This is a genomic window from Streptomyces sp. NPDC043738, from assembly GCF_056436545.1.
Map to the genome: position 1 here is coordinate 57672 of NZ_JBWKCJ010000015.1, position 55009 is coordinate 112680.

The 55009-nt window shown below is 71.7% G+C and carries 57 protein-coding genes, 3 pseudogenes and 1 riboswitch (2 of these 61 only partly in view); of the genes and pseudogenes, 36 read left to right on the plus strand and 24 right to left on the minus strand.

Annotation, left to right across the window (positions count from 1 at the left end; genetic code table 11):
• On the minus strand, positions 1-804 hold the 5' portion of the coding sequence (locus AC0680_RS20470) for a hypothetical protein (RefSeq protein ID WP_478630623.1). Its footprint begins 120 nt before the window's first position; only the first 804 of its 924 coding nucleotides appear in the window; the start codon lies at positions 802-804; the stop codon falls past the left edge of the window.
• Positions 805-1063: 259 nt separating this feature from the next.
• Between AC0680_RS20470 and purN the strand changes: the two genes are divergently transcribed.
• The gene (purN, locus tag AC0680_RS20475; protein ID WP_478630625.1) at positions 1064-1759 is read left to right on the plus strand and encodes a phosphoribosylglycinamide formyltransferase; all 696 of its coding nucleotides are present in this window, start codon (positions 1064-1066) and stop codon (positions 1757-1759) included.
• Entirely contained in the window at positions 1756-3324 is a 1569-nt protein-coding gene (gene purH, locus AC0680_RS20480; RefSeq protein WP_478630628.1) for a bifunctional phosphoribosylaminoimidazolecarboxamide formyltransferase/IMP cyclohydrolase, read from the plus strand. The genes purN and purH overlap by 4 nt, the downstream gene beginning before the upstream one ends.
• Before the next feature lie 81 nt (positions 3325-3405).
• Here the strand turns inward: purH and AC0680_RS20485 are convergent, their stop codons facing one another.
• Together AC0680_RS20485 and AC0680_RS20490 are read right to left on the minus strand one after the other, a co-directional pair.
• The gene (locus AC0680_RS20485; RefSeq protein ID WP_478630630.1) at positions 3406-3987 is read right to left on the minus strand and encodes a hypothetical protein; all 582 of its coding nucleotides are present in this window, start codon (positions 3985-3987) and stop codon (positions 3406-3408) included.
• Positions 3988-4096: 109 nt separating this feature from the next.
• Positions 4097-4831, minus strand: a complete 735-nt coding sequence (locus AC0680_RS20490) for an RDD family protein (RefSeq protein WP_478630633.1) — start codon at positions 4829-4831, stop codon at positions 4097-4099.
• Between the two features lie 241 nt (positions 4832-5072).
• Between AC0680_RS20490 and AC0680_RS20495 the strand changes: the two genes are divergently transcribed.
• Together AC0680_RS20495 and AC0680_RS20500 are read left to right on the plus strand one after the other, a co-directional pair.
• A complete protein-coding gene (locus tag AC0680_RS20495; protein ID WP_478630635.1) occupies positions 5073-5927 on the plus strand; it encodes a bifunctional methylenetetrahydrofolate dehydrogenase/methenyltetrahydrofolate cyclohydrolase in 855 nt (284 codons plus the stop codon).
• 86 nt (positions 5928-6013) lie between these two features.
• Positions 6014-6442 (plus strand): DUF3017 domain-containing protein, encoded by a 429-nt coding sequence (locus tag AC0680_RS20500; protein ID WP_478630638.1) that lies wholly within the window; start codon positions 6014-6016, stop codon positions 6440-6442.
• A 129-nt stretch (positions 6443-6571) separates the two neighbouring features.
• Here the strand turns inward: AC0680_RS20500 and AC0680_RS20505 are convergent, their stop codons facing one another.
• Positions 6572-6979: a peptidase inhibitor family I36 protein gene (locus AC0680_RS20505; RefSeq protein WP_478630641.1), complete on the minus strand. Its 408-nt coding sequence runs from the start codon at positions 6977-6979 to the stop codon at positions 6572-6574.
• A 320-nt stretch (positions 6980-7299) separates the two neighbouring features.
• Between AC0680_RS20505 and AC0680_RS20510 the strand changes: the two genes are divergently transcribed.
• The 4 genes from AC0680_RS20510 (at position 7300) to AC0680_RS20525 (ending at position 11778) form a co-directional block, all read left to right on the plus strand.
• On the plus strand, positions 7300-8058 hold the full coding sequence (locus AC0680_RS20510) for a helix-turn-helix domain-containing protein (RefSeq protein ID WP_478630644.1): 759 nt from the start codon (positions 7300-7302) through the stop codon (positions 8056-8058).
• Complete coding sequence (locus AC0680_RS20515) at positions 8055-8924, plus strand: helix-turn-helix domain-containing protein (protein WP_478630647.1); 870 nt, start codon at positions 8055-8057, stop codon at positions 8922-8924. The genes AC0680_RS20510 and AC0680_RS20515 overlap by 4 nt, the downstream gene beginning before the upstream one ends.
• Before the next feature lie 274 nt (positions 8925-9198).
• Positions 9199-10290, plus strand: a complete 1092-nt coding sequence (locus AC0680_RS20520) for a helix-turn-helix domain-containing protein (RefSeq protein WP_478630648.1) — start codon at positions 9199-9201, stop codon at positions 10288-10290.
• 498 nt (positions 10291-10788) lie between these two features.
• Positions 10789-11778 (plus strand): malate dehydrogenase, encoded by a 990-nt coding sequence (locus AC0680_RS20525; protein ID WP_478630651.1) that lies wholly within the window; start codon positions 10789-10791, stop codon positions 11776-11778.
• A gap of 118 nt (positions 11779-11896) precedes the next feature.
• On the opposite strand, the gene AC0680_RS20530 is transcribed toward AC0680_RS20525, so the two are convergent.
• Both AC0680_RS20530 and AC0680_RS20535 read right to left on the minus strand, forming a co-directional pair.
• Positions 11897-12052, minus strand: coding sequence for a hypothetical protein (locus AC0680_RS20530; protein WP_478630653.1), 156 nt, complete (start codon positions 12050-12052; stop codon positions 11897-11899).
• Between the two features lie 29 nt (positions 12053-12081).
• A complete protein-coding gene (locus AC0680_RS20535; protein ID WP_478630656.1) occupies positions 12082-12279 on the minus strand; it encodes a hypothetical protein in 198 nt (65 codons plus the stop codon).
• A gap of 223 nt (positions 12280-12502) precedes the next feature.
• Here AC0680_RS20535 and AC0680_RS20540 point away from each other — a divergent pair.
• The 5 genes and pseudogenes from AC0680_RS20540 to AC0680_RS20560 all read left to right on the plus strand — a co-directional run.
• Positions 12503-13231, plus strand: a pseudogene (locus AC0680_RS20540) (helix-turn-helix domain-containing protein); the annotation flags it as partial.
• 79 nt (positions 13232-13310) lie between these two features.
• Positions 13311-13586: a DUF397 domain-containing protein gene (locus AC0680_RS20545; RefSeq protein ID WP_478630657.1), complete on the plus strand. Its 276-nt coding sequence runs from the start codon at positions 13311-13313 to the stop codon at positions 13584-13586.
• 151 nt (positions 13587-13737) lie between these two features.
• The gene (locus tag AC0680_RS20550; RefSeq protein ID WP_478630659.1) at positions 13738-15624 is read left to right on the plus strand and encodes a hypothetical protein; all 1887 of its coding nucleotides are present in this window, start codon (positions 13738-13740) and stop codon (positions 15622-15624) included.
• The gene (locus tag AC0680_RS20555) at positions 15599-15988 is read left to right on the plus strand and encodes a hypothetical protein (RefSeq protein WP_478630660.1); all 390 of its coding nucleotides are present in this window, start codon (positions 15599-15601) and stop codon (positions 15986-15988) included. Before AC0680_RS20550 ends, AC0680_RS20555 begins: the two co-directional genes overlap by 26 nt.
• Positions 15989-15990: 2 nt before the next feature.
• The gene (locus AC0680_RS20560; RefSeq protein WP_478630662.1) at positions 15991-17007 is read left to right on the plus strand and encodes a hypothetical protein; all 1017 of its coding nucleotides are present in this window, start codon (positions 15991-15993) and stop codon (positions 17005-17007) included.
• 46 nt (positions 17008-17053) lie between these two features.
• Here the strand turns inward: AC0680_RS20560 and AC0680_RS20565 are convergent, their stop codons facing one another.
• Entirely contained in the window at positions 17054-17263 is a 210-nt protein-coding gene (locus AC0680_RS20565) for a DUF5988 family protein (protein ID WP_478630664.1), read from the minus strand.
• Positions 17264-17353: 90 nt separating this feature from the next.
• On the opposite strand from AC0680_RS20565, the gene AC0680_RS20570 reads away from it, so the two are divergent.
• A complete protein-coding gene (locus tag AC0680_RS20570; RefSeq protein WP_478630666.1) occupies positions 17354-17926 on the plus strand; it encodes a carboxymuconolactone decarboxylase family protein in 573 nt (190 codons plus the stop codon).
• Here AC0680_RS20570 and AC0680_RS20575 read toward each other — a convergent pair.
• Together AC0680_RS20575 and AC0680_RS20580 are read right to left on the minus strand one after the other, a co-directional pair.
• Entirely contained in the window at positions 17923-18540 is a 618-nt protein-coding gene (locus AC0680_RS20575) for a Uma2 family endonuclease (protein WP_478630668.1), read from the minus strand. The genes AC0680_RS20570 and AC0680_RS20575 overlap by 4 nt on opposite strands.
• Positions 18541-18653: 113 nt before the next feature.
• Positions 18654-19466 (minus strand): hypothetical protein, encoded by an 813-nt coding sequence (locus tag AC0680_RS20580; RefSeq protein ID WP_478630670.1) that lies wholly within the window; start codon positions 19464-19466, stop codon positions 18654-18656.
• 235 nt (positions 19467-19701) lie between these two features.
• Here AC0680_RS20580 and AC0680_RS20585 point away from each other — a divergent pair, with 235 nt between their 5' ends.
• The 7 genes from AC0680_RS20585 (at position 19702) to AC0680_RS20615 (ending at position 28494) form a co-directional block, all read left to right on the plus strand.
• Entirely contained in the window at positions 19702-21210 is a 1509-nt protein-coding gene (locus AC0680_RS20585; RefSeq protein ID WP_478630671.1) for an aldehyde dehydrogenase family protein, read from the plus strand.
• 57 nt (positions 21211-21267) lie between these two features.
• The gene (locus tag AC0680_RS20590; RefSeq protein ID WP_478630673.1) at positions 21268-22809 is read left to right on the plus strand and encodes a GMC family oxidoreductase; all 1542 of its coding nucleotides are present in this window, start codon (positions 21268-21270) and stop codon (positions 22807-22809) included.
• Positions 22809-23930, plus strand: coding sequence for a quaternary amine ABC transporter ATP-binding protein (locus tag AC0680_RS20595; protein ID WP_478630675.1), 1122 nt, complete (start codon positions 22809-22811; stop codon positions 23928-23930). The genes AC0680_RS20590 and AC0680_RS20595 overlap by 1 nt, the downstream gene beginning before the upstream one ends.
• A complete protein-coding gene (locus tag AC0680_RS20600; RefSeq protein WP_393497257.1) occupies positions 23930-24100 on the plus strand; it encodes a hypothetical protein in 171 nt (56 codons plus the stop codon). Before AC0680_RS20595 ends, AC0680_RS20600 begins: the two co-directional genes overlap by 1 nt.
• Positions 24097-26136 carry an ABC transporter permease gene (locus AC0680_RS20605; RefSeq protein WP_478630679.1) on the plus strand — a complete coding sequence of 680 codons (2040 nt, stop codon included), beginning with the start codon at positions 24097-24099 and terminating at the stop codon, positions 26134-26136. Before AC0680_RS20600 ends, AC0680_RS20605 begins: the two co-directional genes overlap by 4 nt.
• 2 nt (positions 26137-26138) lie before the next feature.
• Positions 26139-27131 (plus strand): ABC transporter substrate-binding protein, encoded by a 993-nt coding sequence (locus AC0680_RS20610; protein ID WP_478630681.1) that lies wholly within the window; start codon positions 26139-26141, stop codon positions 27129-27131.
• A 193-nt stretch (positions 27132-27324) separates the two neighbouring features.
• Positions 27325-28494 carry a trypsin-like serine peptidase gene (locus AC0680_RS20615; RefSeq protein WP_478630683.1) on the plus strand — a complete coding sequence of 390 codons (1170 nt, stop codon included), beginning with the start codon at positions 27325-27327 and terminating at the stop codon, positions 28492-28494.
• Here the strand turns inward: AC0680_RS20615 and pdxR (AC0680_RS20620) are convergent.
• A complete protein-coding gene (gene pdxR / locus AC0680_RS20620; protein WP_478630685.1) occupies positions 28469-29932 on the minus strand; it encodes a MocR-like pyridoxine biosynthesis transcription factor PdxR in 1464 nt (487 codons plus the stop codon). The two genes, AC0680_RS20615 and pdxR (AC0680_RS20620), sit on opposite strands and share 26 nt — an antisense overlap.
• 47 nt (positions 29933-29979) lie before the next feature.
• On the opposite strand from pdxR (AC0680_RS20620), the gene AC0680_RS20625 reads away from it, so the two are divergent.
• Positions 29980-30486, plus strand: coding sequence for a carboxymuconolactone decarboxylase family protein (locus tag AC0680_RS20625; RefSeq protein WP_478630687.1), 507 nt, complete (start codon positions 29980-29982; stop codon positions 30484-30486).
• A gap of 165 nt (positions 30487-30651) precedes the next feature.
• Here AC0680_RS20625 and AC0680_RS20630 read toward each other — a convergent pair whose 3' ends face one another.
• Both AC0680_RS20630 and AC0680_RS20635 read right to left on the minus strand, forming a co-directional pair.
• Positions 30652-31395, minus strand: a complete 744-nt coding sequence (locus tag AC0680_RS20630) for an isocitrate lyase/PEP mutase family protein (RefSeq protein WP_478630689.1) — start codon at positions 31393-31395, stop codon at positions 30652-30654.
• Positions 31392-31856, minus strand: a complete 465-nt coding sequence (locus AC0680_RS20635) for a carboxymuconolactone decarboxylase family protein (protein ID WP_478630692.1) — start codon at positions 31854-31856, stop codon at positions 31392-31394. The genes AC0680_RS20630 and AC0680_RS20635 overlap by 4 nt, the downstream gene beginning before the upstream one ends.
• Positions 31857-31903: 47 nt before the next feature.
• Here AC0680_RS20635 and pdxR (AC0680_RS20640) point away from each other — a divergent pair, with 47 nt between their 5' ends.
• From pdxR (AC0680_RS20640) to cutA, 3 genes are all read left to right on the plus strand, one after another.
• The gene (gene pdxR, locus AC0680_RS20640; protein ID WP_478630694.1) at positions 31904-33322 is read left to right on the plus strand and encodes a MocR-like pyridoxine biosynthesis transcription factor PdxR; all 1419 of its coding nucleotides are present in this window, start codon (positions 31904-31906) and stop codon (positions 33320-33322) included.
• A gap of 67 nt (positions 33323-33389) precedes the next feature.
• On the plus strand, positions 33390-33530 hold the full coding sequence (locus tag AC0680_RS20645) for a hypothetical protein (RefSeq protein WP_478630697.1): 141 nt from the start codon (positions 33390-33392) through the stop codon (positions 33528-33530).
• A gap of 39 nt (positions 33531-33569) precedes the next feature.
• Positions 33570-33902 carry a divalent-cation tolerance protein CutA gene (cutA, locus tag AC0680_RS20650; protein WP_478630699.1) on the plus strand — a complete coding sequence of 111 codons (333 nt, stop codon included), beginning with the start codon at positions 33570-33572 and terminating at the stop codon, positions 33900-33902.
• Between the two features lie 185 nt (positions 33903-34087).
• Here cutA and AC0680_RS20655 read toward each other — a convergent pair.
• From AC0680_RS20655 to AC0680_RS20670, 4 genes and pseudogenes are all read right to left on the minus strand, one after another.
• Positions 34088-34556 (minus strand): annotated as a pseudogene (locus AC0680_RS20655) (NUDIX hydrolase).
• Between the two features lie 41 nt (positions 34557-34597).
• On the minus strand, positions 34598-35188 hold the full coding sequence (cyaB, locus tag AC0680_RS20660; RefSeq protein ID WP_478630701.1) for a class IV adenylate cyclase: 591 nt from the start codon (positions 35186-35188) through the stop codon (positions 34598-34600).
• 15 nt (positions 35189-35203) lie between these two features.
• Positions 35204-35803, minus strand: a complete 600-nt coding sequence (locus AC0680_RS20665; protein WP_478630921.1) for a hypothetical protein — start codon at positions 35801-35803, stop codon at positions 35204-35206.
• 43 nt (positions 35804-35846) lie between these two features.
• Positions 35847-36053, minus strand: a pseudogene (locus AC0680_RS20670) (helix-turn-helix domain-containing protein); the annotation flags it as partial.
• Between the two features lie 792 nt (positions 36054-36845).
• On the opposite strand from AC0680_RS20670, the gene AC0680_RS20675 reads away from it, so the two are divergent.
• Both AC0680_RS20675 and AC0680_RS20680 read left to right on the plus strand, forming a co-directional pair.
• Positions 36846-37343: a hypothetical protein gene (locus AC0680_RS20675; RefSeq protein WP_478630702.1), complete on the plus strand. Its 498-nt coding sequence runs from the start codon at positions 36846-36848 to the stop codon at positions 37341-37343.
• 93 nt (positions 37344-37436) lie between these two features.
• Entirely contained in the window at positions 37437-38081 is a 645-nt protein-coding gene (locus AC0680_RS20680; RefSeq protein WP_478630703.1) for a class I SAM-dependent methyltransferase, read from the plus strand.
• A gap of 73 nt (positions 38082-38154) precedes the next feature.
• Here AC0680_RS20680 and AC0680_RS20685 read toward each other — a convergent pair whose 3' ends face one another.
• From AC0680_RS20685 to AC0680_RS20700, 4 genes are all read right to left on the minus strand, one after another.
• The gene (locus AC0680_RS20685) at positions 38155-38691 is read right to left on the minus strand and encodes a DUF4232 domain-containing protein (RefSeq protein WP_478630706.1); all 537 of its coding nucleotides are present in this window, start codon (positions 38689-38691) and stop codon (positions 38155-38157) included.
• A gap of 218 nt (positions 38692-38909) precedes the next feature.
• Positions 38910-39449 (minus strand): N-acetyltransferase family protein, encoded by a 540-nt coding sequence (locus AC0680_RS20690; RefSeq protein WP_478630709.1) that lies wholly within the window; start codon positions 39447-39449, stop codon positions 38910-38912.
• A 118-nt stretch (positions 39450-39567) separates the two neighbouring features.
• Positions 39568-40371, minus strand: coding sequence for a MerR family transcriptional regulator (locus tag AC0680_RS20695; protein WP_478630710.1), 804 nt, complete (start codon positions 40369-40371; stop codon positions 39568-39570).
• Entirely contained in the window at positions 40364-40900 is a 537-nt protein-coding gene (locus AC0680_RS20700) for a VOC family protein (RefSeq protein WP_478630711.1), read from the minus strand. The genes AC0680_RS20695 and AC0680_RS20700 overlap by 8 nt, the downstream gene beginning before the upstream one ends.
• A gap of 343 nt (positions 40901-41243) precedes the next feature.
• Between AC0680_RS20700 and AC0680_RS20705 the strand changes: the two genes are divergently transcribed.
• Positions 41244-41663 (plus strand): hypothetical protein, encoded by a 420-nt coding sequence (locus AC0680_RS20705; protein WP_478630713.1) that lies wholly within the window; start codon positions 41244-41246, stop codon positions 41661-41663.
• Between the two features lie 16 nt (positions 41664-41679).
• The gene (locus tag AC0680_RS20710) at positions 41680-42870 is read left to right on the plus strand and encodes a glutathionylspermidine synthase family protein (RefSeq protein WP_478630716.1); all 1191 of its coding nucleotides are present in this window, start codon (positions 41680-41682) and stop codon (positions 42868-42870) included.
• A 151-nt stretch (positions 42871-43021) separates the two neighbouring features.
• Here the strand turns inward: AC0680_RS20710 and rocD are convergent, their stop codons facing one another.
• Positions 43022-44227 (minus strand): ornithine--oxo-acid transaminase, encoded by a 1206-nt coding sequence (gene rocD / locus AC0680_RS20715; RefSeq protein WP_478630718.1) that lies wholly within the window; start codon positions 44225-44227, stop codon positions 43022-43024.
• Positions 44228-44427: 200 nt separating this feature from the next.
• Positions 44428-44518, plus strand: a riboswitch (ZMP/ZTP riboswitch).
• Between the two features lie 39 nt (positions 44519-44557).
• Between rocD and AC0680_RS20720 the strand changes: the two genes are divergently transcribed.
• The 4 genes from AC0680_RS20720 (at position 44558) to AC0680_RS20735 (ending at position 48755) form a co-directional block, all read left to right on the plus strand.
• The gene (locus AC0680_RS20720) at positions 44558-45829 is read left to right on the plus strand and encodes a serine hydroxymethyltransferase (RefSeq protein ID WP_478630721.1); all 1272 of its coding nucleotides are present in this window, start codon (positions 44558-44560) and stop codon (positions 45827-45829) included.
• 147 nt (positions 45830-45976) lie between these two features.
• Complete coding sequence (trpS, locus tag AC0680_RS20725; RefSeq protein ID WP_478630904.1) at positions 45977-46987, plus strand: tryptophan--tRNA ligase; 1011 nt, start codon at positions 45977-45979, stop codon at positions 46985-46987.
• 184 nt (positions 46988-47171) lie between these two features.
• Positions 47172-47756, plus strand: coding sequence for a 2'-5' RNA ligase family protein (locus AC0680_RS20730; protein ID WP_478630723.1), 585 nt, complete (start codon positions 47172-47174; stop codon positions 47754-47756).
• A gap of 60 nt (positions 47757-47816) precedes the next feature.
• A complete protein-coding gene (locus AC0680_RS20735; protein ID WP_478630725.1) occupies positions 47817-48755 on the plus strand; it encodes a YihY/virulence factor BrkB family protein in 939 nt (312 codons plus the stop codon).
• A 39-nt stretch (positions 48756-48794) separates the two neighbouring features.
• Here AC0680_RS20735 and AC0680_RS20740 read toward each other — a convergent pair whose 3' ends face one another.
• From AC0680_RS20740 to AC0680_RS20750, 3 genes are all read right to left on the minus strand, one after another.
• A complete protein-coding gene (locus AC0680_RS20740) occupies positions 48795-50150 on the minus strand; it encodes a D-alanyl-D-alanine carboxypeptidase family protein (protein ID WP_478630727.1) in 1356 nt (451 codons plus the stop codon).
• Between the two features lie 617 nt (positions 50151-50767).
• Positions 50768-51028 (minus strand): SCO4848 family membrane protein, encoded by a 261-nt coding sequence (locus AC0680_RS20745; protein WP_384425446.1) that lies wholly within the window; start codon positions 51026-51028, stop codon positions 50768-50770.
• A gap of 82 nt (positions 51029-51110) precedes the next feature.
• A complete protein-coding gene (locus AC0680_RS20750; protein ID WP_478630731.1) occupies positions 51111-51626 on the minus strand; it encodes a Pycsar system effector family protein in 516 nt (171 codons plus the stop codon).
• Between the two features lie 203 nt (positions 51627-51829).
• On the opposite strand from AC0680_RS20750, the gene AC0680_RS20755 reads away from it, so the two are divergent.
• The 3 genes from AC0680_RS20755 to AC0680_RS20765 all read left to right on the plus strand — a co-directional run.
• Positions 51830-53116: a metallophosphoesterase gene (locus AC0680_RS20755; protein ID WP_478630732.1), complete on the plus strand. Its 1287-nt coding sequence runs from the start codon at positions 51830-51832 to the stop codon at positions 53114-53116.
• 211 nt (positions 53117-53327) lie between these two features.
• The gene (locus AC0680_RS20760) at positions 53328-53639 is read left to right on the plus strand and encodes a hypothetical protein (protein ID WP_478630735.1); all 312 of its coding nucleotides are present in this window, start codon (positions 53328-53330) and stop codon (positions 53637-53639) included.
• Between the two features lie 55 nt (positions 53640-53694).
• Positions 53695-55009: the 5' portion of a hypothetical protein gene (locus tag AC0680_RS20765; RefSeq protein WP_478630736.1), read on the plus strand. It continues 89 nt past the right edge of the window; 1315 of the gene's 1404 nt are visible here — the first part of the coding sequence; its start codon is at positions 53695-53697; its stop codon lies beyond the right edge, outside the window.

The following is a 55009-nucleotide window of genomic DNA, read 5'->3' on the forward strand; positions in this document are numbered from 1 at the left end:
TACGGTGAAGGTCGCGGCCACCATCATCAGCGCCAGTGAGGCGGTCACCAGCCCCGCGATCGCCGCGGTGGTCTGCGGCCGGGTGGAGCCGGGCGCGGGCGGGGTGCCGGGGTGCTGCCCGGAGCCGGCGGCGGTGGCGGTGGGGGGCGGGTTGCCCTCCATGGCGGCGGTGGTCGCCGCGGCGGCCGCCTTCGCCGGGTTCGGCTTGGCACGCAGTGAGCTGACGCCCCAGTACAGGGCCAGCGCGGCCAGCAGCAGGGAGACCTCCGGCAGGCTGAAGAGCACGAAGAAGAACGACCACATACCGGCCAGCAGTGCGTAGCGGGCACGCCGCTGGGCCGGGTCGGTGGGGTCCCAGCGCAGATTGCCGGGGCCGCCGGGGCCACCGGGGCCGCCCTGCTGTCCGTTGCGGCCGCCCGGCCGGGAGCCGAATCCGCCGCTCTGCCGGCCCGGCTGCCGGGGGCTCCACTGGCTGCCCCAGCCGGGTGTCGGCTCGTCCTGCTGCGGCTGCTGCTCGCCGTCCCCGCCGCCGTTGCCCGGGGACCGGTCGCGGCCGTGGGCGTCCGGGGCCGGGTGGCGCGGTCGCCACTCCTGGTCGGGGGCGTCGGCCGGCGGTGGTGCGAAGGGGTTGTCGTCGCGGTCGGGGCCCGGGGCGCCCGCGGATCCCGGGGAGGCGGACTGCGAGGACGACGGCTTGCGCTCGCGCAGCAGCACCGCCCCTGGGGCCGTGGCGGGCTGGGGGTACCACCCAGCGGTAGCTGGGGGAGGGAGCAGGAGGGCCGCGCGGCGGCGTCGGTCCGTCATCTGGAGTGCGTCTTCCCCTTGTCTCGTCCGTGCGCGGGCCAAGTGACCGGCGGCCGGTTACCACGAACTGCATGCAGTCTTACGCCCGACGCTACCTTCCGTCCCCGCCCCCGTCCCGCGGGGGCCGCTCGGTGTGCCGGTATCGTTGCTGACGGTCGGCGCCTTCGTAGGGTTCCCTGGATTTGCGGTACCCGCGGCCTTGTACGACCACACAAAGCCTGTGAGCTCCACGCACGCGAGATCGGAAAAGAGCCCCGCCGTGGCTTCGTCCCCAGCCCCCGCCCAGCCCGCCCGGCCCCGCGCCGGCGACTCCCCTCGCGCAGGGGGGACCCCTCTGTGCCGTCCGGCCCGCATCGTCGTCCTGGTCTCCGGTTCCGGTACGAACCTGCAGGCGCTGCTGGACGCCATCGCCGAGCAGGGCCCGGACGCCTACGGCGCGCGGATCGTGGCCGTCGGTGCCGACCGCGGCGCCATCGCGGGCCTGGAGCGGGCCGAGTCCGCCCGGCTGCCGACGTTCATCTGCCGGGTCAAGGACTACGGCACCCGCGCCGAGTGGGACGCGGCGCTGGCCGAGGCGACCGCCGCGTACGAGCCGGACCTGGTGGTCTCGGCCGGTTTCATGAAGATCCTGGGCAAGGAGTTCCTGGCCCGGTTCGGCGGCCGGACCGTCAACACCCACCCGGCGCTGCTGCCCAGCTTTCCCGGTGCCCACGGCGTACGCGACGCCCTCGCGTACGGCGCGAAGGTCACCGGATGCACCGTCCACTTCGTCGACGACGGTGTCGACACCGGCCCGATCATCGCGCAGAGCGTGGTCGAGGTCCGGGACGAGGACGACGAATCCGCGCTGCATGAGCGCATCAAGGAAGTCGAGCGATCGCTGCTCGTCGAGGTCGTGGGGCGTCTGGCCCGGCACGGCTACCGCATTGAGGGACGAAAGGTACGTATCTCGTGACCGCCACCGCCGAAGGTTCGAAGCGGCCCATCCGCCGCGCGCTGGTCAGCGTCTATGACAAGTCCGGGCTGGAGGAGCTGGCGCAGGGGCTGCACGCGGCGGGCGTCCAGCTCGTCTCGACCGGGTCGACGGCCGCGAAGATCGCCGCGGCCGGGGTTCCGGTCACCAAGGTCGAGGAGCTGACCGGCTTCCCCGAGTGCCTCGACGGCCGGGTCAAGACCCTGCACCCGAAGGTGCACGCCGGCATCCTGGCCGACCTGCGCCTGGAGGACCACCGCCGGCAGCTGGCCGACCTCGGGGTCGAGCCGTTCGACCTGGTGGTCGTGAACCTCTACCCGTTCAAGGAGACCGTCGCCTCGGGCGCCACCGCCGACGAGTGCGTCGAGCAGATCGACATCGGCGGTCCGTCGATGGTCCGCGCCGCCGCCAAGAACCACCCCTCCGTCGCGGTCGTCACGGACCCGGCCGCGTACGGCGCGGTCCTCCAGGCGGTCAAGGAGGGCGGCTTCACGCTGGAGCTGCGCAAGCGGTTCGCCGCGGCGGCGTTCCGGCACACCGCCGCCTACGACGTCGCCGTGGCCTCCTGGTTCGCCGAGGACTACGCGGTCGCCGACGAGTCGGGCCTGCCCGACTTCCTCGGCGCCACCTACGAGCGCAAGAACGTGCTGCGCTACGGCGAGAACCCGCACCAGGGCGCCGCGCTGTACGTCAACGGCGAGGGCGGCCTCGCCGAGGCGGAGCAGCTGCACGGCAAGGAGATGTCGTACAACAACTACACGGACACGGACGCCGCGCGCCGTGCCGCGTACGACCACACCGAGCCCTGCGTCGCCATCATCAAGCACGCCAACCCCTGCGGCATCGCGGTCGGTGCGGATGTCGCCGAGGCGCACCGCAAGGCGCACGCCTGCGACCCGCTCTCCGCGTTCGGCGGCGTGATCGCCGTCAACCGCCCGGTGTCCGTGGCGATGGCCGAGCAGGTCGCGGAGATCTTCACCGAGGTCATCGTGGCGCCCGACTACGAGGACGGCGCGGTCGAGATCCTCGCCCGCAAGAAGAACATCCGGGTGCTGCGCGCCCCGGGAGCGCCGGCCAACCCCGTCGAGGTCAAGGCCGTCGACGGCGGGGCGCTCCTCCAGGTCACCGACCGGCTGCAGGCCGAGGGCGACGACCCGGCGAACTGGACGCTGGCCACCGGCGAGGCGCTGTCCGCCGGCGAACTGGCCGAGCTGGCCTTCGCATGGAAGGCGTGCCGCGCGGTGAAGTCCAACGCGATCCTGCTCGCCAAGGACGGTGCCTCGGTCGGCGTCGGCATGGGCCAGGTCAACCGCGTCGACTCCGCGAAGCTCGCCGTCGAGCGTGCGGGCGAGGAGCGGGCCCGCGGCTCCTACGCCGCCTCGGACGCGTTCTTCCCGTTCCCCGACGGTCTGGAGATCCTGACCGCCGCGGGCGTCAAGGCCGTGGTGCAGCCGGGCGGTTCGGTCCGTGACGAGCTGGTCGTCGAGGCCGCGCAGAAGGCCGGCGTGACGATGTACTTCACGGGGACGCGGCACTTCTTCCACTGATCCGCCGCCGTCCGAAGACGGCGCGAGGCCCGCACCGGGTGTGTCCGGTGCGGGCCTTCGTGGTGCGGGGCGCGTGCGTCGTCAGTAACGCGGCCGGTTGAACCAGGCGTTGCCGTCGTCCTTGGAGACGAACACCAGCACCAGGATGCCCAGGACCGTGTGGACCAGGCCGATGGGGAAGGTGAACAGGCTCAGCATGATGTTGGCGATGCCGAAGATGATGGTGCCGACGCGGACGCCGCTGCCGCCGTTGGCGAACTGAACGGCCAGGGTGATCGCGGCCGCGCTGAAGACCACGATGATCACGATGACCGCGATCAGCAGGCCCTTGCCGATGTTCATGGCCATGATGTCGTCCTCACCGGCGTACGGCGAGGCGTTGTGCGAGGCCTTGCTGACGCCGCCCAGTCCCATCACGGCGAGGACCAGGCCGATGAGGTTCAGGCCGGCGAGCACGAACAGCATCACCCGGGCGGCCTTGACCCCGCCGGGCATCACCGTCGGGTACGGCTGCTGCATACCGGGCGCGGGACCGCCGGGGTACGGGCCGTAGGGCGACGGCGGCTGCTGCTGGGGGTAGCCGTAGCCGGGCTGCTGACCCGGCCCGTAGCCCGGCTGCTGGCCCGGCGGCGGACCGTAGGGGTTCTGATTGGGGTAACTCACGAGCAGTGTCCTTCAAGCGAGTCGGACGGAGCGGTGAAGGCCCCGACGCGCAGTTGCGAGGGGGCCTTCGACGAGTGGCGCTATGGGCCGGGGGTGTTACCCCGACGCCTTACTGGGACTTGACGACCACCGTGCCGGCGATCTTGTCCGCGAACGTCTGGGACTTCTCGTCCCACAGCGGCCACAGGTAGCCGATGTAGCAGATCCCGTCGAGGAAGTGGCACAGCTTGCGCACGAAGGCCATACCGAAGCCGATCGGCTGGCCGGTCGCCTCCTTGACCAGGCGGATCTTCAGGGCCTTCTTGCCCGGGGTCTGGCCCGTGGCGCCCTCCTTGACCAGGATGAAGATTCCGCCGGCGAAGGCGATCAGACCGGCGAGCACGATCATGATGATCGAGCCGACCGGCATGACGCTGGCCGAGTCGTAGGCGTCACTGATGCACTGGTAGTCGCCGGGCGGGCAGGTGGAGGTGTCCACGGTCACCGACGAGCTGCTGGCGATGATCACGGCGATGATGTAGAGGATGCCCGGGAGGGCACCCACGATCAGGCCGTCGATCAGGTACGCGCCGACCCGCGCGCCCCAGCTCGCGTAGCCCGTCGGCATCCCCGGCATGCCGGGCTGGCCGTAGGGGGCCGCCTGCTGCGGGTAGGCGCCGTAGGGCTGCTGCGGCGCGGCCTGCTGCTGGGGGTAGCCGTACGGCTGCTGCGGGGCGGCCGGCTGCTGCTGCGGGTAGCCGTAGCCGGGCCCGCCCTGCGGGGGCACCGGCGGCTGCTGCCCGTAGGGCGCCTGCGGGGCCTGCGGCGGCTGGCCGTACGGGTTGTTCGGGTCACCAAAGCTCATCTGCTGTTTTCCTCCGTTGTGTCAGTGGGGGACGACGCGGCGTGACTCGGAGGAAAAACAGGTTGCACTGGCCACCCCCCGACGAAGCCTGCGGCACTGCGCGTCAATCCTTCTAGTTGCGCATTCACTCTGTCCAGTCAAGAGCCCCGGCTGTTGTGCAAGTGCAATGATCAATTCCGGCCAACGGTGTCCCGCGTGCCCTGATTGGAACGCGGCCGCCCTCATCCGGGAGGATGGGGGCATGACTGCCCAGATTCTGGATGGCAAGGCCACCGCAGCCGCTATCAAGTCCGAGCTCGCCACCCGCGTCGAGGCGCTGAAGGCCAAGGGCGTGCAGCCCGGCCTCGGCACCCTCCTGGTCGGCGACGACCCGGGCAGCCGCTGGTACGTCAACGGCAAGCACCGCGACTGCGCGCAGGTCGGCATCGCCTCGATCCAGCGCGAACTGCCCGCGACCGCCACCCAGGAGGAGATCGAGGCGGTCGTCCGCGAGCTGAACGAGGACCCGGCCTGCACCGGCTACATCGTCCAACTCCCGCTCCCCAAGGGCATCGACGCCAACCGCGTCCTGGAGCTGATGGATCCGGCCAAGGACGCCGACGGGCTGCACCCGACGAGCCTGGGGAGGCTGGTGCTGGGCATCGAGGGCCCGCTGCCGTGCACCCCGTACGGCATCGTCCAGCTGCTGCGCCGGCACGACGTCGAGATCAAGGGCGCCAACGTGGTGGTCGTCGGCCGCGGCATCACCATCGGCCGCCCGATGCCGCTGGTGCTGACCCGCAAGTCGGAGAACGCCACGGTCACCCAGTGCCACACCGGGACCCGGGACCTCTCCGCGCACCTGAAGCAGGCCGACATCATCATCGCCGCCGCCGGTGTGCCGCACATCATCAAGCCCGAGGACGTCAAGCCCGGCGCCGCGGTGCTGGACGTCGGCGTCAGCCGGGACGAGAACGGCAAGATCGTCGGCGATGTGCACCCGGGTGTCGCCGAGGTGGCCGGCTGGGTCGCCCCCAACCCGGGCGGTGTCGGCCCGATGACCCGTGCCCAGCTGCTGGTCAACGTCGTCGAGGCCGCCGAGCGCGCGGCCGGCTGAGCCCGCGCCCCGGATCTGAGATCCTGTCCTTGACAGGCCAGACGGCCAACGCCATCGAACCAGCCACCGGAAAGGGACTGTCAGCCATGGCTGCCGAAGCGCATTCGGACGGAGCCTCCGAGCCGCAGCGCACCTCGCGCCGCTTTCCGTCGCTGACCCGCGACACGGCCCGCCCCGAAGGCGGCGGCCGGGCCGCTTCGGGCGACTACCCCGCGCCGGCCCGCCAGTGGCCGCTGCTCACGGTGATGGGCGGCGTCGCGGTGGGGCTGCTGCTCGTCGCGCTCGACGCGTTCCGGGTGGGGTCGCTGGTGATCGGCCTCGCACTCCTGGGGGGCGCGGTGCTGCGGTGGGCGCTGCCCTCGGTGGGCATGCTGGCCGTCCGCTCCCGCTTCACGGACATGGCGACGTACGGGGTGCTCGGCTTCGTGATCGTGGTGCTGGCGATGATGGTGCAGCCCAAGCCGTGGATCCACATCCCGTTGCTGGACGACATCGTGCACTTCACCGTGCGCTAGGGCATGTCCTGGCGGCACCTCGGAGGGCGACACCTTGGAGGGAGCCCCTGGGGCAGACCCTCCGGCACGCACGACGGCGGCCCGCCCTCTCCCCCGTGGGAGGGCGGGCCGCCGCATTTCAGTTCCGGCTCAGCACCACTTGTTCGAGTAGATGGTCATGAGGTTGGCGCCGATGTACGCCCAGCCCGTGCCGCGGTTCAGCTTCGCGTGGCCGCCGCGGTAGTTGGGCTTCTCGTAGACCGTCACGTTGCACTGGGCGCCGTTGTTGTACGCCGACAGCGGGTAGTTGAAGGCGCCGCCGTAGCGGCGCAGGTCGCGGTTGTTCTGCGCGACCTTCTTGGGCGTCCCCTTGTAGTTCGCCTTGGGGTAGACGCACAGGTAGCCGCGGGGGCAGTTGGACGGCGCGCGCTGGACGGTGACCGAGCCCTGCTCGGCCTGCGTGGAGGCGGCGGCCGCGCCGGCGGCCGGCGCCAGCGCCAGGCCTCCGGTGACGGCCGCGGCGGCCGCGGTGAGCGCAAGGCGCCTGCGAGCGTTCATGGTGTGGAATTCCTCCCCGTTGTGTGGTGGCGGCGCGGGGTGGACCGCGCCGCCCTGTGGTGCGCCACTGACTGTGCGCCCCCGTGCGCGTCGACGGCCACACGGAGCGCGGTGGCGGGGAGCTTGTGGGACGTCCCCGCCTCTGACCTGCGGGGACGTCACTTTTGCGGAGGTCGCGGTGGGATGCGGAACAACAGGGTGCGCATGTCCGGATACCGTGCGGAAAGAGTAAAACCGGGAACCGGGGGCCGGGCGCGCGCCATCATCGGCGGCACAGGGGGCTCCTGGCCTCGGGGGATCGAACGCGTATGGGGTGGAACATGTCGCGTTGGAAGGGGCTGCCCGCATCGCTTGACCAGCGGGTGCGGCAGCTCGTCGTGCATTTGCGGAGACTGAAGGACCACAGCGGGCTGAGCCTGGCCTCGCTCGCAGCCAAGACCGCGTACAGCAAGTCGTCGTGGGAGCGGTACCTCAACGGCAAGAAGCTGCCGCCCAGGGAGGCGGTGGAGGCGCTCGCGCGGGTCTGCGGCACCGATCCGACCCGGCTGCTGGCGCTGCACGAGGTCGCTGCGCAGGCCTGGGAGGCGAGCCCGCCGCAGCCGGCGGCCGCGCCCCCGGAGCCCGCCCGCCGCCGCCCGCGCGCCCGCGCGATGGTCGCCCTCGGTGCACTGGCCCTGCTCGTCGTGGCAGGCGTGGCGCTGCTTCTCGCCCGGCCCTGGCAGGACGACGGCGCGTCCGGACCCGCCCGGGGCGTCGCGTCGGCCGGCCGCGCCCCTGACGCCGCACCGGCGTTCACCCACCGGGCGGGCGAGACCTTCGCCTGCCACGTCCGGCGCACCGCCGGCGGCCTGTACGCCGGGCGCAGCCGTACGGCCACGGCGCTCCTCGGCAACGGCACCAGCGGCTGGGAGGCGGTCGAGGCGCAGTGCCTGCTGCGCCACCGGGGGTACGACCCGGGGCCGGTGGACGGCATCGTCGGCGAGAACACCATGCGCGCCGCCAAGCGCCTGCAGGAGGCGGCCGGTCTGCCGTCGGACGGGATCGTGGGCCCCGACACCTGGAAGGTGCTGCGCCGGTGAGCGGGCGGGGCGGTGAGCTGCGCGAAGGGCTGGAGTGCGCCCGACTGGCCGCGGGGATGCGGGAGTTGCGGGCGCGTACGGGCCTGAGCCTGGCCGCGCTCGCCGCCAGGACCGCGTACAGCAAGTCGTCGTGGGAGCGGTATCTCAACGGCAAGAAGCTGCCGCCGAGGGACGCGGTGGAGGCGCTGTGCCGGCTGGCGGGTGAGCCGGCCGGGCGGCTGGTGGCGCTGTGGGAGCTGGCGGACGCGGCGTGGAGCGGGCGGGCGGCGCCGGCCGCGGCCGCCCCGGGCCCGTCCGAAGGCGGGCCGGGTGCCGCCGGACCGGCCGGCGGCGGGCCGGGGCCCGGTTCCGGGACGGGGCGGGCGCAGCGGCGGCGGCCGCGGTGGGCCGTGCCCGTGGCGGCCGGGGGCTGCGCCGGTGTGCTGGCCCTCGTCGCGGTGCTGGTGCTGCGCCCGGCGGCGGACGGAGCCGGGGGCGGTCCGGCCGCGCGGCCCGCGCCGACGTCCTCCTCGGTGACCGGCTGCCGGGGGGCGTCGTGCGACGGCAAGGACGCCCGTTCGATGTACTGCGGCGGTCAGGGCCTGGTGGCGACGGTCGCGGAGCGGGCCGCCGCCGGGGGCCGGCATGTGGAGATCCGCTACGCCGAGTCCTGCAAGGCCGCCTGGGCGCGGCTGCGCGGCGGCCGGATCGGTGACCGCGACGAGGTGTCGGCTCCGGGGGCGAAGCCGCGGTCGGCGCGGGTGAAGGACCGCTTCGACGCCGAGGGGTACCTCGTCACGCCGATGACGGCGGCCCGCGGCCCGAGCGGCGTCCGGGTGTGTCTGCATCCGGCCGGCGGCGCAACCGCGGAGTGCTTCCCGCGTTAGCCTCCGCGGCCGGACCGGACGGCTGCATTCCATACCCCACTGTGGCCGGTTCTTATCGAGATACGTACAGAAGTCGTATGCGGTGCGGTGGAAATGTCACACTGCTGGGGGCCCACGGGGCGTGCGCGGGCGAGCCGGTATGCCCCTGAATGCTCCCGTGCGCCTCGAAATGGGGAACTGCCTCCTGGCCGGAAGCATCCCTACGGGTAGTCAATGAGGGCGGGCGCACCAGGGGGAGTTGCGCCGTCGTGTACATGTGGGGATAGGGGGGGCCATGCCTCGCTGGAAGGCGCTGCCGGAGGAACTCGATCCGCAGGTGGGTGAGTTCACCGAACGGCTGCGCACACTCGTGGACCGCAGCGGCCTGAGTGTGGCCGCAGTCGCGGACCGTACGGGCTTCAGCAAGACCTCGTGGGAGCGGTATCTCAACGGTCGGCTGCTGCCGCCGCAGCGCGCGGTGCTCGCGCTCGCCGAGGCGACCGGCACCCACCCCGGGCACCTCACCACGATGTGGGAGCTGGCCGAACGCGCCTGGAGCCGGGCGGAGATGCGGCACGACGTCACGATGGAGGCGATACGCGTCGCCCAGGCGCGGGCCGCGCTGGACATCGAGGCGCAGCCGGCGGAGACGAAGCAGCCGGCCAAGGCCGCGAAGTCGGCGAAGGCCGCGCGGTCGGCCAAGGGCGTGCAGGTCGCGGATCCGCCGCGGACCGCAACCGCGCCCCGGATCCCGCCGGTGCCGCACCAAAGGATCAGCGAGACGCCCTCGGCGTCGGACTTCCCGGAGTGGGAGCAGGTGGCGGCGGCGCCGTCCCCGGCCCCGCCGGCCGCGCCCGAAGCGGAGGGCGGGAAGCCGCCCGCCCGCCGTGGCCGGGTGCTGATGGGCGTCGTCGGTGCCGTCGGCGCGCTGCTGGTGGCGGGCGCCGCGGTACTGCTGCTGGATCCGGACACCGGCGGCGCCAAGAAGGCGGCCGCGGCGCCCGCGCCGAAGGCGACGCCGAGCGCACGGCCGGTGCTGCCCGCCGGGGTCCGCTGCGACGGGGCCGCGTGTGCGGGCAAGGACCCGGAGGCGATGGGGTGCGGGGGGACGCGCGCCGTCAGCCCGTCGCGCGGGATGGCCGGCGGCGCGCTGATCGAGGTCCGCTACAGCTCGGTCTGCCACGCGGCCTGGGCGCGGATCAGCGGTGCGGCGCCCGGTGACCAGGTCACCATCGGCGAGGTCGGCCGCGGCCTGTCGGCGCGGGTCGAGCGCGGCGGCGCCGCGTACACCGCGATGGTCGAGGTGACGGGCGACCCGGCGAAGGTCACGGCCTGCGGTACGACCACGAGGGGCACGAAGGGCTGCGTCCAGCCGACGGCCCGCTAGCCGCCGGTCGGCCGCCGCGCCGGCCAGTCGTCGGCCGCCCGTCCCGCCGGTCGGCCGTCCCGCCGGCGTGCGCCCGCCGCTGGCCGGGAATCGCCGTCCACGGAGCGCTTCGGGAACTGGGGGGCATGCCCGCCGTCATCGGGGGCATGCGACCGGTACCCCCCACGGGTGTGCACAGTTCGGCGGCCGCTCGCACCCCTCCTACAGCGGGCGGCCGCCGCACCCGCACCCTCCCGGGGGCGTACGGCCGCCCGCTCCACGGCCCTGCGTACGCCTCCTGGGGACGCCACTACGGACGGCCGTACGGATGCCCCGGCGCACCCGGTGAGGTGTGCCACACCGGCCCGTCGCCTGCCACCGGCGGGGGTCCGATAGCCTGGCGGCCGGTCTCTCGATACCAAGAGACCTTGAGAGGCCTAGATAAATGGGCAGGGACACCCACCGCCACCCATGGTGGTCTGGGGCTTGCCCCCAGAAAACGTCGCGCAGGAGATCGCCATGACCCGCACTCCCGTCAATGTCACCGTCACCGGCGCCGCCGGCCAGATCGGTTACGCACTCCTCTTCCGCATCGCTTCCGGTCATCTGCTCGGCGCGGACGTGCCGGTCAAGCTGCGCCTCCTGGAGATCCCGCAGGGTCTGAAGGCCGCCGAGGGCACCGCGATGGAGCTCGACGACTGCGCCTTCCCGCTGCTGCAGGGCATCGACATCTCGGACGACCCGAACGTCGCCTTCGACGGCGCGAACGTCGCCCTGCTCGTCGGCGCCCGCCCCCGCACCAAGGGCATGGAGCGCGGCGACCTGCTGGAGGCCAACGGCGGCATCTTCAAGCCGCAGGGCAAGGCCATCAACGACCACGCCGCGGACGACATCAAGGTCCTGGTCGTCGGCAACCCCGCCAACACCAACGCGCTGATCGCGCAGGCCGCCGCGCCGGACGTACCGCGTGAGCGCTTCACCGCGATGACCCGCCTGGACCACAACCGCGCCGTCTCCCAGCTCGCGCAGAAGACCGGCACCCCGGTCTCCGAGATCCGCCGGCTGACGATCTGGGGCAACCACTCGGCCACCCAGTACCCGGACATCTTCCACGCCTCGGTCGCCGGCAAGAACGCCGCCGAGACCGTCAACGACGAGAAGTGGCTGGCCGACACCTTCATCCCGACCGTCGCCAAGCGCGGTGCGGCGATCATCGAGGCCCGCGGCGCGTCCTCCGCGGCCTCCGCCGCCAACGCCGCCATCGACCACGTCCACACCTGGGTCAACGGCACCGCCGACGGCGACTGGACCTCGATGGGCATCCCCTCGGACGGCTCCTACGGCGTCCCGGAGGGCCTGATCTCCTCGTTCCCCGTCACCACCAAGGGCGGCACGTACGAGATCGTCCAGGGCCTGGAGATCAACGACTTCTCCCGCGCCCGCATCGACGCGTCGGTCAAGGAGCTCACGGAGGAGCGCGACGCGGTCCGCGCCCTCGGCCTGCTCTGAGTCACCGCCGCTGCCGCCCCGCGCGGGCGGCGCCGCAGCCACCACGAGCCCGCACGGTCCGCAAGGGCCGTGCGGGCTCGGCCGTTTCCGGCCTGCTGCGGGTGGGCCACGGCCGGTGCTACCCCGGGTGGGGATGGCGGCGGATCTCGACGTTGCAGTCGGTCGCCGCCGACCGGTCCCCGACGGCGTACGCCCCCGCCCGCTGCCGGGCCAGCGCCCCGCACACATCGCACCCGGCGACCGGGGCGGGATCGGGCGCCGTTGACGGTTCCATGAGGTGAACCGGGCGGTCCATACGGCCCATCAGCCCATCACCTGCAGCTGACGCCAGTACTCGCGCCGCCGCTGCCGCCGCTCGTACACGATCCGGTAGGAGCGTACGAGGGCCTGGTCCACAGCGGAGGGCGGCGGTACAGGCGGTACCTCGGCATGTCGTTGACACTCCGCGCAGGGAAGTAACAGCCGTAGCAGGGACTCGAAGAGCCGGATAACGTGGTGCATGTCGTCAATCTCTCTGGGTTGGAGACCACGCCCCCGGACGTCTGCCAACGTCGCGGGGGTTCTGCGTGTTCGGGCATGCGGGAGCACGCCGCGATTGTCAGTGCGGCCTCTTACTCTGGGTGTATTCATCGTTGCTCAGTGAGATCGCCGATCACAACGCTGGGCGCGTGACAATGACCAACTGTCACAAAGGGGGGCGGGGTCGATGGGACGACGCAACGGCATGGGAGGGACGGCCGGTACCACCGCGGCGGTGTTCGGCGAGGTGCTCAAACACCACCGGGAGGCGGCGCTCCTGACTCAGGACGCCTTGGCGCGCAAGATCCCTTGCGATCGCTCGCATGTGGCGCGGGTCGAGGCGGGCACGCGGGTGCCGCAAGAGGCCTTCGCCAGGGTCTGCGATGAACTGCTGGGTACGGGTGGAGTGTTGTTGCGGTTGTGGCGGCGGATCGACTGGTATCCGGAGGTGCAGCATCCGGACTGGTTCGAGCGGCGGGCTGAGCTGGACTCCGTGGCCGTCGCCCTGCGCGAGTACCAGGCCCAGGTCATGCCGGGCCTGTTGCAATGTGACGACTACGCACGAGCGTTGTTCGCCTCGATCGCGAGCGGCGACGAGGTTGAGAAGCTGGTCAGAGCGAGGCTGAGCCGCCAACAGCGCTTCTTGGACCCGGGTGGCCCGCTGTACGTCGCGGTGTTGGACGAGAGCTGTTTGCGTAACGTCGTGGGGGGCGCGGCCGTCATGCGTGGACAGTGCGCACATCTGCTGGAGGTTGGACAGCGGTCCAACATGCGCATTCAGGTCGCCCCGGCCGCCGTTTCCGGGCTCATCCGCCCCAAGACTTCCATGTCGCTGATCACGTTGCCCGACGGGGACCAGTGGGTCTATTCGGAGTCGCTCGACCGTGGTCATCTCAACGACGATCCAGCCGTCCACGCTCGTCACAGCCAGACCTATGATGTCCTCAGAGCGGACGCTCTGTCAGCTCCCGCATCTGCCGCTCTGATCGCCGAGGTGATGGAAGGTTACGGGAATGAACAGCCACGGGTTCAGCTCCGCGATATGGATCAAGAGCAGCTACAGCGACCGCGACGGCGGCAACTGCATCGAAGTGGCGCTGAACTGGGTGAAGAGCAGCTACAGCGGCGACAACGGCGGCAACTGCATCGAAATAGCCCCCGGTATCCCCGGCATCGTCCCGGTCCGCGACAGCAAGAACCCTGACGGGCCCGTTCTACACCTCCCGGTGGCAGGCTGGTCGGCCTTCCTCGCCGCCGTCAAAGACGGGGAGTTCCGCACGGGCCTCTGACCTGCCCGGCGACCACCTTCCGTTATCGCGCTGACACGGAGTGGTCCCCTGGCCTATGCTGCGGCTTCCGTGTTGCCACGGTCGGCGACTGGCGCCTCGTTCGCCAACTCCGCCTCCGTGGCAGTCCATTGGCGTTGCATGGGGGAGGCCGATGACCCGGACGAGTGTGCCCGTGCAGCCCGAAGGGCCCGACGACCACTCGCGGTTGGAGAAGAAGCCGCCCGAGCCGCCCGAGGCCGCGACCTACGCTCCGCCTCCTCCACTGCCCGTGACCCCGCCGGGTGCCAGCGATGCCACCCGGTTGCTGTGCGCCGGTGCGTACATGGACGAGCCGTTCCGGGACGCGGTGATCGACGAGCTGTACGTCCATGAGGAGCGGTTCGCCGCCCCCTCGATGGGCATCGACGCGGCCCGGGTGCTCGCCCACGCGCTGCGCGCCCGCCGGCTGGAGCTGGGCTGGGCCGCCGCGATCCTGGGCGTGTGGATCGTGGCCATCCCGATGTCGTCGGGTCTGGCGGTGCTCTACCTCTTCCCTGTCATCTTCATGGCGCTGTCGCGCCTCGTCCGCCGGGCGCCCGTCCCCGCGTGGCTGGCGCGCGGTCTCTCCTTCCTGCTGCGGTGGTACGGGCGTCTCCAACTGGTCTTCTTCATCGTGGCGTTGGTGATGGCGATCATCATCGGCGAGGCCCTGGGCGGCGCCTGGCGGATGCTGCCCGTCCGGCTGCTGACGAATCTGCTGCCGTTCGGCTCGTCCTCCTCCGACGAGCCGGACTTCGGCTGGTACGGGGACAGCGACTCGTACGGCGGCTCGTACGGCGGCTGGGAGTCCGCGGCCGGGTACGCCGACCCCAGCGGCGGCTCCGGCATGCTCCAGGTGTGGATCGCGCTGCTGCTGCCGCTGGTGCTGGCCACGCTGGTCGCCCTGCAGCGCGGGCAGTTCGCGCGGGCGCTGGCCCGGGAGCTGTCCAAGGAGCGCTTCCCCGATGTGATGTCCGATCCGGCGGAGCGGGCCGAGGGTCTGCGCTTCCGGCGGTTGCGGGAGCGGGTGCGGATCGAGCAGCACGGGCCGCTGGTGATGTATCGGGCCGCCAACCCGTTCTGTGGTGCCGGCTGGCCGTACAAGACGTGGTCGCTGTCGGTGGAGCTGAACCCGCGGCCGGACCGGAAGGTCGAGCCGCTGGACAACGCGGCCATCCTGCAGCGCATCGTGCCCCTGGTGGCGGCGCTGCGGGTGCCGTCCCCGCACGGTTCGCCCGAGGTGGCGGCCGCGGTGCGCGACCGGCTGCGCGCGATGGAGATCGACGAGTGCGTCTTCCTGCCGGCGGAGGGGCTGCCGACCCGTGCGGCGGCGCCGTACGCGCCGGAGGCGTTCGAGGAGCACCGGGCCGCGGCCGTCGAGGAGGGCGGGGAGACCCGGCGGCACTTCCTGCGCATCCGGGTCGGCGGCTGGAACGAGGGCATCGTCACCACGGTCTTCGTGCGGGTGCACACCCAGGGCGGGATGCTGATGCTGGAGGTCGCGCCGCATGTGCTGTGGCCGCTGCGGCAGCAGTTCCAGGACGCCGACCGGCTCGCCCACCAGTACCGGCACCACCACCACTTCGGCAAGGCGGTGTGGGCGCTGAGCCGTACGCCGCGCTCGGCGGGCTCGGCCGTGCTCACGCTGGTGCGCGGCCTGCTGTCGGCGTGGCGGCTGGCGACCGCGGGGCACGGCGCGGCGCTCCCCGAGGGCCCCGGTGCCGCCGTACGCGAGCTGGGCTCCTACGGGGAGTCCTCGCTCTTCCAGGACATGGACGTGGCCCGCTATCTGAAGACGATCCAGCAGCGGGTGGCGGCCGGGGTCACCACGGCGCTGAGCGAGGCCGGCTACCGGACCGACGAGTTCGAGCAGCGGATCGTGCATGTCGCCGAGGGCGGCGTGTACGTCGAGTCCGCCCAGGGCGCCGTCGGCATCGGCGACCACAACACGATCACCCACAACACCACCGAGCGGGGCTCCGCGGCGAAGGGAAGTGCCAAGCGTGGCAGCAACGGCTGACGAGCGCGGCAAGGGCGGCATCCACATCGGCAGCGTCCAGGGGGCGTTCGCCATCGGTGACCACAACACCGTCACCCACAACGAAGGCGTCGGCGGGCCCGCGGCGGACCCGGCGCAGCAGGAGCTGCTGCGCGCCGTCCGGGCCCTGCGCGACGATCTGTCCCGGGCGGTGGAGACCCCGCAGGTCACGGCGCTGAGCGGGGAGCTGGCCGACACCGAGACGGAGATCGCCGACACCGGGGCGGCCGGGCCGGGGCGGCTGGCCCGGCTGCGTGCGGCGCTCACGGACGCCAGTGCGGTGGTGGGGCTGCTGGCCTCGGGGGCCGCGGTCGGCCAGGCGGTCGCGGCCCTGGTGGGAGGCTGACGATGAAGGGCCGCGGCCCGGCCCGCTGGAACAGCGAGACCCAGAGCTGGGAGGACGGCACACCGCCGCCCGCCCCCTATACGGGACCGATGCCGCCCCGGCCGGACTTCGCGCCGTCGGCGGGGGCCGGGCCGACCGGGCCGTTACCGCACGGCGCCGGCGGGCCGCCTGCGGACGCTCCCGCTGGTCCGCATGCGGACGTCTCCGCCGGGCCGCCTGCGGATGCCTCCGCCGGTCCGGTGGCCGGGCCGGTGGCCGCCTCGGGGGCCGGCCCGGTGGTCGACCCGCTGGTCGTCCCCACGCCCGTGCCGCCGCCCGCCCCGGGGCCCATGGGCGGCGGGCGGCGGCGCCGTACCGCACTCATCGCCGGAGTGGCGGCGGCCGTGATCGCGGCGGGCGTCGGCGGCGGCTATCTCCTATGGGGACGCGGCGACGACCCGGCCGCCGCCCGCCCACCGGCCCGCACCAAGGCGTCCGTGCCCGAGGACCCCGCCACCGGCACCTCGGCGCCGCCCACCGACGACACCGGCCCCACCGCCTCCACAGATCCCACCGGCCCCTGGGGCACGGCGCCGCCGGACGGCTACCGCCTCGTCCACGACGACAAGGGCTTCACCACCGCGGTCCCGGACGGCTGGCGGCGCAGCGTCCGCGACACCGGCGTCTTCTACACGGCGCCGGACGACCGGGGACTGGTGCAGATCTTCGAGATCACCGAACCGGACACCGCCTCGGAGGCGGCGCTGCGGAAGGCCTCGGAGGGGCTGGCGCACAACCCCGGCTATGAGGAGATCAGCCTCGGGGCGTTCGACGGCCCGGCTCCCGGGACGGACGCCGCCCAGCTGGTCTACGCCTATGACAGCGAGCGGATCGGCGAACGGGTCAAGGTCGTCGACTGCGCCTTCACCGTCGACGACGGCCGTCAGTTCGCCGTCCTGGTCCTCGGCACCGAGGCGGACTGGCCGGAGCAGCAGCGCACCCAGAAGATCGCGCTGCGGGCCTTCGCCGCCACCCCCTGAACCACCGTCCGGGCTGCGCTACCCGGGCCCCCGGGGCTTTTCGGGGCTAGCCGGGCAGCTCCGTACGCTCCCACCACTCGTACACGGGCAGGGCGCCCTCGGCGGTGTCCTGCTGCCGGCTGGTGGCCCGGAAGTGCTCATAGCCGTTGCGGTAGGGGATCTTCAGCTCGTCCCCGGGCGGATCGATCGGCACGATCCGTTCGGGCAGCTCCTCGGGCCCGCCCACCAGCACTGCCTTCGCCGCTTTGTCAGCCATGCCTGCATTCTCGCCCCGGCATGTCACATCGGCCCGCCGCCGGTACGTCAATGGAGTGAGAAGGCAGCTACGAAGCAGGAGGCACCCGTCATGGCCCGCATTTCCCTCACCCCCCGGCGCACCCTCACCGTCCGGTTCGCGCAGTGGTACTCCCGGCGCGCCTACGGCAAGGTCATGGAGCCCGCCCTGGCCATGGGCCACCACCCCAGGATCCTGCGCTCCTACTTCTCCTTCGAGAACAAGGTGGCGCGCTGGAAGGCGCTGGACCCCGCGCTCAAGCACCTGGCGGAGCTGGTGTCGGCGGCGGCCATCGGCTGCTCGTGGTGCGTGGACTTCGGCTACTGGCAGGCCGACCGGCTGGGGCTGCCGCTGGAGAAGATCAGCAAGGTGCCCGCCTGGCGGGACCACCAGGAGTCCTTCACGGAGCTTGAGCGGATGGTCATGGAGTACACGGAGGCGATGACCGCGACGCCGCCGGCCGTGACCGACGAGCTGGCCGAGGGCCTGCGCGGGCGCCTGGGCGAGGCGGCGTTCGTGGAGCTGACCATGATGGTGGCCGTGGAGAACCTGCGCTCCCGCATGAACAGCGCCATGGGGCTGCACAGCCAGGGGTTCTCCGACAACTGCGCGATTCCGCTGACGCGGGGGGCGGGGCGGGGCTAAGGAGCCTCGCGGGGGAAGCCCTCGGTGGGGATGGTGAGGTCGACAATCGTCTTGGTGAGGTCGATCGGCAGTCCGTAGGCGAGCGTGGTGTCGATCCTGTACTCGCCGTCCTGGGGGTGGGTGAAGACGCGACAGCGACCGATGTAGGGGTCGGCGATCATGTAGACCGGGATTCCGGCCTCGGCGTAGATCGTCTTCTTCGGGCCGTAGTCGTTCGCCGCGGTGCCCCTGGAGATGACCTCGGCGACGAACTCGATGTCCTGGTGGCGCCACCGGCCCCGGTCCTTCTTCGCGTCGTCGGCCAGCTTGAGGACGTCCGGGCAGAAGCCGTTCTCCTTGCCGGGGAAGTCGATCCGCACGTCCGACATCACCGGGACGTCCATCCCGAAGCGGTCTTCCAGTGCCCGCACGATCCGGCGGATGGTCGTCCAATGGACGTCCCGCTGCGGCGTCATGAAGATGGCCCCCTCGACGATCTCGATCTTGTAGCCCTCGGGGAAGGCCTGCTCCAGCCACTCGAACAGCTCGTCCAAGCGCCGCTCGTTCTCAGTGGGCTCCGCCATCTCCATCCCGCCGGTCTCGATCGTCTCGGTCCGCTCAAGGCTGATGGTCATCGTGCCGCTCCTCCCCGCCGCCACGCCAGACGGGCAGCCGCACGGTTCAACGCTATGTATGTGCGGACGGTTACGGGCTGTAGCGGCATATGCCAACCGCCAGGTGTCAACCGTCAGGTGTGGGCGTTGTCCGGCCCCTCCAGCATGTCCTCGAACACCGCGATGTCGACGGTATCGGCCGGAGCGGGGGTCTTGGCGGGGACCGGGCGGTCGTAGTTGCTCAGCAGGATCGTGCCCGTCTCGTGGTCGATCTCGGTGGTGAGCTTGAGGGGGTAGGGCTTGCCCTTGACCGCGACGTAGAGGGTCTGGACGGCTCCGTCGAACTTCCTGATGACGGGCAGGACGCGGGTGCCCTCGTGGACGGTCGGGCGGCCCTTGGTGAGGGTGGAGGTGGTCGAGGGCGACGGGGTGTTCGTGGGCGGCTCGTCGGTGCCGGCGGCGGACTTCTGGAAGGCGGTGAGGTCGCAGGCGGCGGACAGGCTCTGCAGGAAGCCGTCGTCGGTGGTGCCGTGCAGGAAGGTGTCCTTGTACTTCGCGGCCGCCTCGGTGCCCTGGTCTCCGGGGAACTGGCTCTTCCAGAAGGCCGCGTCCGGCTTCATCCAGACCTGGTCGCCGCGCTTGATCATCTCCACCCGGCCGAGCGCGCCCTTGCTGATGGCGCCGGCGCAGTTGCCGGCCTGGTCCAGGGTGATGTCGAGCTTGGTCGGGCCGGCGGTGGTCAGGGTGCGCAGCCGCAGCGACTTCGCGGCGACCAGCTGGTCGAGCGCGTCGTCGGAGATCTGCTGGGCGGACTTGCCCGCGAGGTCGCCCTCGCCGTCGGGGTCGGCGGTCGCCGCCGCGGCGCCGGTGCACGCCGCTCCGGCGAGCAGGGCCGCGGTGCAGCTCAGGGCGGTGGTTGCGGTGACGGTACGGCGTCTGCAGGTCATCTCGGCACCTCCGGTCCGGAGGGGGCGTACGAGGGACATACCGCAGGGGCATCCGCGGGGACATACAGCTATTCAGGGTAGGTTCCAGGACATTCGTTCGCACTTTGAGTGAGTCGGCTCACTTTCCATGAATGTTTGGGCATAGGTGGGCCGCTTCCGGGGAGGGCTCCTTGTTGCTGGTGACGCCAGTGGTTGCACCAGTGGGAACAGATCGGTAACCGGAAGGCAGAACGACGTGTCGTCAATCGAGACCATTCACGTAGACGGGGTGTGGCTTCCCGCCGCATCCGGCGCCACGCGGGAGGTCCTCGACCCCGCCGACGCGACGACGCTCCAGCTGGTGTCCGAGGGCGGCGCCGACGACGCCGACGCGGCGGTCGCGGCCGCCCGGCGCGCCTTCGAGGGCGGCGCCGGCGCCTGGCCCCGCACGGCCGTCGCCGAGCGCTCCGCGCTGCTGCGCCGGGTCGCCGACCTGCTGCAGCGCGACCGCGAGGAGATCGCCCTCATCGAGAGCCGGGACACCGGCAAGACGCTGGAGGAGGGCCGGGTCGACGTCGACGACGTCACCAACGCGTTCCGGTACTTCGCCGACGTGGTGATGAACGAGAGCGGCGGGCGGGTCGTCGACGCCGGGTCGGCGGATGTGCACAGCGTCGTCGTGCACGAGCCGGTCGGCGTCTGTGCGCTGATCACGCCGTGGAACTACCCGCTGCTCCAGGCGAGTTGGAAGATCGCGCCGGCCCTCGCGGCCGGCAACACTTTTGTGATCAAGCCCAGCGAGGTCACTCCGCTGTCGACCGTGCACCTGATCAAGCTGCTGGTCGAGGCCGGGCTGCCGGCCGGTGTCGCCAACATCGTCACCGGCGCGGGCGTGCCGGTCGGCCAGCGGCTGGCCGAGCACCCGGACGTGGATCTGTTCTCCTTCACCGGCGGCCTCGCCAGCGGTACGAAGGCGGGCGCGGCGGCGGTCTCCGGCGCCAAGAAGATCGCGCTGGAGCTGGGCGGCAAGAACCCCAATGTGGTCTTCGCCGACGCCTGCGCCACCGAGGAGGGCTTCGACACCGCCGTCGACCAGGCGCTGAACGCCGCGTTCATCCACAGCGGGCAGGTCTGCTCGGCCGGTGCCCGGCTGATCATCGAGGAGTCGGTGCGCGACCGCTTCGTCGCCGAACTCGCCCGCCGCGCCGAGCGGATCAAGCTCGGCCGGGGCACCGAGGACGGCGTGGAGTGCGGTCCGCTGGTCTCCCAGCAGCAGTTGGAGAAGGTCGAGGCGTACGTCGCCTCCGCGCTGGCCGAGGGGGCGCAGCTGCGCTGCGGCGGCTCCCGGCCCAAGCCCTCGGACGTCCGCCCGGCCACCGGCTACTTCTACGCGCCGACCGTGCTGGACGGCTGCCACCGCGAGATGAAGGTGGTCCGCGAGGAGACCTTCGGCCCGATCCTGACGGTGGAGACCTTCACCACCGAGGACGAGGCCGTCGCGCTCGCCAACGACACCGAGTACGGCCTCGCGGGCGCCGTCTTCTCCGCCGACACCGCCCGCGCCCGCCGGGTCGCCGCCCGGCTGCGGCACGGCACGGTCTGGATCAACGACTACCACCCCTACCTCCCGCAGGCGGAGTGGGGCGGCTTCGGCAAGTCCGGCATCGGCCGGGAACTGGGCCCCACGGGTCTGGACGAGTACCGCGAGAGCAAGCACATTTACGAGAACCTGCGGCCGGCGCCGGTGCGGTGGTTCACGGGCTGACCCCAGGCCCGAGCACGCGACCCGCACCACGCACCTCGCAGTAAAGGAGTACCCCTCATGCCCGTGTACGACTATGTCGTCGTCGGAGGCGGCACCGCCGGCTCCGTCATCGCCTCCCGCCTCACCGAGGACCCCGCCGTCTCCGTCGCCGTCATCGAGGGCGGTCCCTCCGACATCGACCGCGAGGACGTACTGACGCTGCGCAAGTGGCTCGGCCTGCTCGGCGGTGAGCTGGACTACGAGTACACGACCACCGAGCAGCCGCGCGGCAACTCGCACATCCTGCACAGCCGCGCCAAGGTCCTCGGCGGCTGCTCCTCCCACAACACCCTGATCTCCTTCAAGCCGCTGCCGTCCGACTGGGACGAGTGGGAGGCGGCGGGCGCGGCCGGCTGGGGCGCCAAGGAGATGGACCCCTACTTCGGCAAGCTGCGCAACAACATCGTGCGGGTGGCGAAGAAGGACCAGAACCAGATCGCGACGGACTGGATCGAGGCCACCAAGACGGCGCTCGGCGTCCCCGAGGTCGTCGGCTTCAACGACAAGCCCTTCGACGAGGGCGTCGGCTTCTTCGACCTCTCCTACCACCCGGAGAACAACAAGCGGTCCTCGGCGTCCGTCGCCTACCTCCACCCGCACATGGAGGCCGGCGACCGCCCGAACCTCACGCTGATGCTGGAGACCTGGGCGCACAAGCTGGAGCTGGACGGTACGACCGCCAAGGGCGTCCACGTCCGCACCAAGGACGGCGAGGAGGTCTACGTCGAGGCCGCCCGCGAGGTGCTGGTGTGCGCCGGCGCGGTCGACACCCCGCGGCTGCTGATGCACTCCGGCATCGGCCCGAAGGAGGACCTCCAGGCGCTGGGCATCGACTGCGTGCTCGACCTGCCGGGCGTCGGTGAGAACCTCATCGACCACCCCGAGTCGGTGATCGTCTGGGAGACCGACGGGCCGATCCCGGGCAACTCCGCGATGGACTCCGACGCGGGCCTGTTCGTCAAGCGGGACCCGGAGCACAAGGGCCCGGACCTGATGTTCCACTTCTACCAGATCCCCTTCACCGACAACCCCGAGCGGCTGGGCTACGAGCGCCCCGAGCACGGCGTGTCGATGACCCCGAACATCCCCAAGTCCCGCTCCCGCGGCCGCCTCTACCTCACCTCCGCCGACCCCGAGGTCAAGCCGGCCCTGGACTTCAGGTACTTCGAGGACGAGGACGACTACGACGGGCGGACCCTCGTCGACGGCATCAAGCTGGCGCGCGAGATCGCCAAGGCCGAGCCGTTCGCCAAGTGGCTCAAGCGCGAGGTCTTCCCCGGTCCGGACGTGACGGACGACGAGGAGATCGGCGAGCTGGTGCGCAAGGCCGCACACACCGTCTACCACCCCGCCGGCACCTGCAAGATGGGTGCCCTTGACGACCGACTGGCCGTCGTCGACCCGCAGTTGAAGATCCGCGGGCTGGACGGCATCCGTATCGCCGATGCCTCGGTCTTCCCGACGATGCCGGCCGTCAACCCCATGCTGGGCGTGCTGATGGTGGGGGAGAAGTGCGCCGAACTGCTCCGTAAAGACCCGACCAAGGGAGGTGATGCGTGATGGCTACCACCTCCGCCGGCGCATCCGAGATACCCAACGCCCGCAAGGCCGCCGACACCGAGCAGGACGGCCGTGACGTCGTCTTCTCCGTCCGCAACCTCTGGAAGGTCTTCGGCCCCAAGGCCGACAAGATCCCCGGCGACTCCTCCGTCGCCGGCCTGAACGCCCAGGAACTGCGCGAGCGGACCGGCTGCACCGCCGCCGTCCGCGATGTCTCCTTCGACGTCCACAAGGGCGAGGCCTTCGTCGTGATGGGCCTGTCCGGCTCCGGCAAGTCCACCCTCGTGCGGTGCCTGACCCGGCTGATCGAGCCGACCAGCGGCAACCTCGAGATGGACGGCGAGGACGTGCGCGCCATGGACCGCGGCGCGCTGCGCGAACTGCGCCGCCGCCGCGCCGCCATGGTCTTCCAGCACTTCGGCCTGCTGCCGCACCGCTCCGTCGTCGACAACGTCGCCTACGGCCTGGAGATCCAGGGCGTAGGCAAGGCCGAGCGCCGCGAGAAGGCCGGCGAGATGGTCGACAAGGTGGGCCTGGCCGGTCTGGAGAAGCGCCGTCCGGGCCAGCTCTCCGGTGGCCAGCAGCAGCGCGTCGGCCTGGCCCGGGCGCTCGCCGTCGACCCCGAGGTGCTGCTGTTCGACGAGCCGTTCAGCGCGCTCGACCCGCTCATCCGCCGCGACATGCAGGAAGAGGTCGTCCGCCTGCACCGCGAGGAGGGCCGGACGATGGTCTTCATCACCCACGACCTCGCCGAGGCGCTGCGGGTCGGCGACCGGATCGCCCTGATGCGCGACGGCGAGATCGTCCAGCTCGGCACCCCCGAGGAGATCGTCGGCTCGCCGGCCGACGACTACGTCCGCGACTTCGTGCGGGACGTCCCGCGCGAGCAGGTGCTCACCGTCCGCCGCGCGATGCGTCCGGCCGAGGACGGCGAGAGCGACCAGGGGCCGGCGCTCGGCCCCGACACCCTGATCTCCGACGCCATCGAGGCGGTCGCCCGCTCCGGCGGCGCGGCCCGCGTCGTCGACGACGGCCGCTGCCTGGGCGTCGTCGACCACGCCTGCCTGCTCAACGTGGTCGCCCGGATCGAGGACCCGCGGCACGGCGAGGTGGCTGCCTGATGTACGCCGCGACCCCCCACGGCGGCGCCCTGCGCGCCGTCGGCTCCAGAGCTCCCGCGGCCTCCCCGCGGTCCCGTATGCGCGCCGCGCTGCTGCGCCAGTGGCGGGAGGCGCAGCGCGCCGCCGCCATGAACGTGCCGGTCGGCACCGTCAAGCGGGGGCGCGCATGAGCAGCGCTGCCCCCACCCCGGTTTCTGCCCGCGGCACCCTCGGCGTCGACACGCCCAAGGGCCCGGCCCAGTTCCTGCTGCAGCGCCGCGGCGTGGCCAAGCTGCTGCTGCTCGTCGTCGCCGCGGCCGTCCTCGTCCCGCTGCTGGCCGCCAAGTACGGCGCCGCCTGGCCGTCCTCGCTTACCGTCGACGTCTCCGGCCCGCTCGGCAGGACCAGCGACTGGATCATCGACAACCGCGACAGCCACTGGCTGTTCGTCTACTTCCTCGGCCACCTCTCCAACGCCGTGGTCATCTCCGTACGCGCCGTCTACCTGCTGCTGCTCGCGCTGGGCTGGACCGGTGTGACGGCCGGCGTCACGCTGATCGCCTGGCGGGTGGCCGGTGTCCGCATCGCCGCCGTGGCACTGCTGTCCTTCCTGGTCAGCGGCCTGCTGGGGATGTGGGTCCCGACCATGCAGACGCTCGCCCTGATGATCGTGGCGGTCGTCGTCTCGGTCGCCGTCGGCGCCCTGCTGGGTCTGGCCGCCGGTCTCTCCGAGCGCCTCTTCAAGATCCTGCGCCCGGTCCTGGACACCATGCAGGTCCTCCCGGCCTTCGCCTACCTGCTCCCCGTCGTGCTGGTCTTCGGCATCGGCGTACCGGCCGCGCTGCTGGCCACCGTCGTCTACGCGGCGCCGCCGATGGCCCGCCTGACCGCCCTCGGTCTGCGCGGCGCCGACCCCGGCGTGCTGGAGGCCGTCTCCTCCCTCGGCGCCACCGGACGGCAGCGGCTGCTGACCGCCCGCCTGCCGCTGGCCCGCAAGGAGCTCCTCCTCGGCGTCAACCAGACGATCATGATGGCGCTGTCCATGGTCGTGATCGCCTCGATGATCGGTGCCGCCGGTCTCGGTGACCGCGTCTACCAGGCCCTCGCCTCGGTCGACGTCGGTGCCGCGCTCGCCGCCGCCATCCCGATCGTGCTGCTGGCCATCGTCATGGACCGCACCACCGCCGCGGCCGGAGGGGGGTACCGCCCTGCTCGAACGAAGTTGAGAGCTTGGGGGAGTATCGGCGCGGCCGGCACCGCCGCCGGCCCGACGTGGCTGCGCGGCTGGCGGGCCTGGGCCGGGGTGGCCGCGGTCACCGCCGCGCTCGCCGCCGTCGGCCGGCTGACCGGCTCGCTGGTCTGGCCCGACGCCTGGGCGGTGAACATCGCCGCCCCCGTCAACGACTTCAAGGAGTGGATGGTCGACCACCTCTACTCCGGAGTCCCCGTCGTCGGCGGCACCGCCGACTGGGCCGCGCACTTCACCGACTGGGTCCTCAACCCGCTGCGCGACGGCCTGACCGCGCTGCCCTGGTACGGCACGCTGCTCATCGTCGCCGCGCTCGCCTGGCTCATCGGCACCTGGCGCACCGCCCTGACCGCCGTCCTGGCGATGGCCGCCATCGGCGTGCTGGGCGTGTGGAAGCCGTCCATGAACACCCTCTCCCAGGTGCTCGCCGCCCTGGTGGTGACCCTGGTGCTGGGCTTCGGCGTCGGCATCCTCACCGCGGGCAGCAAGCGCTTCGAGACGCTGCTGCGCCCGGTGCTGGACGTCATGCAGACCATGCCGCAGTTCGTGTACCTGATCCCCGTGGTGGCGCTGTTCGCCGTGGGCCGCGCCCCGGCCGCCGCCGCGGCGGTCGTCTACGCGCTGCCGGCCGTCATCCGCATCACCACCCAGGGCCTGCGCCAGGTGGACCCCGCGGCCGTGGAGTCCGCCCGCTCCCTGGGCGCCACCCGTTGGCAGATGCTGCGCCAGGTCCAGCTTCCGTTGGCCCGGCCGGCGCTGCTGCTGGCCGTCAACCAGGGCGTGGTGCTCGTCCTCGCCGTCGTCATCATCGGCGGCCTGGTCGGCGGCGGTGCCCTCGGGTACGACGTCGTCACCGGTCTGGCCACCGGAGACCTGGCCCTCGGCCTGGTCGCGGGTGTGGCGATCGTGTGCCTGGGCCTGATGCTCGACCGGGTCACCCAACCCACGGAACGCCGTACGACGGGGAAGGGAGCCTGACCATGTCCCGTAAGCGCACCACGATCGTCGGGACGGCCGCGCTGGCCGCCACGGCGGCCCTGTCCCTGTCCCTGTCGGCCTGCGGCAAGGCCGACATGACCAAGCAGTCCTCGCCGTTCGCCGCGGCCGAGGGTTCCAAGTCCGTCACGCTGTCCGTGCAGACCTGGGTCGGCGCCCAGGCCAATGTCGCGGTCGCCAAGTACCTGCTCGAACACGAGCTGGGCTACCACGTCGACACCGTCCAGGTGGACGAGATCCCCGCCTGGGACGCGCTGAGCCAGGGCCGGGTCGACGCGATCCTGGAGGACTGGGGCCACCCCGACCAGGAGCAGCGCTACGTCAAGGACAAGAAGACGATCACGGCGGGCGGCGGCAACGGCGTCACCGGCCACATCGGCTGGTACGTCCCCAAGTACTGGGCCGACGCGCACCCCGAGGTCACCAACTGGAAGAACCTCAACAAGTTCGCCGACCAGCTGCGCACCTCGGAGAGCGGCAACAAGGGCCAGCTGATGGACGGTTCACCGTCCTACGTCACCAACGACAAGGCGCTGGTGAAGAACCTGGACCTGAACTACGAGGTGGTCTTCGCCGGCTCCGAGGCGGCGCAGATCACCCAGATCCAGCAGTTCGCCAAGGAGAAGAAGCCGTTCCTGACGTACTGGTACGAGCCGCAGTGGCTCTTCAACCAGGTGCCGATGGTGGAGGTCAAGCTCCCCAAGTACACCGACGCCTGCGCGGAGAAGGGCGCCAAGGACCCGCAGTCCATCGACTGCGCGTACCCCACGACCCCGCTCCAGAAGTACTTCAACACCGACTTCGCCAAGAGCGGCACCAGCGCCGCGGCGTTCTTGAAGAACTTCAAGTGGACCAAGGACGCCCAGAACGAGGTGTCCGAATCGATCGCCTCAAAGGGCCTGTCGGCCGATGAGGCGGCCAAGCGCTGGGTGATCAAGCACCCGGACGTCTGGAAGGCCTGGCTGCCCAAGAAGTAGCCGGCACGGGTTCATCTCCGACGCGGGCGGTCGCACGGTGTGCGGCCGCCCGCGCGGGCGTTCGGGCCCGCCGACCCTGGTCGCCCACCGGCCCCGGCGTGGCGGCATAGTAGAGCCCAGTCCGACGCGGGACATGAACACATCACGGCGTGGCGCCTCCGCGGCGCCGCCACGTATCGGGGGGACTCGCTCCATGCCATCCATCCGCCGCTCCACCGTCGCGGCCGCCGCACTGGCCGCGCTGCTCGCGGTCACCGCCACCGCCTGCGGCCCCGGCGACGACAAGGCCGCCGGGCCCGGCGGTTCGGCCGCCGCCGACCACAAGGAACAGGGCGACGGGGGCCTCAAGCTCCCCAAGGGCGTGCCGACCAGCATCGACGAGCTGAAGAAGTGGCAGGACGGCGGCTGGAAGAACTGGGACAAGTGGGCCCGCGAGGCACAGGACTTCGCCAACCCGATCATCAAGGACCACTGGAAGAACGACCGGCTGGCGAAGGCGAAGGCCGCCCCCGAGATCGGCGTCAAGGCCACCGGCGCGGGCAGCGAGTTCGACGCCACCGACCCCGAGCCGCGGCCCGTGGACGCCATCGAGGTCGGTCGCCCGTACCACCAGAACATGGCCCCGGTCGGGAAGATCTTCTTCGACAGCCCCAAGGGCCCGATGGTCTGCTCCGGCACGGTCATCCAGGACCCGGCACACCCGGGCAAGTCCAACCTCGTGTGGACCGCCGGGCACTGCGTGCACTCCGGCAAGCGCGGCGGCTGGATGCGCAACATCGTCTTCGTGCCGTCGTACAACGACAACGGCGCGCCGATGAACCAGGTCGGCTCCCTGCCCGCGCAGCAGGTCACGCCCTACGGCCGGTTCTGGGCGGACTGGATCACCACCTCCGGTGAGTGGATCAACATGGGCAGCGAGGAGAGCGGCAACGGCGGCTCCGCGTACGACTTCGCGGTGCTGCACGTCAAGCCGGAGAACGGCGGCGGCAAGTCCCTCCAGGAGACCGTGGGCATCGCCATCCCGGTCTGGTTCAACGCCCCCTCCGCCGCGGGTGTCAACTTCGTGCGGGCCGTCGGCTACCCGGCGGCACCGCCGTACGACGGTGCGCAGATGATGGCCTGCCAGGGCCGCCCGGGGCGCCTCGTCATGGAGCAGGGCACGCCGGCCATGGACCGCATCGGCTGCACCATGACCGGGGGCACCTCGGGCGGCGGCTGGTTCGCCGAGCGCGGCGGCAAGCTGGCCCTGGTGTCCAACAGCTCCATCAGCTCCAACGCCCACACCTGGCTGGCCGGCCCGCACCTGGGACCGGAGGCCAAGCGGGTCTTCGACGGCATCAGCCGGAAGTTCGCGAACCAGTAGCGGCCGCTTTCCGCGGCTCCGGCGGCAGCGCCCGGCACAGCGCCTCCAGGTCGCCGGGGAAGGCGCTGTCGGCCGGGGTCGCATAGCCGACGACCAGGCCGTGGCGGGACGGCATCGTGGCGGCCGGGTGGCGGTAGTCCGACAGCACGTCCAGGGCCAGGCCCTGGAAGCGGGCGGCGCGCAGCGCGGCGCGCTCGTCGGCCTCGGTGGAGCCGGCGGGCAGCTGGAGCACGGCGTGCAGGCCGGCGGCGATGCCGGTGACGCCGAGGTGCGGGGCCTGGCGGGTCACCGCGTCGACGAGCCGGTCGCGGCGCCGGCGGTAGCGCTGGCGCATCCGGCGGATGTGCCGGTCGTAGGCGCCGTGGGCGAGCAGCTCCGCGAGGGTCAGCTGATCGGTGACGCCCGCCCAGGCCTCGCGTTCCCCCTTGGCCGCGAGGACGGCGTCGACCAGGCGGCCGGGGAGCGCCATCCAGCCCAGCCGCACCGCCGGCGACAGGCTCTTGCTGACCGAGCCGATGTGCACGACGCGTTCCGGGTCCAGCCCCTGCAGGGCGCCGACCGGCTTGCGGTCGTAGCGGAACTCGCCGTCGTAGTCGTCCTCCAGGACGTAACCACCGGTCGCCCGCGCCCAGTTGACGGCCGCGGCTCGCCGATCGGGGTGCAGCGGTACCCCCGTCGGAAACTGGTGCGCGGGAGTCAGCAGCACCGCGCCCACGTCGTCCAGGGCGCCCAACCGCTCGGTGTCGGCGCCGTGTTCGTCGAGGGGCAGGGGGCGGGTGTCCACCCCCGCGGCCGTCAGCAGCTGCCGGTGGAAGGGCAGGCCGTAGGACTCCACGGCCAGCGGACCGGGGAGCACGGCGGGGAAGAGCAGCCGCAGGGCGTGCGCGAAGCCGGAGCAGATCACGATGCGCTCGGGGTCGGTGCGCACCCCGCGGGTGCGGGCCAGGTAGTCGGTGAGCGCGCGGCGCAGCTCGATGCGGCCGCGGGGGTCGCCGGGCCCGAAGGCGTCGTTGGGGGCGGCGGTCAGCGCGCGACGGGCGGCCCCCAGCCAGGCGGTGCGGGGGAAGGACGCGGCGTCCGGCTGCCCCTGGAGGAGGTTGTGCACGGGGCGGGCCACCGGGGCGCTACGGGCCGGGGCACGGGTGGGCGTCAGCGGTTCGGCGCGCTCGGCGACGCGGGTGCCGGAGCCCTGGCGGGCGCTGAGCCAGCCCTCGGCCACCAGCTCGGCGTAGGTGTCGGCGACGGTGTTGCGGGCGATGCCGAGGTCGGCGGCGAGGGAGCGGTAGGGCGGCAGCCGGGTGCCGGGGGCCAGCCGCCCGGACCGTACGGCCTCGCGCAGCGCGCGCAGGAGCACGGCGCGCCGGCTGCCCGGTCCGCTCAGCTCCAGATGCAGATCGCCGCCCAGGATCTCGGCTGGATTGACCCATGATTCCGGCATGGAAATGCACCCTACAGCCGGTCGCCGAAGCACATAGGTTTCTAGGCATGACGAACGAGACGAAGTACTCCCACAGCGACAACGACCTGAACGACGCGGCGCCCCGCAGCCCCCGGGTGGACTTCGCCAAGGCCGCCCCCAAGGCCTTCAAGGCCCTCATCGGCTTCGACGCCGCCGCCCGCGAGGGCCTGGACCACTCCCTGGTCGAGCTGGTCCAGATCCGCTCCTCGCAGCTCAACAAGTGCGCGTACTGCCTGCACATGCACACCACCGACGCCCGCAAGGCGGGCGAGAGCGAGGAGCGGCTGCACATGGTCGCCGTCTGGCAGGAGGCGGCGCACTTCTTCACCGCGAAGGAGCGGGCGGCGCTGGCCCTGACCGAGGCGGTGACCCTGGTCGCCCAGGGCGGCGTACCGGACGAGGTCTACGAGCGGGCCGCCCGGCACTTCGAGGCCGACGAACTGGCCCGGCTGCTCGCGCTGATCTTCACGATCAACACCTGGAACCGGATCGCCATCAGCACGGGCAAGGTGCCGGGGACGGACGAGCGGTGAGGCCGGGGGCGGGGCGGGGGCGGGGCGCACGGGCGACGAGGTGCCCCGGCCTGGTGCCCGCGCCCCGGCCCGGTGCCCGCGCCCCAGCCTCGTGCCCGCGCTCCGGCCCGGTGCCCGCGCCCCGGCCTGGTGCCCGCGCCCCGGCCGCTCCTCGGCGACGGCGCCTCAGTCGCGCCGTTCCCGCGCCCCCAGCTCCTCCCGCAGCCCCTGCGCGATGCCCGCCACCGCCGACATGGCCCGGTGCTGGAGTCCCGGGCCGAAGGTGACCCGGGCCGCGCCCAGCTCGCCCAGCGCGCGGGGGCCGGGTCCGTCCGGCAGCACCACGGCGTTGACCGGGAGGCCGATGGCATCGGCCAGGTAGGCCAGTTGCTCGGGGGGAGCGATGATCGGGTAGACGCAGTCGGCGCCCGCCGCGGCGTACATCCGGCCACGGCGCACCGCCTCCGCCGGGTCCGTGACGCCGCGCAGATAGGTGTCGATCCGGGCGTTGATCACCAGCTCCCCGCCCGCCTCGGCGCGCACATCGGCCAGCCAGTCCGCCTGTTCCTGCGCGTCCCGCAGCGTGCCGGTGGCGTGGTCGGTGTCCTCCAGGTTGCAGCCCACCGCCCCGGCCTCCGCGAGCCGGCCCACCAACTCCTTCGCGGACAGCCCGTATCCGGCCTCCACATCCGCCGAGACCGGGATGTCGACGGCCCGGACGATGCGGGCGACGGCGGCGAACATCTCGTCGGGCGGCGTCCGGCCGTCCTCGTAACCGAGCGAGGCCGCCACGCCCGCACTGGGCGTGGCCAGCGCCGGGAACCCGGCGTCCGCGAAGACCCTGGCGCTGGCCGCGTCCCAGGGACCGGGCAGGACCAGCGGCAGGCCGGGGGCGTGGTGCAGGGCGCGCAGCGCCGCGGCCGCGGTCACGCCTGCCCCGGGGTCATGCGGGTGGAGACGCCGAAGCGGTTCCAGGCGTTGATCGTGGTGATCATGGCGATCAGCTGGGCCAGTTCGGCCTCCTCGAAGTGGGCGGCGGCGCGGTCGTAGACGGCGTCGGGCACAAAACCCTCGGTCAGTACGGTGACCGCCTCGGTGAGGGCGAGCGCGGCCTGCTCCTTGGGGGAGTAGAAACCGGTGGCCTCCTCCCAGGCGTTGAGGAGGTGGATGCGCTCCTCGGTCTCGCCGGCCTTACGGGCGTCGGTGGAGTGCATATGGATGCAGAACGCGCAGTGGTTGAGCTGCGACGCACGGATCTCGACCAGGGCGACCAGCGCCGGATCGAGGCCCTTCTTCGCCGCCGCGTCCAGCGCGATCATGGCCTTGTAGACATCGGGTGCGAGCTTGGCCCAGCGAAGGCGGGGGCCGTGCTGGTGGGTCTGTGTCGTCATGGGTACGACGCTACGGCGGCATTGGCGCAGCTGTATGGTCCACTTCCATGGAGGATTCCTGGGCCACTTTCGGCCGCGATCTGCACCTGGACCTCACCGGCCCCGGCGGGCTGCGGGCCGCCCTGCTGCGCGCACTGCGGGACGCGGTACGGTCCGGGCGGCTGGCCCCGGGTACCCGGCTGCCGTCCTCCCGCTCGCTCGCCGCCGACCTCGGCATCGCCCGCAACACCGTCGCCGACGCCTACGCCGAGCTGGTGGCGGAGGGCTGGCTCAGCGCCCGCCAGGGCTCCGGCACCCGCGTCGCCGAGCGGGCGCTGGCGCGCACCAGGCCCGCCGCCCGGCGCGCCCCCGGCCCGGCCGGACCCGCCGGGCCACCGCGCTTCGACCTCACCCCGGGCACCCCCGACGTCGCCGCCTTCCCCCGCACCGCCTGGCTGGCGGCCGCCCGCCGCGCGCTGACCGCGGCCCCCAGCGAGGCCTTCGGATACGGCAGCCCGGCCGGCCGCCCGGAACTGCGCACCGTCCTCGCCGACTATCTGGCCCGCGCCCGTGGCGTGCGCGCCGATCCCGAGCGCATCGTCGTGTGCACCGGCTTCATGCAGGGACTGGCCCTGCTCGGCCGGGTGCTGGGCGGTGGGTCGGGGCGGCTGGCCGTGGAGTCCTACGGCCTGGACTTCCACCGCGAGGTCATCGCCCGCGCCGGTCTGCGCACCGTCCCCCTCGCCGTCGACGAACACGGCGCCCGGACCGCCGAGCTGGCCGCCCACGACGGCCTGCTGGCGGCCCTGCTCACCCCCGCCCACCAGTTCCCGACGGGGGTGCCGCTGCACCCCGACCGCCGGGCCGCCGCCGTCAACTGGGCGCGGGCCACCGGTGGTTACGTACTGGAGGACGACTACGACGGCGAGTTCCGCTACGACCGCCAGCCCGTCGGCGCGCTCCAGGGACTCGACCCCGACCACGTCGTCTATCTGGGCACCGCCAGCAAGAGCCTGGCCCCCGCGCTGCGACTGGCCTGGATGGTGCTGCCGGACCGCCTCCTCGAGCCCGTCCTCGCCCTCAAGAGCGCCGGCGAATGGTCCTCCGGCACCCTGGAGCAGCTCACCCTCGCCGAGTTCATCTCCTCGGGCGCCTACGACCGGCACCTGCGCGGTATGCGGCTGCGCTACCGGCGCCGCCGCGACCAACTGGTCGCGGCCCTGGCCGAGCGCGCCCCGCACGTCCACGTCTCCGGCATCGCCGCCGGACTCCACGCCGTACTGGAACTCCCGCCCGGCACCGAACGCTCCATCGTCCAGGCCGCCCGCTGGCAGGGCCTCGCCCTCGAAGGCCTGACCCGCTTCCGCGCCCCAGCCACCCCCACACCCCCACGCGACGCCCTGGTAGTCGCCTACGGCACCCCACCCGACCACTCCTTCACGGGCGCCCTGGACGCCCTGATGAGGGCGCTGCCGCCGGGGGAGTAGGGGGGTGGGCGGCCCAGCGCGTTACGGCTTTCGCGGTACGCAGTACGGCCCGAGGTGCTCATGCCCCTTGGGGCAGGGCACCCACCACCCCACCCACCACCCCACCCACCACCCCACCCACCACCCCACCCACCACCCCACCCACCACCAGGCGAAGTGCCTGTCGAGCAGGGGCGGGGTGGTGGACGTATGCGTGAGGAATCCGTAGCTCCAGCGAATGCCAACGGCCGACGGCTAGGCTCGCCGTATGGCTGACTTCCTCCAGGTGTCCACCGCGACGGAAACACGCGAGCAGGCGGTAGAGCTGGCCCGTTCCGTGGTGACGGGACGACTCGCTGCCGGGGCTCAAATCGTTGGTCCCGTAGTCACCGCCTTCTGGCATGAGGGCGAGTTCGGGACGGGCGAGGAGTGGCAACTCCTGTTCAAGAGCCGGGCCGACGGATACGCCGCGCTGGAGGCGCACCTCCTGGAACATCACCCGTGGAAGAACCCCGAGGTCTCTGCCGTGCCCCTCGTGGCCGGCTCGGACGCGTACCTTCGTTGGATCGCCACGGCCGTTGGGCCGGCCCTCAGCGAGTAGGTCTCAGGAGTGGGCCTCCTCCAAGACCTCGGCGGCGGCGGGCACGGTCCGGTGTTCGCCGAGCGGTCGCCTACGTGGCCCTGCCTGATCACTCCTTCAACGGGCTCCCTGGAAGCGCTGTTTGGGGCGCTGCCGCAGGGGCCGGGGCGTAGGGGCGCCTCTGCTGTGTACCCCGCGTGTGCCGATCACCGGAGGGCGGGCATATTGCCGTCGCGCCAGTCGTGCACACGCTTCCGGTTACTGGGAACCATGGGGAGCCCGTCCGCCTCTGCGAGTTCGAACCAGCGCACGTCAGTCGATTCCTGGGAGACCACCGCGTGGCCGGCGACGGGACGTGCAAGGAAGCAGATGGAGAACTCCTGCCGTACCTCGCCATCGTCGTAGGCGAGGAGGTGACGGGGGTTGGTGTACGTCCCGACGATGCCGACGATCTCGATATCGAGCCCGGTCTCCTCTCGTGTCTCCCGGACCGCACAGTCCGGCAACGACTCTCCGATGTGCATCACGCCACCGGGAAGGGGCCCACTTGTCGTTGTCGCGCCGCCGCTGGAGCAGGATGCGTCCGGTGTCGTCTACGACAACGGCGGAAGCGGCCGGAACCAGGCTGTTGGCGGCTGGGGCGTCCGGGTCGTCGTCGTAGTCTCGCCTGCCCACGGCCTGATCCTTCCCCTATCGGGTCCTTATTCCACGGTTTCTCAATGCTCACGCGAGTCGGGTTGTCCCGTATCCGGGGCGAGCCGGGCCGCTACGGCGTCCGTGTAGAGCTCGGTCGTGAAGTCGTCTGCATGGATGCCGAGTTCACCCATGACGGACCGGACGTCGTCGAGCGCGGATGAGAGTTCCTTCCCCTTCGACAGCATGGTCTCGACTTCCAGGAAGGTTCCTTCGATCTCTGGAATCTGGACCAGCGTGGCGAGCAAGCTGCGTCCATGGGAGCGGAACTCGTAGTTTCGGCAGTGCTTCCGGAAGGCGATCGCCGGCACGTATCCGAGTCCACGCAGCATGGCGTGAACGGCCTCTGCGTCGTCCACCCGCGTTTCGTGCTCCGGCTTCGAGCCGGACTCGGCATCAATCCGGGCGCTCTTGTATGTGAGGAGGGAGCGGGTCGAGTCCGGCCCGTGGATCGTGCGGACCCTCAATTCCTGATCCTGAGCGCCGAGGCGTCCCGACGGATCGTCGTAGTAGGTGTCCTGATACACCTCGGCCCGCCCTTCCGTAATTCGGTCGAGCTGCCCCATGACGTACTCCGGATTGTGGACACGTGCTTTCAGCTCTGCCTCGATCAATGCACGATCCTCCGTTCAGACGGTACGGGTTCCTGTTTCCGTCATGGCGGCGAACATTCGCTCAAAACCCCGATACAGCGGACCGTGTGGGGTTTCCATGACCTTGTAGGTGGCTGATTCATGCCCTTCCCAGTCGGCATCGAAGGCCGAGACGAACATCGTTTCGTCCAGCCTGATGATGCGCCATGTCGGGTGCATGTCGTAGCGGTAGACCTGAAGGTCGCAAAGGCTCGACAGCTCACGCAATCGAGCTTCGGCAAGTTTGATGCCCCCAGCGAGCGATTCGGTAGATTCCCCGATTTCGGCTGCCCGCGCAGCAAGCGCGGGCGATTCGGGGGCGAGCAACAACACTCGAAGTCGCAGCGCCTGCTGTCCCTCCGGACGGGCAAGTGACGCGCGAAGCAGGGAGTCCTTGAGTCCGATAAGGCCAAGCCCACGCACCGCAAGGACGTCCAGCTGCCGTTGCTGACACGGCGAGTTGTCGGATCTCTTGGGATGCGGCGGCCTGGGTGGCGTACACCCGGACGACTTCCGGGAATGCGGCCAGATCGAATGCACGCCCACCACCGCGTTCCCCGCGCGTCGATGCAAGCCCGAGCAGATGCCGGGCGTCATCCGGCATGTTGAGTCCGTCCGCGATCCGCTCGAACACGTCAAGGCGTGTGATCTCTCGTCGTCCGTTGATGATCTCGTTCACCCGAGCCTGCGTCATGGATACGGCCGTGGCAATCCGGGACTGACTCGCCCCGCCGTATTGCTGGACGCGGCGGAACACCGCGCCCATGTCCCGCTCCCGTAAGGCTTCACGAACTTCCGCCCGCTGCCAGGCCCACTCGGGCAGCTCGATCGGTAGGAGTGTCGCCATGGTCCTCCCCCGGACTCACGGTGGGATGGAGAGTCATCCCACCGTGAGATTACCGCCCGGATATGGGCCCATGCCGTCCTGCGCTGAATCCTGGCCAGACGAGTGCAAAAGACCCCCGCGACCGTGGTGACGGCCCGGGGCATCGCTATCAACCCCGGGAGGTTGACGACGTGAGCGGAACCATCGCGAGACTGGTCGTACCGCTGCTGCGGTTGTTATTGCCTGCGCGAGGAGACCACAGGTCGGCCGGCTCGCTGCCCGCCGACAGGTGTGAGGACGCACCGATGCTCTCGCTTTCCCAGGCACCCGTCCGGCATCCGGAGCTATGGAGAGGTGAGCAAGCTGCCCTGATCCGCCCCTACGTCCTCGCGCCCGACGAACGACAGGAACGGCGGTTGCGGCGTGAGCGGCGTCGAGCACTGTGGCTGACCGTGCACGGCTGTGACGCGGGGACGCGGTGGATTCACGGTGTGGAGGTGATGGGCTGATGGCCCGCGGGTGTCAGCCCGTTCACCTGATGGAACCGCTGTCGGCGCCGGAGCCCGAGCCGGTTGCCGGGTGTGATGTGTGTGCCGCTCTGGCAGAGCAGCGTGCGAGGGCGCACGCCGCCGGGGACAGGTCCAAGGCGATCGACTGCAGCATCGAGATGCGCCGCCACCCCCACCCGAAGCGGGGCCACGGATGACGACCAGGGCGCACACGGTCGGCCAGACGGCTGCGGGTGCTCGCCGGAACCTTCGGCTCGGCGCTGCCGCCACGGAACAGCTTGGACCCACCGAGAGGAGCAATACCGTGAGCATCACGCTGGAACCTCCCGCCGGCACGCGTACGCGGGACACGAAGGAACTGCTCAACGCCGTTCGGCCGAAGGTCGCTCACCTTCTCGACAACGTCATCGACGGCGGCAGCCTGTGGGAGCGTGAGATCGCGCTTCTGCTGCGGGACGCGGTCGAGGTCCGCAGCCTGGCGGAGCGCATCCTGAACCAGGCCGTGGCCTACCTCATCACTGCGATGGAACAACCCGGCAGCGATCTCGGGGTGGGCAAGACCGTCGACATCGGTGTCCACCAGATCATCCTCGACACCCCCGTGTACTTCGCGTTCTGCGACACCTACAACGGCGGAGGCTACAAGCACCACGCCCCGTTGATCCGCCGTCGTCGCGACGGCACCGTCCTGCGGACCGCCGGAGTCATGCGCGACAACGGGTTCGAGGTGGACGACGAGTTGTGGGCGGTCGACGCTTCGAACTGCTCACCGTGCAACGACAAGGTGCCCGACAGCCACTGACAGAACGGGCACCGACGCTCACCGAACCACCGCTAGCCTGGCCCCCGCTCCGCGACGGCGGGGGCCGCACCGCATGCGCGAAAGAGGGCGAAAGTGCCGACCGTCGAAGAACGCCTCTGGGACACCTGGGTCGAAGCGGCCTTCGGGCGGGCTGACCAGGCGCTGACCAGAATGCGTTGGACCCAGTACGGCGACCACGGCCCCGGCCACGAGCTGCTGGGGGATGCCCGGCGCGTCCTGGAACTCGGCTTCGGCACCGGCCGCCATCTCACGTTCCTGCTGGAACAGGGCTTCGACGTCCTGGGGGTGGACATGTCCCCGCTGGGCGTCGAGCTGGTACGGCAGCGATACCCGGAGGTGGACGCGTCACGGTTTTCCTGTGCGGACGTCCGCGACTACTTGGACGGCACCAGTGAGTGCTTCGAGGCGATGTACTCGGTCTTCGGTGCCTGCTGGTTCACCGATCCGCATGAGCTGATGCCCCTGATCCGCAAACGGCTCGCCCCCGGCGGCCGACTCGTCTTCTCCCAGCCGCCGGCCATCCCCGGCTGCTACGGCGCGCAAGGCATGTTCAAGGGCGGCTTCGCGGGCGAACCCATGTTCCTGCGCCGCTACGACCACACCCCAAGGACCTGGGCCGACATGCTGCACGCCGCAGGCTTCGGCCAGGTCGAGGTGGTGATTCTGGACGCACCAGTGGAAGGGAACATCGGGACCCTGCTGGTGCAGGCGTCGTGATCGCTTGCCGCGCGAAGCGGCGGCGTCGAGAGGCGCCGAGCAGAGCCCACCCGCTCGCCGGGCGACTACTCCGCTACTCCGCGACCTCCGTAGGCGGTCCCATCCAGATCGCGTCCTCGCAGATGCTCAGCTGGGTCCGTCGGCCCGTTTCGTCCCGGGCCGTTATCGGGTGGCGGCCCTGGGGGTCGTGTGGTGCGGCGACCACGGCGGTGTCGATGCTGACCATGCAGCCTTCGGGCTGCGTGGCCCGGTCGGAGTCCTTGTAGCGCAGCGCGGCCGTCAGGGTGCCGCCGCGGCGGAGGTCGATGGGCATGGTCCGGCCGTGCCCCTGTGCGTCGGACATGGGGCCCTTGCCCACATGGACCTCGAAGACCGGGAAGCCGCGGAAGACGCAGGTGCCCGGGCCCTTGTTGGCGATGGACAGCCGCGCGTCGCGGTGGGTGCTGTGCGGCTTCTTCTTCAGCACGGTGAGCTTCCAGCGCAGGCTCTTCGTCGTGCAGTCGGCGTGCAGTGCCGCCATCCGGGGGGAGCCGCAGCCGAGCAGCCCCAGGCCGAGAGTGACGGTCATGGTGAGCGCGGCCGCCGCCGCGAGATGTGATCGCCGACGCACGACTCCCCCTGGTTGTTCCGCTGTTCTTTCCGTATGTCGCATAGGGCTTCTGTTGAGGAGGAAGGGTTTCGTGCGCCCGGGGTTGCCTCTGTCCGCGGCGCGGTGATCGATTTCCGGGCAGGCGCGGCTGCAACTCCGGTACGGCGCGGCCACGACTCCTGTGCGGCGCGGCTCCGACTCCCGTGCGGCGCGGTTACAGCTCCCGTACGACGGCGCGGTCAAAGCTCCCGTACGAAGGACACCCGGTCCAGCCCCGGACCGTCGTAGTCCGTGTGCACCGGTACGCCGTCGTCGTCGGTCCGGTCGCCCGGCTCCAGTCGGAAGCCCATACGGGTGTGGTACGCGATGGAGTCGCGGTTGTTGGGGCTGGTGATGCAGCGGACCCGGCTGCGGCCTGCCTCCCGGGCGAGGGTGAAGAAGCGCTCGTACAGCGCGCTGCCGACACCGCCGCGCTTGCCGTCGGGGCACACGCCGACGAAGTGGACGTAGGCCGTGTGCGGGTCGGTCTGGGACAGGAAGCCGATCAGGAAGGCGTGCAGGGTGCCGTCGGGGCGCTCGACGAGGAAGCTGGTGTCGGCGAAGTGCTGCAGGAACAGGCGCGGTACCAGCAACGTCCGTTGCAGTGCGCCCGCTTCACCGCCCAGTCCGCCCCACCAGTCGGCCAGGGCCGCCTGGAGGCGCGGATGGTCCGACGCCGCAGGGTGACGCAGCGTCAGCTCGTCGGATATCGGGCCGGGCGCCGGGATGCTGTCGGTCATGCGGCCAGCCTAGGTGTACCTGTACCCGGCCCTGCGGCTGGAGCGCGAGTCGGGAGGACCTCCGGGTTCGGGAAGGCGTCGGACGCCCCCACGGGCGCCGGGCCCCCGGACCCGCGCTCTACTGCCAGGTCGCGGTGTCGGGGTCGATGCCGTCGGCACGCGCGGCGGCGTCGACGATGCGACGGAACCACGTGGCAAGGCCGGCGCGGGTGGCGTCGTAGTGGGCGGCGAACGCCGGATCGGACTCGTACATGCGGCCGAGGCAGACCTGCATCTGCCTGGTGAGGGGAAAGTACGCAGCGAAGACCTCGCGGTGCCGCTCGACGAGTTGGTTCGCTTCCGGGCTACCAGGTGTGACGCCGGCGTCCATCGCCTCCCCGAGGGCGCGGTCGAGGGCGGTGTTGGCGTCGGCGACGGCCTGCCATTCCTCCGGGCCGCGAGAGGCCGAGCGTTCGGCGTACTGCCGCCATTGCGCTGTGTCTCCGTAGCGCTGACGGGCCTCGGCGGGCCAGTCCGGGTTCCACTGGGGGCCGAAGACCGTGGCCTGCTGCTCGACGGTCAGCAGCAGGCCGCGCTCGTGGGCGTCGATCATCCGGTCCAGTCCGGCACCGAGCTGCTGGAGGCGGTCGATCCGTTCGGCGACCTGGGTGCGCTGCGCGCGCAGTGCGCCGGGCACGTCCGCGGTCGAGTCGTCCAGGACGGCCCGGATCTTGTCCAGGCCGAGGCCGATCTCGCGGTAGACGACGATGCGGTGCAGGCGTTCCAGATCACCGGCGGTGTAGAGCCGGTATCCGGCGGCCGTGCGCAGCGACGGTCGCGCCAGACCGATCTCGTCCCAGTGGTGCAGCGCGCGGACCGTCACGCCCAGCCGCGCCGAGACCTGACCGACGGTCAGGCCATCGGCGTCAGTGGTATCAGGCATGCTCCTCATTGTCGTCGCCACCGACGCCCGGTGGGGTGATCCCGACCGCTGCGAGGTTCCGGGCCTCCTGACTGTCCGGATCGAAGGGCTTCGCCGCGGTGAAGACGATCCGTGCGTTCTCGGGGGTGATCACCGTCACGTCGCGGGTGTTCCAGGGAGTGTCCCGTGGACCGTCGACCGAGTTCGGGCGCAGCGCACGACAGGCCTCGACAAGGGAATCGACCTGGCTGAGCACGCACGCGAAACTGACGCTCATCGCCGGCGGTTGCTCCGCAACGCTCGCCGCCGGGACGAGGAGTACGTCCTGGAAGGCCCACCGGCGCAGATGCACCACCTGGCCGGGGATGCTGAACAGCTCGAAGAACCCGAGCCCACGAATCCAGAAGTCCACCGACGCCGCCAAGTCGCTCGTGGGGATCGTCACGAACGCGGGCATTCCGTAGATGCCGCGGAACAGCTCCGGCGGGACCGCATCCGGGCCGGGCGTGGGCACGGGGCTCGTCTCGAACGCGTTGTAGTAGTCGCTCATGCACCCGACTCTCCAGCCTCCCGCAGCGTGAGGGTCAAGCCGGTTTTGGCACCTTGCCCGTCCCGGCCGCTGCCCGGGACGTCCGCCCCCCGGACGGGGCCGGCCGCCACCCGCTCCCGCCCCGTCCGGTGCCGTGGCACACAGCCGTGGCACACAGCGGACGGGAGGGGGCAGATCCTCCCCAGGGCCGTGAGGCGACCGCAGGGGGACGAGTCGGAACCAGTCGGAATCAGGACGGGGGCGTATCGGGGGCGAGGGGAGCCGGTCTCTAGGCTTGGCCGGAGTCACAACGATGTACGTCCGATGTACGACCGAAGTACGTCCACGGGGGAAGCGGGAAGACATGGCCGAAAAGGCACGTCGGCGGCTGCGGTCGAGCACGGTGATCCTGGGAGGCATGGGCGCGCTCGCCGCGGCCCTGACGTCCTGCGGCTCCGAGCCCGACAAGCGCTGCGTCGACCGCAACAGCTACGACATGGTCAAGGGCTACCGCATCGTCGACTCCAAGAACTGCTCGGCGGGCGGCGGCTCGTCCAGCGCAGGCAGCACCACGAGCGGCGGCGGGTACGGCAAGAGCGGCCGAGGCGGCGGGGCGGGCAAGAAGCCCGTCGACGGCCAGTGGTACTACGACCCGAGCAACAACGGCGGCAAGTACGCCGCCGACGGCACCTTCAGCAAGAGCTCGGCCGTCAACCGCGGCGGCTTCGGCTGCTCGGGGTCGCACGGCAGCGGCGGCGGCCGGCACGGCTCCTTCGGCGGCTGAGCGGCCGGGACACGGCATGGAACGCCACACCATCGAGCCCCGCCCCGGCTGGCAGCAGACCGTCGAGGCGCAGGGGCTGATCTACCCGCTCACCCGCTACCCGGACGATTCCCTGCGGCCGTACTGGGACGAGAGCGCGTACTACGAGTTCACCCTCCCCGAGGTCGAGGCCCTGGAGGAGGTCGTCGAGGAACTGCACGGCATGTGCCTGGCCGCGGCCGCGCACATCGTCGACCAGGGCCGCTTCGCCGACCTCGGCATCGTCGATCCCCGGTTGGTGGAGCTGGTCGCCGAGTCCTGGCGCCGGCGCGAGGAACTGCCGTCCCTCTACGGGCGGTTCGACCTGCACTACGACGGCACCGGCCCGGCCAGGATGCTGGAGTACAACGCCGATACGCCGACCTCGCTGGTCGAGGCCGCCAGCCCGCAGTGGTTCTGGATGGAGGAGCGCTTCCCGGGCGCCGACCAGTGGAACTCGCTGCACGAGCGGCTGGTGGCGGCCTGGAAGCGGCAGGCCCCGCTGCTGCCGCCCGGTGCGCCGCTGCACTTCGCGCACTCCGCGGGCGACGAGCTCGGCGAGGACCTGATGACCGTCGCGTATCTGGAGGAGACGGCGCAGCAGGCGGGCCTGGAGACGGTCGCCATCTCGATGGAGGACATCGGCTGGGACCGGCTCTCGGGCCGCTTCGTCGACCAGCGGCTGCGCTTCATGCGGGCGTGCTTCAAGCTCTACCCGTGGGAGTGGCTGGCCACCGACGACTTCGGCCCGCACGTCCTGGACACCCTCGACAACGGCGGTGGCACCGGCTCCACCCTCTGGATCGAACCCGCCTGGAAGATGCTGCTCTCCAACAAGGCGCTGCTGGCGGTCCTGTGGGAGCTCTACCCCGGACATCCGAACCTGCTGCCCGCGTACCTCGACGGGCCGCGCGAGCTGGCGCACACCCGTGGCTACGCGGCAAAGCCGCTGCTCGGCAGGGAGGGCGCCGGCGTCACGCTGCACGAGCCGGGCGCCGCCCCGGTGCTGCGCGGGCCCGAAGACCCGTGCTGCTACCAGGAGCTGGCGCCGCTGCCGGACTTCGACGGCAACCGTGTCGTCCTCGGCGCCTGGGTCGTCGAGGACGAGGCGGCGGGGCTGGGCATCCGCGAGTCGTCCGGACCGGTCACGGACGAGTACGCGCGCTTCGTGCCGCATGTGATCCGCTGAGGCCCGCGAGCCACCGGGTGCCGCGGACCCACCGGGCGCCGCGCGCCCAGGCGCCGGCGCGCCCCTCCGCCACATGGCGCAGCGAGCGGCCAGGGCCTTCGGCCCGCCGGTCGCCCGCTGCGTGCTCGCGGCGCCCGTGCCGGCGCCCGTGCTACCCCTCCAGCACCTCCCGCAGCCGGGCCAGGCCCCAGTCCAGGTCCTCCTTGCTGATCACCAGCGGCGGGGCGATCCGGATCGTCGCGCCGTGGGTGTCCTTGACCAGCACGCCCCGCGCCATCAGCTGCTCGGAGACGCTCCGTCCGGTGCCGCGCGCGGGGTTGATGTCCACGCCCGCCCACAGCCCGCGGCCGCGTACCGCGTCCACCGTGCCGTCGCCCACCAGCAGCCCCAGCTCGCCGTGCAGATGCTCGCCCAACTCCGCGGCGTGCTGCTGGAGTTCACCGGTCCGCAGCATCGCGATGACCTCCAGCGCCACCGCGCAGGCGAGCGGGTTGCCGCCGAACGTCGAGCCGTGCTCGCCGGGCGCGTAGACCCCGAGCACCTCGCGGGAGGAGACCACCGCCGACACCGGCACCACTCCGCCGCCCAGCGCCTTGCCCAGTACGTACATGTCGGGCACCACGCCCTCGTGCTCGCAGGCGAAGGTCCGGCCCGTGCGCCCCAGCCCGGACTGGATCTCGTCGGCGACGAACAGCACGCCGCGGCGGCGGGTCAGCTCCCGCACGCCCGCCAGGTAGCCCGGCGGCGGCACCAGCACGCCCGCCTCGCCCTGGATCGGCTCCAGGAGGACGGCGACCGTGTGGTCGTCGACGGCCGCCTCCAGCGCCGCCAGGTCGCCGTACGGGACGATCTCGAAACCGGGGGTGTACGGGCCGAAGCCGGCGCGGGCCTCGGGGTCGGTGGAGAAGGAGACGATGGTGGTGGTCCGGCCGTGGAAGTTGTTCTCCGCGACGACGATCTTGGCCAGGCCGTCCGGGACGCCCTTGACCTGGTAGCCCCACTTGCGGGCCGTCTTGACGGCCGTCTCGACCGCCTCGGCGCCGGTGTTCATCGGCAGCACCAGCTCCATCCCGCACAGCTCGGCCAGTGCGGCGCAGAAGTCCGCGAACCGGTCGTGGTGGAAGGCGCGCGAGGTGAGCGTGACCCGTTCCAGCTGGGCCTTGGCGGCGTCCAGCAGACGACGGTTGCCGTGCCCGAAGTTCAGCGCTGAGTACCCGGCGAGCATGTCCAGATAGCGCCGGCCCTCCACGTCCGTCATCCAGGCGCCCTCGGCGGTGGCCACGACGACGGGCAGCGGGTGGTAGTTGTGCGCGCTGTGGGCTTCGGCGGCGGCGATGCTGCGTTCCGTTGACGTCACCGGTGACTCCGTTTCGGTAAGGCGTACGGGGCATATGCATCGAGATGCCCCTCTATAGTGCCGCGTGGGTGGATTGTTCGGAAGCTGTTGCGGCGGTTCGGTGTTCCGGCGCCGCGGTGACGCGGGCGGGCGTCCGGGGCCCGTCCGGGGAAAGGAGCGGGCCGGCGCCCCGAGATCGGCGGGCCACCCCTAGACTCGGCGGTGCGTACCGCGACTGGCGTACGGGGAATCGACCCCGAGGGAGCGGTGCGAGGACACCATCACGAGGTGCCGCCCGCCTGGGCACCCGGGACCCGACCGGACCACCGATCGAGCGCCCCGGAGGACGCCATGTCACTGCCCCTTCCCCATCCCGCGCTGCACGCCGCCGATCCCGAACTCGCCGCCCTCGTAGGCGCCGAGGAGCAGCTCCAGGCCGACACCCTGCGGCTGATCCCCAGCGAGAACTACGTCTCCGCCGCCGTCCTGGAAGCCACCGGCACGGTCCTGCAGAACAAGTACAGCGAGGGGTACGCGGGCCGTCGCTACTACGAAGGCCAGCAGAACATCGACCGCGTCGAGACGCTGGCCGTCGAGCGCGCCAAGGCCGTCTTCGGCGTCGAACACGCCAACGTCCAGCCGTACTCCGGCTCGCCCGCCAACCTCGCCGCGTACCTGGCCTTCGCCGAGCCCGGCGACACCGTGCTGGGCATGGCGCTGCCGATGGGCGGCCACCTCACCCACGGCTGGGGCGTCTCGGCCACCGGCACGTGGTTCCGCGGCGTCCAGTACGGCGTACGTGCCGACAGCGGGCTGATCGACTTCGACGAGGTGCGCGAGCTCGCCCGCAAGGAGCGCCCGAAGATCATCTTCTGTGGCGGCACGGCCGTCCCCCGCACCATCGACTTCGCCGCCTTCGGCGAGATCGCGCGGGAGGTCGGCGCGGTACTCGTCGCGGACATCGCCCATATCGCCGGCCTGATCGCGGGCGGCGCCCACCCCTCGCCCGTACCGCACGCCGACGTGATCTCCACGACGACGCACAAGACCCTGCGCGGGCCGCGCGGCGCGATGCTGATGTCCCGCGCGAGCCACGCCAAGGCCATCGACAAGGCCGTGTTCCCCGGCCTCCAGGGCGGCCCGCACAACCACACCACCGCCGCCATCGCGGTCGCCCTGCGCGAGGCCGCCGCGCCCGCCTTCCGGGACTACGCGCACGCCGTCGTCGCCAACGCCAAGGCGCTCGCCGAGGCGCTGCTGGCCCGCGGCTTCGACCTGGTCTCCGGCGGTACCGACAACCACCTGGTGCTGATCGACCTGACCGGCAAGGACGTGCCGGGCAAGGTCGCCGCCAAGGCGCTGGACCGGGCCGGGATCGTCGTCAACTACAACACCGTCCCGTTCGACCCGCGCAAGCCCTTCGACCCGTCGGGCATCCGGATCGGTACGCCGTCGCTCACCTCGCGGGGGCTGGGCACGGATCTGATGCCGCAGGTCGCGGAGTGGATCGAGCGGGGCGTGACGGCCGCGAAGGCGGACGACGAGGCGGCCCTGGCGGCGGTCCGGGGGGAGGTCGCGGAGCTGATGGCCGGCCATCCGGCGCCGGGGCTGGCGACGAGCTGACGACTCCCTGACGGCGGCCGTCCGGCAGGCCGTCGGTCCACGCCCCGACCACGCGCCGGGGAGCACCCGCAGACCTGAGACAATCGGTCCATGGCTCTCGACCGCCCGCCCGTCTCCCACCACCGCCCCAAGGGGAATGGCTCCGCCATGCAGCGTCCGCCTCGTGTGCTCTCCGGCATCCAGCCCACCGCCGGCTCCTTCCACCTCGGCAACTACCTCGGTGCCGTCCGCCAGTGGGTGGCGCTGCAGGAGGCGCACGACGCCTTCTACATGGTCGTCGACCTGCATGCGATCACCGTCCCGCAGGACCCCGCGGAGCTGCGGCAGAACACCCGGATCGCCGCCGCCCAGCTGCTGGCCGCCGGGCTCGACCCGGAGCGCTGCACGCTCTTCGTGCAGAGCCATGTGCCCGAGCACGCCCAGCTCGCCTGGGTCATGAACTGCCTGACCGGCTTCGGTGAGGCATCCCGGATGACCCAGTTCAAGGACAAGGCCGCCAAGCAGGGCGCCGACCGCACCTCCGTCGGCCTGTTCACGTACCCGATCCTGCAGATCGCCGACATCCTCCTCTACCAGGCCCACCAGGTCCCGGTGGGCGAGGACCAGCGCCAGCACATCGAGCTGACCCGTGACCTCGCCGAGCGCTTCAACGCCCGCTACGGCGACACCTTCACCATCCCGGCGCCGTACATCCTCAAGGAGACGGCGAAGATCTACGACCTGCAGGACCCGTCGGCCAAGATGAGCAAGTCGGCCGCCAGCGCCAAGGGCCTGATCAACCTCCTCGACGAGCCGAAGGTCTCCGCGAAGAAGGTCAAGAGCGCGGTCACGGACACCGACACCGTGATCCGCTACGACACCGAGAACAAGCCGGGCGTCTCCAACCTCCTGACGATCTACTCCACCCTCACGGGCACCTCGATCCCGGAGCTGGAGCAGAAGTACGAGGGCAAGATGTACGGCGCCCTCAAGACCGATCTCGCCGAGGTGATGGTCGAATTCGTCACACCGTTCCGGGACCGTACGCAGGAATATCTGGACGACCCCGAGACGCTGGACTCGATCCTGGCCAAGGGTGCGGAGAAGGCCCGCGCGGTCGCCGCCGAGACCCTGGCCACCACCTATGACCGGCTCGGATTCCTGCCGGCCAAGCACTGACGGGACCCGTCCGCGCGGCCGCACGAACCCGCCGGACGGGCCGCACAGAGCCCTGGGTCCCCACCTGCGGGGGCCCATGGCCCTGTTTGTCACAGGGCCGGGGACGCTCCCCGCGAAGGGCGCGCACCCGGCACACTATGAGGGTGCGCGAGCGTGCCGCACACATGTCAGGAGGGAGAACGCAGTGGGGACCGTAACGCTGGGCGTTTCGATCGCGGTCCCGGAGCCGTACGGCAGCTTCCTTCAGCGGAAGCGCGAGGGCTTCGGGGACCCCGCCGCGCACGGCATCCCCACGCACATCACCCTCCTGCCGCCGACCGAGGTGCACGCCGAGGCGCTGCCCGGCATCGAACGCCACCTCGCCGCGGTCGCGGCCGCCTTCCGCCCCTTCCCGCTCCGCCTGGAAGGCACCGGCACCTTCCGCCCGCTCTCCCCGGTCGTCTTCGTCAAGGTCGCCGAGGGCGAGGCGGGCTGCACCGCCCTGCAGGCCCGGGTCCGCGCCGCCTCCGGCCCCTGCGCCCGCGAGCTGCAGTTCCCCTACCACCCGCATGTCACCGTCGCCCACGGCATCGCCGAGGACGCCATGAACCGCGCCCAGAGCGAGCTCGCGGACTTCTCCGCGACCTGGACGATCGGCGGCTTCGCCCTGTACGAGCAGGGTGCGGACGCGGTGTGGCGCCTGGAGCGGGAGTACCCCTTCGGCCCGCAGGCGGGCGGTGTCCCGCGCCAGGCGGTGGATCTCTCCCGCCCGCCCGCGCCGTCCTGCTGAGCGGCCCCCCGCGTCACGTGGCGTAGTTTCGATCTCTCGGAGCGCGACGAGGGGAACGCCATGGAGTGGTTGAGCAAGCTTCCGGTGATCGGACCGGCCGTCCGCCGGCTGATGACCACCCACCTCTGGCACGCCTACGAACGCATGCTGCGGGTGCACTGGACCAGGCTCGCCGCCGCGATCACCTTCACCAGCTTCATCGCCCTCTTCCCGCTGCTCACCGTCGCCGCCGCGATCGGCGCCGCGCTGCTCGGCGACAGCCAGCTGCACAAGCTGCAGGCCAAGCTCGCCGAGCAGGTCCCCGGCATCTCGGGCCAGCTCGATCTGGTCACGCTGGTCGACAACGCCGCCACCGTCGGCCTGGTCGCCGGCGCCGCGCTGCTGCTGACCGGCCTCGGCTGGGTCGAGTCGCTGCGCGACTGCCTGCGCGCCGTATGGGAGAAGGGCGACGAGGACACCAACTTCTTCCTCGGCAAGCTCCGGGACGGCGGCGTGCTGCTGGGGCTCGGCGGTGTCGCCGTGCTCTCGCTGGGCTGCTCGGTCTTCGCGACCGCGGCGGTCGACCGGGCGGCCGAGGCGATCGGCCTGCCCGAGGACGGGCTCGGCGCCGTCCTGCTCAAGGCCGCCGGCTTCGTCATCGCCGTCCTCGCCGACTTCGTGCTGCTCGCCTACGTCCTGACCGAGCTCCCCGGCGTCCGCCCCCGGCGCCGGGTCGTCGTGGTCGCGAGCTTCATGGGCGCCATCGGCTTCGAACTGCTGAAGCTGCTGCTGAGCGGCTACCTCCAAGGCGTCGCCGCACGCAGCGTCTACGGCGCCTTCGGCACCCCGATCGCCCTGCTGCTGTGGATCAACTTCACCGCCAAGCTGCTGGTGTACTGCGCCTCTTGGACCGCCACGGCCGGGGAGAAGGGCGACGAGGAAAGCGACGAGGAGAAGGGCCGGCAGGGCGACGAGGCGGGCGAGGGGCCGGACGGGGCGGCGGGGCGGGGGAGCGCATGACGCGGCACCCCTCCCGCCCCGGCCCCGGCCGGGTCCTGATCAGCGCCCCGAGCGACGCCCCCGCTCGCGACCGCGGCCCCGTACGAGCTCCGGCAGCGGCCGGCGGCGGTGCACGGCCAGGGCCACGATGCCGACCAGGGCCATCACGCCACCGGTGACCGCGATCGCGGTCCATGCGCCGCCCCCGCCGCCGGTGGCGTTCAGCCCGGCCTGGGCGTTGTCCTGCGCGCCCTTGCCCTTGGCGCCCTCCGCGCCGGTGCCGTCGTCCTGGCTCCGCGGCCCGACGAGCCGGCCGACCGGCTCGACCTTGTCGGCCGCGGCGAAGCCCCAGTCGAGCAGCTTGGCGGCCTCCTTGTAGGCCTCGTTGTGCTCCTTCTTCGCCGGGTTCATGACCGTCACCAGCAGCTTGCGCTCGCCCCGTTGGGCCACGCCGGTGAAGGTCGACCCGGCGTTGGTGGTCGAGCCGTTCTTCACCCCCGCGATGCCCGGGTACGGCTTCATGTCGTAATCGCCGCTGAGCAGCCGGTTGGTGTTCTGGATGCCGAACGTGGCCCGCTTGCCGTCCTTGCCCTTGTCCCCGGGGAACTGCGCGAACGCCGTCGAGCAGTACTCGCGGAAGTCGGCGTTCGTAAGGCCCGACCGGGCGAACAGGCTCAGGTCGTAGGCGCTGGAGACCTGCCCCGGCGCGTCGTATCCGTCCGGTGTCACCACATGGGTGTCGTTGGCGTTCAGTTCCTTGGCGTGCTTCTGCATCTGCATGACGGTGGCCTCCGTTCCGCCGTTCATCGCCGAGAGGGTGTGCACCGCGTCGTTGCCGGAGCGCAGGAAGACCCCGAGCCACAGGTCGTGGACCGTGTAGCTCAGGTTCTCCTTTATCCCGACCAGGCTGCTGCCCACGCCCATGCCCTCCAGGTCGGCGGGCTTGACGGTGTACTTCCGGTCCTTGGGGAACTTCGGCAGCACCGTGTCCGCGAACAGCATCTTCAGCGTGCTGGCCGGTGCCAGCTGCCAGTGCGGGTTCTTGGCGGCCAGCACCTTGCCCGACTCGGCGTCGGAGACGATCCACGAGCGGGCGGTCAGCGCGTCGGGCCCCGGCAGCTTGGGCGCACCGGGCTTGAGCTGCACCTGGACGCCGGGCATGCCCAGCCGGTCCCCGCCCACCCGCGACATCTTCGCCGGTGGGGCGGGCGCCTTGGGATCGGCGTACGCGGTGCCGGCCAGCAGCGGGGCGGCCAGCAGCCCGGAGGCGGCCAGTGCGGCGACGGTGCGTACGGGAAGGCCGTTACGCGCCGCGGGCCCGGTGCCACCGGCCGCGCCGGCGGTGCTCGGCGCGGCGGAGGCGGCGGGTGTGATCGGGTCCAGGGAAGCCGGGGAAGCACGGAAGGTCGTCGGCACGTCGCTGAACGTACCCCCCATTGCCCGCGATGCCGACAGCACCCCACGGAAGAGTGCCCCCGCGGACCGCCGGATGGAGCCGCTGCCCCCGCCGGAACTCGTGAAGCCCTCCCGCCCCGTGTCCTGATTCCCGCTCGCCTTCGGGGTGTGGAGCTGATTCATCTGGGTCACCTTTCACACATAACTGGCCATCACCGCAGGGACTGGACGAAAGAGCAGGTCGGAGCGCATGACACCGCGCGTGTCGCCGCCCGGCGGCGAGCACGTCGACGTAGTCCACGGGTTCAAAGACGTCAGCCGGACCCTTGGGGATCCCAAAGCCGTGGGTCCGGGATGTGAAATCACTCATGAGCAGGTGACCTCGCTCATGAACGCCGACGGGGTGCGCGACGGCCGAGGTCGGGTCCGGTGTCCGGTGGGACCCCCGAGCGCGGAGGAACGGCACTCAGGCCACCGCCCCGGCTGCGGAGACCTGGAGGGTCGGGCAGCCGGGGCGGGTGACTACCGCAGGGGATCCCCTGCGGGCCTACGGGCCATGTCTCGACGGTACGGCGGCACCGCCCCGCACGGAAGAGGGGCCGCCGGCCCCGGTCCCGCCGGAGCGGGGCCCGGCACGGTCAGCTCTTCGTCGCCGTCCCCGCCGACTCCCGGCGCAGTGCGCGCAGGCCCCGGAACCCGATCACGCCGATGGCGGTCCCCAGCAGGAACGACGTGATGGCCAGGGCGAGGTGCACCCAGAAGTACGCGGTGGGGTCGCCGTGGTCGAAGGCCAGTCCGCTGGCGTCCTTGAGCAGGTTCTTGACGAAGGTCACCCACACCACCCATGACCAGGCGCCGAAGGCGAGGAGGAACCAGGAGACGGGGCGGCTGAGCTTCATGGGGTGTGTCCTTAAGCGCGGGGGAGCCTGTCCTGCCAGTATCCGGCCGGTGGCCCACGTGCCCCGCGGCGGGGGCGGCCGGTCAGGTCGTCCGCATCAGCACGGCCGTCAGCGCCAGCAGGCCGACGCCGGCGAGCAGGCAGTCCACCGCCGCCCGGATCAGCCGGAACTTCCGGGCGGCGAGCGCGGCCATGAACCTCAGATGGTCCACCTGATAGCCGGACGCCAGCCGCTCGCGCAGCTGCTCGACGCTCAGCCGGGACCAGCTCGTCCAGCCGCTGCCCCCGAGGTCCGGGCGGACCGCGAGCAACAGCAGCACGGTCGCGGCCAGCAGCGCGGCGGTGCCGAGCGCCCCGGCCACGGCGGCGGGCACCGTCAGGCGCAGGCTGCCGGCCGCCGAGACCAGCGCGACCAGGGCCGCCCCGGACAGGGCCAGCAGCAGGCTCGCCTTGCCCTCGGAGCGGGCCAGGTCCGCCTGGAGCGCACTCATGGTCGCCACGATCCGGTCCTGCCGGACCGGCGGCGCGGCGCCGGGTGCTCCGTCGTCCGTTCCGTCCCGGATGCCGCCGTGCCGCGGGTCAGGTGTGGTGGTCGCCATCAGTGCTCGCCTCCGGGGTCCCGGGAGTGCCGTGCGGTGCGTGCGGTACCCAGGATGCCGCCGACGGCCGTGCGGTTTCCGCGAGTTGACCGATTCCCGCCTCCGCCGGGCGCCCCGCCGATCCGCGTGCCCGTGACGGTCCCGTACGGCCGGGGCTATAGCGTGCTCCGCTGGGAGAGCACACAACTGCCAGAGGAGGCGCCGTGATCTTCGCCCTGATCGTGGTCCCGGTCCTCGGGCTGTTCCTCGGCGTGCACCGGTACCTGTGGTGCCGGCTCGTCCGCGACATCACCGCACCGGGCGGCCGGCCGCGCCGTGCGGGCACCGCCGCCCTGTTCGCGCTGCCCCTGACCGCCCTCGCCGCACTGCTCTCGGGACGCGTCGGCCTGCCCTTCGCCGTCCAACAGGTGCTCGCCTGGCCCGGATACCTCTGGCTGGCGCTGGTGGTCTATCTGACGCTGGGACTGCTGGTGGGGGAGGCCGTACGGGCGGTGTGGCCGAAGACGTCCCGGCCGCGGCAAGCCGGCGGGCGTAAGACCCCCGCGGCCGCCCAGGCCGCCGTCCCGGCGCGGCAGGCGCCCGCCGACCCGCCTGCCGCCGCGGCCCCCTCCTCGGCACCCACCCTGCTCCCGCCCGGTACGCCCGCGCTGCCGCCGCTCGCCGTGCCGCCCCGGCGGCTGTTCCTCGCACGGGCGGTCGCGGCCGGCGCGTCCCTGGCCGCCACGGCCGCTGTCGGGTACGGCACCGCGACGACGCTGCGCGGCCCGTCCGTCAAGCGGATCACCGTTCCGCTGGCCAAACTGCCGCGCGCCGCACACGGTTTCCGTATCGCCGTCGTCAGCGACATCCACCTCGGGCCGGTCCTCGGCCGCGCCCACACCCGGCGCGTCGTCGAGACGATCAACCGGACCGGCGCCGACCTGGTGGCCATCGTCGGCGACCTGGTCGACGGCAGCGTCGCCGACCTCGCCCCGGCCGCGGAACCGCTGCGCGAGCTGCGCTCCCGGCACGGCGCGTACTTCGTCACCGGAAACCACGAGTACTACTCGGGTGCCGCCCCATGGGTCGAGCACGTAAGGGAGTTGGGGATCCACCCGCTGGAGAACGCGCGCACCGGGCTGCCCGGGTTCGACCTCGCGGGCGTCAACGACCTGGCCGGCGCGAGCGAGCACGCGGGCCCGGACTACGAACTGGCCCTGGGCGACCGGGATCCCGCCCGGGCCGTCGTCCTGCTGGCCCACCAGCCGGTCACCATCCACGACACCGTCCGCTACGGCGTCGACCTGCAGCTCTCCGGCCACACCCACGGCGGCCAGATGTGGCCCTTCACCTACGTCGCCGCGGCCGCCAACCCCACCGTCGCCGGCCTGGAGCGCTACGGCGACACCCAGCTCTACGTCACGCGCGGCGCGGGCGCCTGGGGGCCGCCCGTACGGGTGGGAGCGCCGCCGGACGTGACGGTGGTCGAACTGGCTTCCCTGGGGGCGTGATCGGCCTGTGCGGGGGTTGCGCCGCCCAGGTAACAACCCGTCGACAAACTGCGGTGTGATCCCGCACTAAATCGGACAGATCCTGACTTTCGATCTTGCGATCGAGGGAGGCGACTCCCTAGTATTTATTGACTTTATGTTGCCCTTAGCGTGGCGGATTCACAGGCGGTGCGGGGGGCGAGCGGGGCACGCGGGGAAACGGGGAGCGGTAATGAGTGAGCGGTTCAAGGTCGACCTCGACGAACTGGACGGCGTCGTGCGCCAGCTCCGGCGCCTGCGTGCCGACATGGACGAGCCCAGCCAGAAGGTGAAGTACAGCACCACGATCCCGAAGTCGGCGTTCGGGATCAACTTCCTCGAGGCGAACGACCTCGCCGGTGCCCACGACGACATGCAGGAGTACATGTCGCAGGTCATCAACGCGCTCCAGGAGCTCATCCACAAGTTCGGCGAGAAGACCGAAGCCAGCCGGGGCGCGTACGAGGACCAGGAGCACGCCGCCAAGACCTCGATGAACGGCTGACGGGCCGGGGCGATGCACGCACGAGAGGCGGAGATGAAGACGAAGGGGGGCCTGCGTGGTTGACGCCAAGCAGGAGATGGAAAGCGCCAAGGCGATGGAGCGGCAGCGCAAGGAGCGCGAGCGGGACGAGCGGCTGAAGTCGTTCAAGGGGCACACCCCCACGCGCCGGTCTCCTTCCGACTTCCACCACCACGGCCTCGACGCGCTCCGCGCGATGATCGAGAACGCCAACCCCGACACGATCGAGACCTCCGGCAACCACTGGCGGGCCTCCGCCGACCGACTCGCGGGCCAGGACGGCGACGGCGGCATCCGCAAGGCCTTCATGGACGCCGTCGACCACGCCACCGCGCACTGGGAGGGCTCGGCGGCCAAGGCGTTCCGCAAGGAGGCCGGCAAGGTCCTGGAGAAGATCGACCGGACCTACGGCCATGCCCGGGTCGTCGAGCGCACGCTGATCGGCACCCGCACCGCGGGCCCCGAACTCGGCGTCGCCCACAACCTCCGCGAGGCCAAGAAGGCCATGTCGAAGATCCACGACCCGGGTGTCGTGGACCGGGCGACCGACGACAGCGGCGACGACAGCCAGTTCAAGCGGGACATGGCCAATCCCAAGATGGACACCCGCATGGCGCTGGAGCTCAACAGGGACAGCCTGTCCCTGACCAAGGAGCGCCAGGTCGAGGCGGTCATCGTGATGGACGAGCTGGCCGCCAACTACGACGGCCACGCAGGGGTCCTCCACGACGGGGTCGATCCGGGCGGGCCCGTCGGCGACTGGCCCAAGGAGCCCTCCTCCCGGCCCACGCCTTCCCCGGTGAACATGCCGGTGGTCGGCGGCACGCACCCCAAGCCGTCGTCGGCGCAGCAGCCGAACAGGCTCAACGGGGCGGGCGGCGGTGCCGTTCCGGAGGGGTTCGACGGTCCGAAGATCAGCCGGCCGGAACTGCCCGTGAACACCGGACTCGACAGCGTCCAGGGCGGCACCCTGACCCCGCCGACGGTCGGCGGAGGCGGTCTCGGCGGTGGATCGACCGGTGGCTCGCACGGTGTGTCGGGCGGTACGGGCGGCTTCCCCGGTGGCATGGTTCCGTCCGGCGTGATCGGCGTGCCCCGTGGCGGCACGGGCGCCGGCGGGATGCGCGGCGGCGGTATGCCGGGTGCGCCGGGCGCGGCCGGTAAGGCGGGCGGCGCCAAGGGCGCGGCCGGACGCGGTCCGCAGGCGCGTACCCGCGGCGGTCTGATCGGCAAGCCGGGCGGCCCGGCCGGCGGCGCGAAGCAGGGCGGCTCCGGTCTGCACCGCAGCCGCGGCGGCATGCAGGCGGGCGCCGCCGGTGCCAAGGGCAAGGACAAGAAGGGCGACAAGGAGC

Excerpts from the sequence above, each read along its gene's own strand:
- AC0680_RS20490 (WP_478630633.1), bottom strand. The coding sequence starts at position 4,831 with ATGAGCTTTGGTGACCCGAACAACCCGTACGGCCAGCCGCCGCAGGCC.
- AC0680_RS20495 (WP_478630635.1), top strand. The coding sequence starts at position 5,073 with ATGACTGCCCAGATTCTGGATGGCAAGGCCACCGCAGCCGCTATCAAG.
- AC0680_RS20500 (WP_478630638.1), top strand. The coding sequence starts at position 6,014 with ATGGCTGCCGAAGCGCATTCGGACGGAGCCTCCGAGCCGCAGCGCACC.
- AC0680_RS20505 (WP_478630641.1), bottom strand. The coding sequence starts at position 6,979 with ATGAACGCTCGCAGGCGCCTTGCGCTCACCGCGGCCGCCGCGGCCGTC.
- AC0680_RS20510 (WP_478630644.1), top strand. The coding sequence starts at position 7,300 with ATGTCGCGTTGGAAGGGGCTGCCCGCATCGCTTGACCAGCGGGTGCGG.
- AC0680_RS20520 (WP_478630648.1), top strand. The coding sequence starts at position 9,199 with ATGCCTCGCTGGAAGGCGCTGCCGGAGGAACTCGATCCGCAGGTGGGT.
- AC0680_RS20525 (WP_478630651.1), top strand. The coding sequence starts at position 10,789 with ATGACCCGCACTCCCGTCAATGTCACCGTCACCGGCGCCGCCGGCCAG.
- AC0680_RS20530 (WP_478630653.1), bottom strand. The coding sequence starts at position 12,052 with ATGGAACCGTCAACGGCGCCCGATCCCGCCCCGGTCGCCGGGTGCGAT.
- AC0680_RS20535 (WP_478630656.1), bottom strand. The coding sequence starts at position 12,279 with ATGCACCACGTTATCCGGCTCTTCGAGTCCCTGCTACGGCTGTTACTT.
- AC0680_RS20545 (WP_478630657.1), top strand. The coding sequence starts at position 13,311 with ATGAACAGCCACGGGTTCAGCTCCGCGATATGGATCAAGAGCAGCTAC.
- AC0680_RS20550 (WP_478630659.1), top strand. The coding sequence starts at position 13,738 with ATGACCCGGACGAGTGTGCCCGTGCAGCCCGAAGGGCCCGACGACCAC.
- AC0680_RS20560 (WP_478630662.1), top strand. The coding sequence starts at position 15,991 with ATGAAGGGCCGCGGCCCGGCCCGCTGGAACAGCGAGACCCAGAGCTGG.
- AC0680_RS20565 (WP_478630664.1), bottom strand. The coding sequence starts at position 17,263 with ATGGCTGACAAAGCGGCGAAGGCAGTGCTGGTGGGCGGGCCCGAGGAG.
- AC0680_RS20570 (WP_478630666.1), top strand. The coding sequence starts at position 17,354 with ATGGCCCGCATTTCCCTCACCCCCCGGCGCACCCTCACCGTCCGGTTC.
- AC0680_RS20575 (WP_478630668.1), bottom strand. The coding sequence starts at position 18,540 with ATGACCATCAGCCTTGAGCGGACCGAGACGATCGAGACCGGCGGGATG.
- AC0680_RS20580 (WP_478630670.1), bottom strand. The coding sequence starts at position 19,466 with ATGACCTGCAGACGCCGTACCGTCACCGCAACCACCGCCCTGAGCTGC.
- AC0680_RS20590 (WP_478630673.1), top strand. The coding sequence starts at position 21,268 with ATGCCCGTGTACGACTATGTCGTCGTCGGAGGCGGCACCGCCGGCTCC.
- AC0680_RS20595 (WP_478630675.1), top strand. The coding sequence starts at position 22,809 with ATGGCTACCACCTCCGCCGGCGCATCCGAGATACCCAACGCCCGCAAG.
- AC0680_RS20600 (WP_393497257.1), top strand. The coding sequence starts at position 23,930 with ATGTACGCCGCGACCCCCCACGGCGGCGCCCTGCGCGCCGTCGGCTCC.
- AC0680_RS20605 (WP_478630679.1), top strand. The coding sequence starts at position 24,097 with ATGAGCAGCGCTGCCCCCACCCCGGTTTCTGCCCGCGGCACCCTCGGC.
- AC0680_RS20610 (WP_478630681.1), top strand. The coding sequence starts at position 26,139 with ATGTCCCGTAAGCGCACCACGATCGTCGGGACGGCCGCGCTGGCCGCC.
- AC0680_RS20615 (WP_478630683.1), top strand. The coding sequence starts at position 27,325 with ATGCCATCCATCCGCCGCTCCACCGTCGCGGCCGCCGCACTGGCCGCG.
- pdxR (WP_478630685.1), bottom strand. The coding sequence starts at position 29,932 with ATGCCGGAATCATGGGTCAATCCAGCCGAGATCCTGGGCGGCGATCTG.
- AC0680_RS20625 (WP_478630687.1), top strand. The coding sequence starts at position 29,980 with ATGACGAACGAGACGAAGTACTCCCACAGCGACAACGACCTGAACGAC.
- AC0680_RS20635 (WP_478630692.1), bottom strand. The coding sequence starts at position 31,856 with ATGACGACACAGACCCACCAGCACGGCCCCCGCCTTCGCTGGGCCAAG.
- pdxR (WP_478630694.1), top strand. The coding sequence starts at position 31,904 with ATGGAGGATTCCTGGGCCACTTTCGGCCGCGATCTGCACCTGGACCTC.
- cutA (WP_478630699.1), top strand. The coding sequence starts at position 33,570 with ATGGCTGACTTCCTCCAGGTGTCCACCGCGACGGAAACACGCGAGCAG.
- AC0680_RS20665 (WP_478630921.1), bottom strand. The coding sequence starts at position 35,803 with ATGACGCCCGGCATCTGCTCGGGCTTGCATCGACGCGCGGGGAACGCG.
- AC0680_RS20690 (WP_478630709.1), bottom strand. The coding sequence starts at position 39,449 with ATGACCGACAGCATCCCGGCGCCCGGCCCGATATCCGACGAGCTGACG.
- AC0680_RS20695 (WP_478630710.1), bottom strand. The coding sequence starts at position 40,371 with ATGCCTGATACCACTGACGCCGATGGCCTGACCGTCGGTCAGGTCTCG.
- AC0680_RS20700 (WP_478630711.1), bottom strand. The coding sequence starts at position 40,900 with ATGAGCGACTACTACAACGCGTTCGAGACGAGCCCCGTGCCCACGCCC.
- AC0680_RS20705 (WP_478630713.1), top strand. The coding sequence starts at position 41,244 with ATGGCCGAAAAGGCACGTCGGCGGCTGCGGTCGAGCACGGTGATCCTG.
- AC0680_RS20710 (WP_478630716.1), top strand. The coding sequence starts at position 41,680 with ATGGAACGCCACACCATCGAGCCCCGCCCCGGCTGGCAGCAGACCGTC.
- AC0680_RS20720 (WP_478630721.1), top strand. The coding sequence starts at position 44,558 with ATGTCACTGCCCCTTCCCCATCCCGCGCTGCACGCCGCCGATCCCGAA.
- trpS (WP_478630904.1), top strand. The coding sequence starts at position 45,977 with ATGCAGCGTCCGCCTCGTGTGCTCTCCGGCATCCAGCCCACCGCCGGC.
- AC0680_RS20735 (WP_478630725.1), top strand. The coding sequence starts at position 47,817 with ATGGAGTGGTTGAGCAAGCTTCCGGTGATCGGACCGGCCGTCCGCCGG.
- AC0680_RS20745 (WP_384425446.1), bottom strand. The coding sequence starts at position 51,028 with ATGAAGCTCAGCCGCCCCGTCTCCTGGTTCCTCCTCGCCTTCGGCGCC.
- AC0680_RS20750 (WP_478630731.1), bottom strand. The coding sequence starts at position 51,626 with ATGGCGACCACCACACCTGACCCGCGGCACGGCGGCATCCGGGACGGA.
- AC0680_RS20760 (WP_478630735.1), top strand. The coding sequence starts at position 53,328 with ATGAGTGAGCGGTTCAAGGTCGACCTCGACGAACTGGACGGCGTCGTG.